Raw genomic sequence first — 57,671 nt, forward strand, 5'->3', positions numbered from 1 at the left:
GCGCGATCAGCGAAGCCGTCAGCAACGAACGCATGCCGGCGGTGGCTTCCGCTTTATCCAGCGCGACGACCGCATACCAGTCGGTGCCGGGAATCGCTTCGGCGCGCAGCAGTTTGGCGCTGCCGTTCACGTCGACTTCGAGCGGATGTTCGGCGGTGAAGAGGGCAGAGAGTTTTTCGCCGGTGAGTGCGGGGACAAGATCCGACACCGGCCTCAACGTCAGCTTCGAATCCGGATGCGCAACGATATGGCCGCTCGCGTCGATCAACATGCCGAAGCTCGCGGGCGTCGGATGAATCGCCTTGACGTTGGCGATCACGCTGTCCATCGCGACGTCACCGGAGACCACTGCTTTCACCACGCCGTCGCGCACCACCGGCGCGGCGAACGAGACCACCAGTTTGCCGGTGCCCATATCCACGTACGGCGGCGTCACCACCGGCTTGCCGGCCGTGGCGGCCTGCTTGTACCAGGGGCGGCCGGTCGGATTGTAGTCGGGTGGGATGCCGGTCGGGTCGGTGAACTTCCAGGTCTTGTCCGCGTACCCGACGTACACGTTGGTGAACTTGCCGGCAGCGGCGACCTGCTTCAACGCGGTGAGCGGATCGGGCTGCAGCACGGCGTCCTGCAGCGAGTCGATCATCTGGCCATGGGTGGCGATCCAGTCGCCGATCCCGTCCGTGTGACCGCTTTCGACGGCGCTCAGACTGCTTTCGATCGCGTCGGCGTTATACGAACTGGCGACGAGATAGTTGAGGCCCGCGTTGGTGGCGAGCGCAACCACAACGATAGCGACGCACAGGGCGACGATGCGCGCGCGAATGGAAGAGAACATGTCGGGAGTTTTTCGGAGTAGGGGTGAGTCGTGGCTGGTGAGGCAGGCGCCTCACCAAAGATAAACCTTCCCGGCGCCGTTCCAGCGCACCGGGAAGGATCGATACTCAAGCCCAGGGCAACGAGTACGTCTTCACATGCGTGAAACTCTTCATCGCTTCCTGCACGCCTTCCTTGTAGCCCAGACCGGAGTCCTTGATGCCGCCGAACGGCGTGAGTTCCAGCCGATACCCCGGCACTTCGCGCACATTGACACTGCCGACTTCCAGCTCGGCGATGAAACGCGCGATGTAGTCCATGCGATTCGTGCACACCGAAGACGACAGGCCATAGTCGGTCGAATTCGAAATGCGGATCGCGTCGTCGATATCGCGGAAACGGATCACCGGCGACACCGGTCCGAAGGTTTCGTATTTGACGAGCGGCATGTCGGGCGTCACGCGATCCACCACGGTCGGCGAATAAAGCGCGCCGTCGCGGATGTTGCCGTACAGCAGTTTTGCACCACGGCTCACCGCGTCGTTGACCTGTGCTTCGAAGAACTTCGCGGCCGCTTCGTCGATCACGGTGCCCATATCGGTGTCCGGGTCCGCCGGATCGCCATACCGCAACGCGCGGGTCTTTTCCACCAGCAACTCGACGAAGCGATCCGCCACCGCTTCATGCACGAGCATCCGTTTGATCGCCGTGCAGCGTTGGCCGGAGTTCTTGTACGAACCCGACACGGCGAGCGTGCTGGCCTCGTCGAGGTCGGCGTCTTCCATCACGATGATGGGATCGTTGCCGCCGAGTTCGAGCACCGCGCGCCGGTAGCCCATTTTTCCGGCGATGTATTTGCCGATCGGCACGCCGCCGGTGAAGGTGATCAGATCGACGTGCTCATTGGTGATCAGTTCGTCTGCGATTTCCTTCGGGTCGCCGGTAATGACCTGCAGCATTTCCTGCGGCAAGCCGGCGCTATACAGAATGTCCGCCAGCAGGTACGTGGACAGCGGCACTTTCTCCGACGGCTTCACGACGATCCGATTGTTCGTTGCAATGGACGGCACGATCTTGTGCGCGACCTGGTTCATCGGATGATTGAACGGCGTGATCGCGGAAATGACCCCCAGCAGCGGGTCCCGCAGCGTGTAGACGCGCCGCTTCTTGCCATGAGGCGTCAGGTCGCAGGAGAACACCTGGCCGTCGTCCTTGAGCGCTTCGTTGGCGCCGAAGATCAGCACGTCGCTGACGCGGCCCGCTTCGTAGAGGGAGTCTTTCCTGCACAGACCGGCTTCGGCGGTAATCAGCGCGGAGATTTCCTCGGTACGCTCGCGCACGATTTCCGCCGCGCGCCGCAGGATCTGCGAGCGCTCGTAGCGGCTGAGCCGCGCCCGGTACGCGTGGGCGTAAGCGAACGCGTGCCGGACGTCGGCGAGCGTCGCCTTCGGCACGGTGCCGACCAGCTCGCCGTTATACGGATTGCGCACTTCGATGACCTGCTCGCGTCGAATCAGTTCGCCGCCGATTCGAAGGGCTTCATGACGGACCGCCAAAGACGGTCGTGGTTCCACGATGGCATTCATGCTGTCTCCTGATAGGGCAGAAGGTGACGGACGGTTACTGGAGATGGTTGAGCGCGAGGTCGAGAATGTCGAAGTTGCGCAGACGTGCCCGCTGCGAAGCGGCCCGCTCGACCGGGCGGCTGAAAAGCAGCGGCACGGTCTGTTCGGACAGGCCACCGTGCGAGCGCAGCGGCGCGTCGAGACCGGACAGGTCATGGCGCGATTCGCTCGTCCCCAGCACCACATGGCGGCCCGACACGACGATGATGTCGCCGAGGCGGTCGCGCGGCAGCTCGAAGCGCTCGCAGCCCTCGGCACCGCTGACGGCCAGCTCGATCCCGGCGCGCTCGCGAAGTCTGGCGATGACCTGCTCCTGATCGACGGAAGGCGGCAGATAGATCGTGGCGAACGAACCCAGTGCGCCGTGGTGCACGACATACGGATCGGTAATCGGCAGGATCACGCGCGCCACCGCGAAGCCGAGCCATGCGTCCAGTTCGTCCTGCAGGTAGATCACATTCGGCTTGCCGGCTTCGTCGTGCTTGTCGTTCATGCCGTGGTCCGCGGTGATCGCGATGGTGGCGCCCAGCTCGGCCATACGTTGCAGATACGGGTCCATCATTTCGTAGAACGCGTTGGCCCCGACGCTGCCCGGCGCGCATTTGTGCTGCACGTAGTCCGTGGTCGACAGATACATCAGGTCGATGGGCCGCGTTTCCAGAAGACGCACGCCGGCCGCGAACACGAACTCGGACAGCTCCGAGCTGTACACCTCCGGCACCGGCTTGCCCACCAGTTCCAGCACACCCGTAATGCCGTTTTCTGCTTCAGTCACCTGATCGGCCTTCTCGGACGAGAAGCAGATGCCGGTCAACTGGTCGCCGAGCAGGCGGCGCAGTTTGTCTTTCGCGGTCACCACCGCCACCTTCGCGCCGGCATCGGCGAACGCCGCCAGCACCGTCGGCGCGCGCAGGTACTTGGGGTCGTTCATCAGGACTTCGGCGCCGCTCTCGCGGTCGTAGAAGTAGTTGCCGCTAATGCCGTGCACGGCGGGCGGCACGCCCGTCACGATCGACAGATTGTTCGGGTTGGTGAAGCTCGGCACGACGCATTCGCCCTTGAGCGCCGCGCCGTCTTTGAGGATCTGGGCCAGAAACGGCGCGACGCCAGCCTCGGCGGCTTGCGTCAGATAGTCGTATTCGCAACCGTCGACACAGACGACGACGAGAGGCCGGTCCATCCAGCGGTAACTACGTCCATTGACGTTGACAGTCGGAGTGTTCGCGTTCATGAGGATTCCCTTTGAGTGGTCAGGTGAGGGTTGAGACTGGCGTTGCGTTGGGTCTCGGGATGAGTGGTGTGCATGCGTTCGCAACTGGCGGCGACGTGAGCGCGCAGCGCGTGTCCGGCGGCATCGCCGTTACCGAGGGCAATCCGGTCGACGATCGCCCGATGCTCGGCCAGCGACACGGCAAGCGTTTGCGGATGCGCGAGCGTTTGATGCCGGAACAGCGTGAGTTCCTTGACCAGGCACCGGTACATATCGACCAGCTTGCGGTTGCCGGTAAACACGGCGAGCTGGTCGTGGAATTCGAAATTAAGCGCGGCGTAGTCGGCCATCTGCCCGAGCGCTGCCGCTTCATCCATGCGGTCCAGCAGGTCGTGCAGGCTTTTTAGCTGGGGCAGTGTGATGCAGCGGGCGAGGGTGCGCCCGATCAGCTCCTCCAGCGACGCCCGCACGGCAAAGATGTCGTCGGCCTCGGCGACTGAAATCTCCCGCACGAACACGCCGCGATTGCGGGTCAGCCGCACCAGACCGGCTTCTTCCAGCGTGCGAAATGCCTCCCGCACCGGGCCGCGGCTCACGCCCAGATGCTCGGCGACCGCCAGTTCGCTCAGCTTGGCGCCGGCCTCCAGCTTGCCGCTCAGGATCATCCGCTCGATCTCGCTCCTCACCAGCCGCGTCAGTGAATGGCTTTGCAACATTCCGATAGTCGGGGGGCGAGTCAGGGTTTCCACGGCAGTCGTCGAATAGTTTTTTGCATGCTTGACATTAGACTTTGTGAATCGTAGATTGTCAACAACATGCAATAGACAAAAAGCACTCTACAAATAAAGGCGTCTCCACAACGTCCTTTGCCCGAAATACCAGGCGCGCTGCGGCGGCGCTGCGGGTCGGCTGTGATCCGCAACGCCGGAGCACGGCAGCGGAACAGAAATTTCCAGGAGGATGACGATGACGGAATACCTGCGCATTGACGCGATACACAAGCAGTTCGGCGCGACCCCGGTTCTGAAGGACGTCAATCTGACGATCTTCAAAGGTGAAATGGTCTGCTTTCTGGGCCCGTCGGGTTGTGGCAAGACCACGCTGTTGCGGATCATCGCGGGGCTGGAGACGCAAAGCGCCGGCACGATCGCGCAGGCCGGCAAGGACATTTCCAATTTGCCGCCGATGCTGCGCGACTACGGCATCGTGTTCCAGTCGTACGCGTTGTTCCCGAACCTCACCGTGGCCGACAACGTCGCGTATGGACTCACGAACCGGAAGGCCGGCCGCGCCGTGATTCGTCAGCGCGTGGCCGAATTGCTGACGCTCGTCGGACTGCCGGATAGCGGCGCGAAACATCCTGGGCAACTGTCCGGCGGTCAACAGCAGCGGATCGCGTTGGCGCGAGCGTTGGCGACGTCGCCCGGTCTGCTGTTGCTCGACGAGCCTTTGTCGGCGCTCGACGCGCGCGTGCGGGTTCGCCTGCGCCAGGAAATCCGGCAATTGCAGCAGCGGCTGGGCGTGACGACGATCATGGTCACGCACGATCAGGAAGAAGCGCTCTCCATGGCGGACCGGATCGTGGTGATGAACCACGGCGTGATCGAGCAGATCGGCACGCCGAGCGAGATTTACCGCGAACCGGCCACACCGTTCGTGGCCGATTTCGTCGGCAAGGCCAATATGTTGCCCGCCACCGTGCGCGACGACGGGGCGATCCAGGTCGGTGACATCGGCTTGCAATGCGTGCGCGGGCGTAACGCGCTGAAGAGTGGGGCGCGCGTGTCGCTGTTTCTGCGGCCCGAGGATTTCGTGGTGCGCGGTGTCGACGCGCAAGCCGGCAACACGTTGCGCGGGCGGATCGAGAAGATGGAATTTCTCGGTGCGTTCTGTCGCGTCAGCGTTCAGGTGGACGGTCTCGCCGGGACTGAACTGCTTGCCGATCTGTCGTATCACGATATGACAGAGTTCGGCCTGCAGCAGGGCTCGCCGCTGAACCTCGCCGTGCTCGGCGACCGCGTGCGGATCTTCGGCGAAGACCAGCGGAGGGTTCAATGAGCGCGACGCTTACCGAACCGAAAAAGACCGTCGTGCTCCCCGACGTGCGCCAGCGTACTCACTGGCAGGACCGCATCGGCCACGCGGGCATGCTGCTGATGACCGCGTTTCTGTTGCTCGCGCTGCTCGCGCCGCTCACGATGGTCGTCATGAAATGCGTGGTGGACCGCGAAGGGCGCTTTGTCGGCCTCGCCAATTTCACCTCGTATTTTCAGACGCCGGCGCTGTGGAATTCGGTCGCGCATTCGCTGATCGTCGCCGTGTCGGTCACGGCCATTGCGATTCCGCTGGCCTTTACGTTCGCCTACGCCTTGACCCGCAGTTGCATGCCGTTCAAGGGACTGGTGCGCAACATCGCGTTGATCCCGCTGCTTGCGCCGACGCTGCTCTCCGCGGTGTCGTTCATCTACTGGTTCGGCAATGCGGGGTTGTTGCGGCGCTGGATGGTGGGTCACAGCATCTACGGCGCGCCGGGCATCATTGCAAGCCTGGTGTACGCGTCGATGCCGCACGTGCTGATGATTCTGATCACCGCGCTGTCGCTGACCGATGCGCGTCTGTACGAAGCCGCGGACGCCATGGGCACGAGCCGTCTGCGCAAGTTCTTCACGATCACGCTGCCCGGCGCGAAGTATGGGCTGATCAGCGCGACGATGGTGGTGTTCACCATCTGCGTGAACGACTTCGGCGTGCCGATCGTGATCGGCGGCTCGTATAACGTCCTCTCCACCGATGTGTACAAGCTGATCGTCGGTCTGCAGGATTTCAACACCAGCGCGGTGGTGAGCATCCTGTTGCTGGTGCCGGCGCTGCTCAGTTTCGCGACCGATTTCTTCGTGCGCCGCAAGCAGCGTTCGCTGCTTGGCGCTCGCTCGGTGCCGTATGAGCCCAAGCCCTCGCGCGGTTTCGACATGGCGATGCTGACTTACTGCGGCGTTGTGTGTCTGCTGATGATGGCGATCGTCGGCATCTCGATCTACGGCTCATTCGTGCGCTTCTGGCCGTACAACCTGTCGCTCGGACTCGGTCATTACCGGATGGGACTCGTTGGCGCGGGCATCATCGGCGCCTATAAGAACAGCCTGGAAATGGCGACGCTGGTTGCCGTAGCCGGAACCGCGCTGGTTTTTTGCGGCGCCTACCTGGTCGAGAAGACGCGTGGCATGGACTGGCTGCGTCCGGTCATCAACCTGTGCGCGGTATTGCCGATGGGTGTGCCGGGTCTCGTGCTGGGTATCGGCTATATCTTCTTCTTCAATCATCCCGCCAATCCGCTGAATGTGCTTTACGGGTCGTTGCCGCTGCTCGCCATCGTCACGATCATTCACTATTACTCGTCCAGCCATCTGACCGCGATCACCGCGCTCAAGCAGATCGACAACGAATTCGAAGCCGTGTCCGCGTCGTTGAAAGTGCCTTTCTACGTGACGTTTTTTCGCGTGACGGTGCCGGTGTGTCTGCCCTCGATTCTCGAGATCAGCCGCTACTTCTTTATCAACGGTATGACGACGATTTCGGCGGTGGCATTTCTCTATTCGCCGGGGACGCAACCCGCTTCCGTGGCCATTCTCAATCTCGACGAGGCGGGGCAGATCGGACCGGCTGCGGCCATGGCCACCTTGATCGTGATCACCTCGACGCTCGTGTGCGTGCTGTATGCGGTGGTGAACCGCTTGCTGTTGGCGCATACGCAGCGCTGGCGCCAACCCTCGCGTTGCCGCTAACGCGTACGAAACAACAGGACACGACAGGAAATAGCAATGAGACCTTTCTGGCTCGAGCAGGCATTGCGCGGCGAAGCCGCGGACGCGCCCGCGTTGCAAGGTACGGTGAACGCGGATGTTTGCATCGTCGGTGGCGGTTTTACCGGCCTCTGGACCGCGTTGCAACTCAAGCGCGCCAATCCGCATCTGGACGTCGTGCTGATCGAGGCGGATATCTGCGGAGCGGGCGCGAGCGGACGTAACGGCGGTTGCATGCTGACGTGGGAAACCCGCTTTCTGACGCTGCTCCGGCTGTTCGGCGAGAGCGAGGCGCGGCGGCTCGTGGAGGCGTCGCGGCAAGCGGTCGGCAAGATCGCCGATTTTTGCCGCGAGCATCGGATCGATGCACAGATGCGGGTGGACGGCACCTTATATACCGCGACGAGCGCGGCGCAGATGGGAAGCCTGGAGGCCGTCGTGGCGGCGCTTGAAGAACGTGGCATGAGCTCGTTTTCGGGCCTCGACGTCGACGAGGTTCATCGGCGCGCGGGTTCGAAGCGACACCTTGCCGGTGATTTCTCGCCCGCAGCGGCGACGGTGCAGCCCGCGTTGCTCGTGCGTGGATTGCGGCGCGTCGCCTTGGAAATGGGCGTGCGCCTGTATGAGAAGACGCCATTCGAAGCCCTGTCTTATGAACCCGGGCCGCTGGTCCGCACCACCTGCGGCGCGATTCGCGCAAAGCGCGTCGTACTGGCGATCAACGCCTGGATGGCGCAAACCTTCAAACAGTTCGAGCGCAGCATCGCGCTGGTGTCGAGCGACATGATCATCACCGAACGCGCGCCCGACCTTCTGGAACGCGTCGGTTTGACGGACGGTCTGTCGGTGCTCGATTCGAGAACCGTCGTCTATTACTACCGCACCACGCCGGACGGCCGGCTGATGCTCGGCAAGGGCGGCAATACCTTCGCGTACGGCGGACGCGTTCTGCCCGTGTTCGACCAACCGTCGCCGTATCGCGCGGCGCTCACCGACGATCTGGGTCGCTTCCTTCCGGCGCTCGCCGCAGTGCCGATCACGGCGAGCTGGAACGGACCGTCGGATCGTTCGGCGACCGGCCTGCCATTCTTCGGCCGCCTCGACGGCCGGCATGACGTGTTCTATGGCTTCGGTTACTCGGGCAACGGCGTTGGACCCAGCTACCTGGGCGGCGAGATTCTTTCGTCGCTCGTACTCGGTCTCGACAACGCATGGACGCGCTCGCCGATCGTGCGCGGACCGCGCGGCGTATTTCCGCCGGAGCCGATTCGCTACCTCGGTTCGCTCGTCGTGCGCGACGCCATTCGCCGCAAGGAGCGGGCGGAAGACGCCGGCGCAACACCGTGGTTTTTCGACCGTGCGCTGAGCCGACTTGCTCAGGCGGCCGGCAAGGCCGACAAGGCTTAACTTCGATCAGATTGACCCATTATCAGGAGACAACCGTGAATACTGAAAAGGATCCCGTTCTTCTTACGCCGGGCCCATTGACCACCTCGTTGATCACCCGAAGCGCGATGTTGCGCGACTGGGGATCGTGGGACACCGCGTTCAACTCGATCACGGCCAGCCTGCGTGCGGATCTGGTGGACATTGTGAATGGGCGCGACACACACGTTTGCGTGCCGTTGCAGGGAAGCGGCACGTTCTCCGTGGAAGCCGCGCTCGGCACGCTGGTGCCGCGCGACGGCAAAGTACTCGTGCCGCAGAACGGCGCGTATTGCAAGCGCGTGGTGCGAATCTGCGAATACATGGGCCGCGCTGTCGTCGAGTTGCCGATCGCCGAAGGCACGTTGCCGACCGGCGCCATGATCGAAGACGCGCTGCTGCGCGATCCGGCGATTACTCACGTCGCCCAGGTGCATTGCGAAACGGGGACCGGCACGCTCAATCCGCTGCAGGAGATCGCGCAAATCTGCGCGAGACTGGGCAAGGGACTCATTATCGATGCGATGAGTTCGTTCGGCGCCATCGAAATCGATGTCCGCACGACGCCGTTCGATGCACTCGTGGCAGCGTCGGGCAAGTGTCTCGAAGGTTTACCGGGCATGGGCTTCGTGATCGCACGGCGCGCCGTGCTGGAAAAGTGCCAGGGTCATTCGGCCTCGCTGTCCATGGATCTTTACGATCAGTGGGTCTATATGGAGAAGACGTCGCAATGGCGTTTTACTCCGCCGACGTCGATCGTCGCCGCATTGCGCACGGCGGTCGATCTGTTCAAAGCCGAAGGCGGGCAGGCCGCCCGCGGCAAACGCTACCAGGCCAATTGCGACGCGTTGATCAACGGCATGGAGGAACTCGGCTTTCGCACGTTCCTGCCGCGCCACGTCCAGGCGCCGATCATCGTGACGTTTCATGCGCCGGAAGATCCGGCCTACGAATTCCGCGCGTTCTACGAGAAGGTCAAATCCAAAGGCTTCATTCTTTATCCCGGGAAGCTGACCGAAGTGGACACGTTCCGCGTCGGCTGTATCGGCGATATCGATCGCGATGTGATGCAGCGCGCGGTCCGAGCGATCGAGGAGACGCTCGCCGAAATGGGCGTCAAGCAGATCTCGTCGCGCGAGATGACCGCGTAGGCGCACGAAGATGGTTTTCCGCTAGCGCGGCTCATGTGAAAGACCCTCATACCGGGAGAAAGAGATGTTCAGGCTCAACAGCACCACGCTGCACAGTGTTCCCGCTTTACACGGCGTCCGTACGATTGCGCTGCTGACGACTGTGGCCGTCGCGCTGCTGGCTGGCAGTACGGCGACGGCAGTCGCCAAGACGACGCTGCTCGTCTATACGGCGCTTGAAGATGAACAGCTCAAGCCATACCAGGATGCGTTCGAGCAGGCCAATCCGGACATCGAAATCAAATGGGTGCGCGACTCGACCGGTGTGATCACCGCCAAGATTCTCGCGGAGAAGAACAACCCGCAGGCGGATGTGATCTGGGGTCTCGCGGCGACCAGCATCGCAAAGTTCGAGAGCGACAACATGCTGCTGCCGTATGCGCCGAAAAACCTGTCCGCCGTCAGCGCGACCTATCGCGATCCGAAGTCGCCGCCGAACTGGTTCGGCATGGACGTGTGGGGCGCGACGATCTGCTTCAATACTGTGGCGGCCGCCGAGCAGCATCTGCCGAAACCGCAGAGCTGGCAGGATCTGACCAAGCCGGTCTACAAGGGCAAAATCGTAATGGCGGACCCGGCTTCATCGGGAACCGGCTATTTCGACGTGACCGCATGGCTGCAACTATTCGGCGAGCAGGGCGGATGGCAGTACATGGATGCGCTCGACAAGAACATCGCGCAATACAACCATTCGGGTTCCGCGCCGTGCACGATGGCGGCTTCCGGCGAATATCCGATCGGTATCTCGTTCGAATACCGCGCGGCAACGCTGAAAGCGCAGGGCGCACCGATCGATCTGGTGTTCCCGGCTGAAGGATTGGGTTGGGATCTGGAGGCGTTCGCGATCATGAAGAACACCACCAAGCTGGACGCGGCGAAAAAGCTCGCCGACTTTGCCGCGAGCCGCGACGCCAACCTGCTTTACGCAAAAAGCTACGCGATCACGGCGGTGTCGGGAACGGCCAAACCGCTGCCCAATATCCCCGCCAATTATGCCGGCTTGCTGGTCAAGAACGACTTCACCTGGGCGGCGAATAATCACGCAAAGATTCTCGCTCAATGGAGTCAGCGTTATTCGGCGAAAAGCGAGAAGAAGCAATAGTCGACGGGGCGGGCGGTCAATGCGCTTCAGTTTCGCGCTTTGGCCGCTTGGGTCGCTTTAGTCGCTTCGGCAGTTTTGGCAGTTTTGGCAGCTTTGCAGCGCATACTGGCCTGCTCATGTCGCGCTTTAGAAGCGCGGCGAACCTATCCAGATCGAGGTGAGAGATGTTGATCGGCGTACCGAAGGAAATCAAGAATCACGAGTACCGTGTGGGCCTGACACCGGCCAGCGTACGTGAACTAACCACACGGGGTCATCAGGTACTGGTCCAGACCGGCGCGGGCGCAGCAATTGCACTTGCTGACGACGCTTATACCGCTGCCGGCGCAACACTGTGCGACAGCGCGGCGGAGATCTTTTCGCGGGCGGACATGATCGTCAAGGTCAAAGAACCGCAACCCGCCGAATGCGCGATGCTGCGCGCGGGGCAGATCCTGTACACGTATCTGCATCTGGCGCCCGATCCTGAACAGGCCGCGGCGCTGGTGAAGTCCGGCGCGGTCTGCATTGCCTACGAGACCATCACCGGGCCGGGCGGCGGCCTGCCGCTACTCGCGCCGATGAGCGAGGTGGCTGGTCGCATGTCGATCCAGGCGGGCGCGGCTCACCTGGAGAAATCGAAGGGCGGTCTTGGCGTGCTACTCGGCGGTGTGCCGGGCGTGGCCGCGGCGCACGTCGTCATTATCGGCGCGGGTGTGGTCGGCACGAACGCACTGCAGGTGGCGGTCGGGATGGGCGCCAAGGTGACGATTCTCGATACGAATGTCGATCGCTTGCGGCAACTCGACCTGGTGTTCGGCAATCGTATTGCCACACTCTATTCGAACGGACAGAGCATTGAAGAGTCGGTTCTGGATGCCGACCTGGTGATCGGCGGTGTGTTGATACCGGGCGCCGCGGCCCCGAAGCTGGTCACGGCGAGCATGATCTCGCGAATGAAGTCCGGGGCGGTGGTCGTGGACGTGGCGATCGATCAGGGCGGCTGTTTCGAGACCTCGCATGCAACGACTCACGCCGAGCCGACCTATGTCGTCGACGATGTCGTTCACTACTGCGTGGCGAACATGCCCGGCGCGGTGGCGCGGACCTCAGCTTTCGCACTCAACAACGCGACGATCGGTCATGCTGTCGCGCTAGCAGGCAAGGGCTGGAAACAGGCGCTAAAAGATAATCCGCATCTGAAAGCCGGCCTGAACGTTTGCGAAGGTCATGTCACGTACGAAGCCGTAGCCAGGGATCTTGGCTATCGCTACGTTTCAGCGGATCAATTGGTGGGCTGATGCGCTTGCCGCATGCGTTCGCGCCCATGTGCAAGGTGGTTGCGGATCAACCTCTCGGTTAGATCCGCGTCACCGGCGGCAATGGCCTCGACGATGTCTTCGTGTTCCTGCGCGGACTGGTCGATCGCGTCGACGTTACGTGTCAGCACCGCTTGCCGGAACAGGCTTAGTTCGCCGACAAGGCGGCGATACGTGTCGAGCAGTTTCCGGTTACCCACCGCGGCTGCCATCGTGTCATGAAACTGCAGGTTCAGATGACCGTAAGTCTGTCCGTCGTGACTGCTCTGCGCGAGCTTCATTGACTCGACGATGCCGCGCAACGCGCCTAAATGCTCAGCCGATATGTCGCCGGCCAGTAGCCGGCCAATATGCTCGTCGAGCATGGCGCGGACTTGATAGATTTCTTCGGCTTCCTTGAGCGACAGGCTTCGCACCGACACACCGTGATTCTTCTCGGTGCGCAGCAGACCCGCCTGTTCAAGCGCGCGAAATGCTTCGCGCACGGGTCCGCGAGAGACACCCAGGCGCGTGGCCAATTGCGCTTCGTTCAATTTGTCGCCAGGAGCGAATTCGCCACTGAGAATCAGACGCTCAAGTTCATCCTGCACCAACGTTGTCAGTGAGTGTTTTTTGAGTAGTTGAATTGCACCGACGGAGGGCTCGTCAATCATGGCGGACCGGACTCAGAATAATTGGCGACGGTAGCATGAGGATCGTCAACTGTCAACAAAGTGTCTTTTTGCCTGTACTTGTTGGTTGTTGACAATAAACACACGATGCCTTTTAATGCAACATGCCGCCGCATCGCGACATCAAGATGTCCACCGAGGGGCTTCGGTCAACGGCGTGTGGATCGCGTACCGACAGAGTCCCTACAACCCCGAACATTTCCCCGCCTCGACGCGCATCGGCAGAAGCTTTTTTGCAAAATATTCGACGTGAAAATCAGCTCTTACATAAATAGGAATCCAGATTTATTCATTATTTGGGTATTGCTTCAAACTGACAAATTCCGCTAATCGAGAAGCTCCCAAATCCTGGATTCGATTCACCGTTATTGCTTGTTTGTTTTCTTTGCTCATAGAATCCGCCTCATCTCGCGTCGTGGCCAGAAGGGATTTTTTATAACAGCAGTAGCGTCGCGAATGATCTGGAAGAGTCATCTGGTTTACGCGAATTGATTCGGCATGCGAATTTGTTGGTCATTGATCTTGCTGGACCACTATAAGTGGAGAGGCACCGAAATCTGTCGGTGCAATCTCACACACAGACAACGGATGGAGACAGTTATGAATCGCAGAACATGGGCACATCCTCTTGGTTATGCGCTGATTTCGGCGCTTGTCCTGACGGGATGCGGCGGTGGAGTCAATGACCCCTCGAGCAGCGGAGCGGGCTCGGGGCAGAGCGCAGTGTCATCGACAGGAGCGAGTTCGGTCACTGCGGGTGGCGCTCCCACCGGCTCGACGAATGGCTCGCCCACCGGGAGCAGTACAGGATCCACTTCGGGATCGACCACGGGCAACAGCACGGGCACCGGCGGCTCCACCACGGGATCGTCAGGCGGTACGACGACACCCGTTGCCGATGTCCAGTCCGTCATTCACCCCGCCGCGCTGTGGCTCGACGATGCGGGAAACCCGATTCAGGCCCACGGCGGCGGCATGTTTCAGGTCAACAACACCTACTATTGGGTCGGCGAGGACAAGACAGGGGAGACGTCTTCCGGAACGTTCCAGAATGTCAAATGCTATTCCTCCACCAATCTGCAGAGCTGGCACTTCGAAGGCAATGCCCTCTCGCCGCAACCCACCGGCGATATTGCCGCCAGTCAGGTTGTCGAGCGACCGAAGGTGGTCTACAACAGCACGTCGAAACAGTACGTCATGTATATGCACGTTGACAATACATCGTACTCCTTCGCACGAGTCGGCGTTGCGACCAGCAGCACACCCTGCGGACCGTACACCTATCAAGGCAGCTTCATGCCGCCGAACAGCAGTTCAAGTCGCGACATGGGTCTCTTCAAAGACGATGACGGCACGGTGTATTTGCTGAGCGAAGATCGCGACGTTGGAACCCATATCTACAAGCTGACTAGCGACTACCTGAGCGTCGACAGTCTTGTTTATACGATCGGCGGACCGAATCAGTCCATCGCGCTGGAAGCACCGACGATGTTCAAGGCCAATGGCTATTACTTCGTGATCGGCTCCGGTCTGACGGGCTGGAATCTGAACGACAACTTTTTCATGGCGGCCAGTACGCCGGCAGGTCCGTGGACAGGACCCACTACGCTTGCACCGTCGGGCACGAATACGTTCTCTTCTCAGGCGACCTACGTGGTCCCAATTGCCGGAAGCAGTGGAACCACTTACCTGTACATGGGCGATCGCTGGAATGGCAACTATCTGCAGAATTCGTCCTATGTCTGGCTTCCTCTCGATGCCAACGGTGGGACGATCAGGCTGGCGCAATGGGACAACACATTCGGTATCGACCTGACAACCGGAGCACTTCAATCCAGCACGTCTTCTCTGGACTACGACATGGCGTCGCCGGGTACGAGTCTTTCCGGCGGGGCGGGATCTTACAGTTGCTCGCAATGCTTCCTCTCCGCAAGCGCCATTAATTATCTTGGTGGTCCGGGAAATGGAACGGTGACGTTTAGTGGCATCAATTCCCAAGGCCCCACGACTCAAACGCTGTACATCAGCTACATCAACAACGATGTCGCGCCGCGATACGCCACGGTAACGACAAACGGAAACGCAGGGGTTGTCGTTACATTCCCGCCGGTCGGCAACTACGGTGGCGTTGTGAGCGTCCCGGTGAATCTGATGGCCGGCGCGAACAGTATTGCGATCTCCGGCGCAACGGTCTCCGGTCAGAACACGACCTATGCCCCGGACGTCGAAGAAATATTCTTCGACAACTAATCCCCGCAGCTCGCCAGGCTCGAAGTAACGGATACGACCATGCAGACCTGGATGCTGCCGATCTCGGGCTGCCCGGGACCACGCTATCTGGCAGTGGCAAGCGCTATAGAAGATGCAATAGCGACAGGGCTTTTGCAACCGGGAGAAAAGTTGCCGCCGCAACGGTTGATCGCCGATGTGCTGGGATTGCACGTCAACACAGTCAATCGCGCACTACGTGAGCTGGCTCGACGCGGCAGGACAAGCGGTAGAAGACGTTTGGGTACGGTCGTGCTGGCGTATTCGGCATGAGGTGCTTCATCTCGTAGAACGAGTTCAGTTTTCTCAAGGCCGTGTAGAAGAAATCGGCCCATGGAATCAGGAGACTTAAGTGAAAGATAGATGCCTGTTTTGTCTGGCGGCATGCGGAGCTATTCTACTTAGCGCATGCGGAGGAAGCGACAACCCCGATTCAGGCACCACGTCGGGCAATGGAGTAAATGCCGGCAATTCCGTCACCACGCCACCCGCCGGAGGCGGCACAACCTTGCCGGCATTGCCACCCGGAGTGACACCGCAACTCGTCACTCACAAAATCGGCTGGGATCATTACACCCTCAAGATCGACGGAAAATCGACGCCGATCTGGTCCGGAGAATTTCATCCGTTTCGCCTGCCGAGTCCGAGTTTGTGGCTGGATGTCCTGCAGAAACTGAAAGCGAACGGTTTCAACGCCGTCTCCATCTACTTTGACTGGGGCTACAGTTCCGCGAAATCCGGCACGTACGATTTCACCGGGATTCGCGACATGGACATGCTGCTCGATATGGCCGCGCAGGCCGGTCTCTATGTGATCGCTCGTCCGGGGCCTTATATCAACGCGGAGACGGATGCAGGCGGCTTGCCGGGATGGCTGCTCACGCAAAGCGGAAAAGCGCGCAGCAGTGCCCCCGACTACATCGCCGCCGCGAGAGACTGGATGGGCAGGATCAACCAGATCATCGCGCGGCACCAGCTGACCAACGGAGGCGGGACGGTCATTCTCTATCAGGTCGAGAATGAAATGCAGGACACCAGCCAGATGGACTACATGAACGATCTGTCCAGTTGGGCGCGTTCTGACGGGATCACGGTCCCGATGTTCCATAACAACCCGTCGCCCAATGGAAACTTCGTTCCCGCGAATTCATCGGTGGCCGGAACGGTGGCAGGCCCCGTGCAGTTATATGCATTCGACGACTATCCGCAGACCACGTGCTCCGGCAATCCGGGCGCCGCGTGGTACGGCATGTTCAGCGCGAGCGGTGGAGCGACGGGCGGCACTTCGGCCTCGCCGTACACACCGGGTTTCATAGCCGAAATGGAAGGGGGATGGTTCGATAGTTGGGGTTCGTCCGGTATCTACCCGTGCATGGCGCAAACCGGCGCGGGTTCGAACTTCGAGCGGCTGTTCTACGGCTCGAACATTGCAAACCGGATCGCGATACAGAATATCTACATGGCGTTCGGCGGAACATCGTGGGGATGGTTGCCATCGACCGGACTTTATACGTCGTATGACTATGGCGCGGCCATCGACGAAGGACGCCAGTTGCGTCCCAAAGCAGCAACGGTGAAGGCACTCGGCTATTTCGTGCAGAGCGTGCCTGCTGTGATGCATATGGACGTTGGTGGCGCCGTCACGTCCTCAGCGCAATCGATCCAGATTTTGCACGGTGTCGATAACACGTCCGGCGCGAACCTTTACACGGTTCTTCATTCTCCGTCGAACGCAACCTCGAATGATACGTTCACCTTTCCCGTGAATACGCCGGACGGGAGTTTTATCGTGCCGCAGCAAGGCACGCTGAGACTGAATGGCGCCGACTCGAAGATGCTGCTCGCGAATTATTCTTTTGGTCAGCATCATCTGGTCTATTCAACGTCGGATTTCGACACACAACTTTCTACCCCGACCGGTGACGTTGCGTTGCTGTACGGCCGCCAGGCGGAAGAGGGCGAAACGGTACTCCGCTTTTCGTCCGCGCCGACGGTGCAGGTACTCGGCAATCCGGCGAGTAGGGTCTCTCAAACGTGGGACCCGGCAACCGGACTGCTGCGCCTGAACTATCAACACAATGGCCTTATCAGAATCTCCATTGCAGGCGGCGGTAGCGCAACCCCGCTTATGCTTCTCGTCGCCGACGACAACACCGCGGCCACGTTCTGGCGCCAGGAGACGGCGGCGGGCCCGGTTCTCGCACAAGGTCCCGCACTGCTTCGAACCGCCGTTTTGAATGGCACGACACTCGCCATGACCGGCGATACGCAAGCGAGTAGTTTGCTGGAAGTGTGGAGCTCGCCCGCCATCCGGCAACTCACGTGGAACGGTGCGGCAATAGCGAGCCAGGCGACGTCCTCCGGAAGTCTCCTCGCGGGCAATGCGTTAGCCGGACCCGACCCGGTTTCGTTCCCCGCATTGAGTAGTCAGTCGTGGCGGTACGCGCAGGAATCGCCCGAAGCGCTCGCCACGTTCGACGACTCGACATGGACAAACGCGACGCTGACCACGACGAACAGCACGACGCCGCCTCCCTCGGGGCAGCCGGTACTGACCGCGGACGATTACGGTTTCCATCACGGCGACGTCTGGTATCGAGGGCGATTGAATTCGTCTTTGGCCGTGTCGGCGATTGCATTGAATTTCTGCGGCGGACAGGCGGGCCTTGCGCAAGTCTGGATCGATGGAAACTATCTAGGGCAAAGTGTTCTCGGTAGCGCCAGTTGCGGCACGTTGACGATGCCGGTGAGTTTGCAACCGGGCACGCATGTCATTTCGGCCATGGTCCGCAATAACGCGCACAACGAAGACTGGTACGAGAACGATGCGCAGAAAGAGGGGAGAGGACTCATTTCGGTTTCCCTTCTCGATGCCAGCTCAAACGCCGTGGCGACGAGTATTGCCTGGAAAATACAGGGCAATCGCGGTGGAGAGAACCTGTGGGATGTCGCGCGCGGTCCAATGAATAATGGCGGCCTATGGGGCGAACGTAACGGCTGGTACTTGCCGGGATTCCCCGACAGCAGTTGGCCTACCGTCAACTTGCCGGCGACCGGCGCTTATGCGGGCACGTCCTGGTTCAGAACGACATTCCCGTTGTCACTCCCCGCTGCGGATGACGTTTCGGTCGGCATTCAGATAGGCGGTGTGGATGGCACCATCAGCGGTGGAAATTATCGCGCGCTGATCTTTGTGAATGGCTGGAACATGGGGCAGTACATTGCCAACGTCGGCCCTCAACATACTTTCGTCGTGCCGAATGGCGTCCTGAATCCGAGCGGCCAGAATACGATTGCCATTGCCGTGACGAGCAATGGCAATCCGGGCGATGTACTGGAAAGTGTGCGACTCGTGAACCTTGGGACCGTGCGTGGTGGTGTGCCGGTTCAACTCAACGTTTCGCCGGACTATTCGGCGTGGGTGGCGGGTAATCCGTAGTGGGAGTCTGGCGACAGGCATTGTGGGCGCCTGTCGCCAGAATCGGCCGGAGTTTCGTGGACACGCGCTGGTCGGACTGAATGCACGCAGGTCTTTCTCCACGGATAGGTGCGGTCCGTGGCACGCGAGAGGCGGCGCAGCCAACAACCGCCCGTCGCCACACAGCCTCTTAATTTGACATAAGATAAATTATCAACAATCCGTCTGTAGCAGCAATATGAGAATGTCGTGTTTCAGCAAGATACAGATGTCGTGTTTTGCGGCTGGTGCCATGCTCGGCGTTTCCGCTCTGATTGCGGCAGGCTCGCATGACCACATCCGGGACGATCACCATAACGACACTCCAACGCCCCCATCTACTCGCTGAAGATATCCGTAAACTTCGTGAGCATCCTCGTACTTACATTCGACGCCCCAGGACTGGCGAGCGTCATCCGATTACTACCCATGTCATGCGCGAGGAAACTGCCCGCCACATATTCGTTCTCCAGCATGTCCGCCGGATCCTTCCATTCCCAACGTTGAGTCAAACTTGCATCACATGGTTTAAATGAGGTCAAGTCGTTGCCGTCGAGGCATTGCCCGGCGTTTGCAGCGCTGACATACCGGCCGTACTGATCGTAAATAAACGACTGCGCGTTACTTTTGAGGTCGCAAGCTTCAATGATCACCTTACCCTGCGGACCATTCGCGATGCAGGAATTGTTCTGGTCACCCAGTTGAATGTTGACGGGACGACCTCCGGTAAAAACCGGATGATCCCAGTCGACGTCGAAATGTACGATTTCCGACACTCGTCGGTACTTCTGCCATTGCTCCTTGGCCTGATACGACTTGTGCGTGCCGACTACGTAAAAATGCTGATAAATTGCGTCATAGATTGCCCATATATTGACGGACGAGTCTATGTAAAACCGTGTGACGCCTTTCGCGGCAGGCGCGGCCCTGTAGATGACGTCAAAATTCGGCGTAATTCCCCGGTAACTCAGTGCGCTAATTTTTTCAGAGTCAATCGGGTACAGATTATCCCAGGCCGGACTGGTCGAGACGTTAAGAAGCGATTCAGCCGTGGGATATTGCTGCCGCTCCCATATAAATGAAATTTTGCTTGAGTCCGGCGACGACCTCACGACGCGATAGTCCTCTGTTTTATAACTCAACGTCAGATCCTGACGATAAGAAAACTGAGGTTCCAGCTTTAGCTTCGGCGCGCTTCTGGTCGATTTTATCCCTCTGCCAACTCCAATTTCAAAACCAGAAACTTCGGTATGTTCAAAGTTGGCATTGAAGTTCGAGGCGGGATAGGTTTTGAGAATCGATGCGGTTTTTTGATCATTTCCGGAAACATCAACAGCATCGATCGTGAACCTGTAATCTTTTGCGATTGCATCCGTTGAGTGGCTGGCAGTCCATCCATCCACCACGGTACGATCCGTGTAGGCTTCCCTCCAGCTCAGTTTTCTATCGTTGAGTTGAATGCCTGCCCCGCCAGACTGCTCGTCGAGCGAGATTCTGACCAGTTTCGCGTCCGGCGTTGCCGACCCTCCCAGGCCAAATGCCAGCGAGCGCATCAAATTGACGCGATAAACCAGCGAGATGTTGCCGTTATTACAAAATGTACGACTGCCTTTCTCCCAGAAATGCGAGTTCGGAAAGGTACATTCCCAGTCATGAATCGGGCGGTTGACATCAACATAAAATGCCACATGAGGTAGCGTCGCCTGATCCTCAGACTTTGGGTTCCGTCCATACGCAGTTGACGCTGCTGGTTCGTCTGCACGATTCACCGCGACCCTTAGCGCGGCATCATCCAGACTACGCAGTGGAGTGAAAATCAGATTATTTTTATGCCGTCCAATGAACAGCCAATCCGACTCAAAACTTACCCCAAGATTAGTCTGAATGCCCTGCTTTATATTTTTCTTTTGAGATTCGCTCAGGCCGCCCAGGTCAACGAAATACCGTCGCCCTTCTTCCAGAACCATTTTTCTGATGCGCGACAAATTTCTGATATCGCCTGAATTTGCTCCGCCGATATAGCTTATGCCATCCAAGTTCTGCGAGTCGAATTGCTCAAACACCGCAGCGACTGGCGAGCGGGCGATATCCATGCCATTTGCACCGGTCATGGGAGCAATGAGTCCGCTGATCAATAACGGAACCGCGAATAGATGGGGTGTCCCGATTCCTTTCATCTCGCCTCCTGGCGCGCAAAGTCAGGAAGGATAGTTAGCCAAAGTAGCGCTTCTGAGAAGCGCTAAACTGCCGCGGCGCGGGATTGCGCTTACGCGGCCAACGAACGTTTTTGTGGACGGCCTACCGCGCAAATTCGTCCTTAAGCGCCGCGTAAATCCGCCGATACCGCGCAAGCCGATCCTCGGCCAAAGTCCGCTTTGCGGCGTCCGGCTCACAAATCTCAACCGTCTCCGGCGCCGTACAAACCAGCCCCACGCTCTCCTTCGTCACCGCCAGCCGCGCCAACCTCGCAGCCCCCAACGCCGCGCCAACATCGCCACCCTGATGCCGCCGCATCGCCACCCCCGTCGCGGTCGCGCACAACGTCGCCCAAAACCGGCTACGCGAACCGCCGCCAATAAACGACGCCGTCTCCAGCGAAGTCCCCGCGCCCTGCAGAGCCGCATACCCGTCGGCCATCGCGAAAGCCACGCCTTCCATCACGCTATACGCGAGGTCGGCGTCACCATGGGCGCCCGTCAAGCCCCAGAACACGCCCTTGGCATTCGCATCGTTGTGCGGCGTCCGTTCACCGCTCAGATACGGCAAGAACAACGGCGCGTTCTGCGCATCCGCCCTCTCCGCGCAACTGACCAGTTCGGCGACATCCTTCCCCAGCAACTCGGACAACCACGCCAGACTCGACGCCGCCGACAGAATCACACTCATCTGATGCCACCGCGCCGGCAAGCAATGACAGAACGCATGCACCGCCTGCGCGGGATTCGGTGCAAACCGATCGGTGCCGGCGAACAATACGCCCGACGTCCCCAACGACAGAAACGCGCTGCCCGCCTCGGCGACGCCCATGCCGATCGCGCTCGCCGCGTTATCGCCCGCCCCGCCGCACAGCGTCACCGAACCCGCAATGCCCCATTCGCGCCGCAAGCCGTCGTGCAACTGCGCGGCCGAGTCGCTGCCTTCCACCAGCCTCGGCATATGCTCGCGCGACAAGCCGGTCGCCGCGAGCATCCGGTCCGACCAGTCGCGTTTCGCAACATCGAGCCACAGCGTGCCCGACGCATCGGACATGTCGGAGACGAATTCGCCGCTGAGCCGCCACGCCACGTAATCCTTCGGCAGCAGCACCTTGTGCGCGGCGCGAAACACGGCCGGTTCGTACTTCGACAGCCACAGCAATTTCGGCGCGGTGAAACCCGGCATCGCCAGATTGCCGGTGATCGAACGCGATTCGGGCACCAGCGCTTCGAGTTCCACACACTCGGCAAACGCACGGGTGTCGTTCCACAGAATCGCCGGACGCAACACCTGTCCCGCGCGATCGAGCAAGGTCGCGCCATGCATCTGCCCGGACAAACCGATCCCGCGCAGCGCGGCAAAGGCGCCAGGATCGGCGGCCCGCACCTGTGCGATCGCATCGAGCGTGGCATGCCACCACGCCTGCGGACTCTGCTCGGACCAATGCGGATGAATATGCTCGACCTCGAGTCGCGCGCTACCGGTGGCGATCGTCGTCGACGCGTCGTCGGTGAGGAGTGTTTTTACCTCGGAGGTGCCGAGGTCGATGCCAAGGAAGGTCAAGAGTGTCGTCCTCGTTTGGGCAGCCTAACCGTCATGTCATGCAGACAGGAGCAAGGTCAAGCCGCGATCATGTGTTCGTTGAGCTGATGCAGCGTGCGAAATTTCGACGGCGGCATCGCCTTCGTTGCCAGGAATTGACGATTGAAATTCGACAGGTTATTGAAGCCGACGCGATAGCAGATCTCCGTCACGCTCAGCGTGGAGCACATCAGCAATTCACACGCCTCGTTGATACGCAACCGGTTCTGGTACTGCACGAACGTGCAGCCGGTGTGCCGCCGGAAAAAGCGCGTGAACGTGCTGACGCTCATGCCGGCGAGTTCGGCGACATCCGCTTCGCGCAACGTGCCTGGGAGGTTCTGCTGAATGTACGAGAGCACCTGGTTGATCGTGGACTGCATGTAGCGATGCGCGTTGACATCGTACGAAGGCCCCGCGAGCAACCTGCGCTCGCTGCACGACGACAGGCGGTCGAAGATCCACATCAACAGTTCGACGCGACGGCAGCCGTGCGACACGGCCAGTTCCAGCATCTTCGGCGCAATCGCCAGACCCACGGCATCCGGAAACTGAATGCCGCGCGCGGCGTCGTCGATCAGGCCGACGATCGCATGCAGTTCGGTGAACGCCGCCGCCATCCGCTCGACCGCGTCACGCGAAAACTGCAGCACCACGTCGCGCCACGGCACGGCGTCGCCCTCGCCCACTTCGCTGATCCAGTTATGCGGCAGATTCGGTCCGGTGAGCACCAGGTTGCCCGGCGCGAAATCGCCGATGAAATCGCCGACAAAAAACTTGCCGGTCGACGCCCGGATCACATGAATCTCATACTCCGGATGAAAGTGCCATTTGGCCACCGTATGCGGGTAATCGTGCGCCCACGCGCGAAACGATTCGTCGCGCCGCGTGTGCACCAACTCCAGGTCTGGATTCATACCGTGTCTCCTTCTCGGCCGTCTCGACGCCGCGCTTTTTTGTCAGTGCAAAGCCGCGCCCTGCACGCCCGCATCCTGACGCGGCGCACCGCCGAACTTTTGCGCGCTGCGCTGCGCAACGGGCAAGGAAACGTTCTGCTCCGTGCCGGCGTCGAAAACGTGCAGGTCGGCGACTTTGAACTCGAACGTTACCACGCTATCGCGTTGCGGCAAGTCGCTCGCCGGTATCAGCGCGGCCATCCGCTCGCCGGCAAAATTGAACGTGACGAGTGCTTCCGCGCCCAGCAGTTCGATCAATTCGACGTTTCCGCTCAGCCTGAGCATGCCGGCCTCTTCTTCGGCGGACGCCAGCTTCAGATAGTTCGGCCGGATCCCCAGCTTCACCGCCTGGCCGCGCTGCAATCCGGCGAAACGAGCACCGGCAAGCGGCCAACGCTCGCCCTGCACATCGACGAAACAGGTGTCGCCGAGTCGTTCGACCACACCAGCGACGAGATTCATCGCCGGTGTGCCGATGAAGCCTGCGGCAAACAATGTCTGCGGAAAATGGTAGAGATCGGACGGCGTACCGGCCTGCTCGATCCGTCCGCCGCGCATCAGGATCACGCGGTCGGCGAGCGTCATGGCCTCGAGTTGATCGTGCGTCACGTACACCGTGGTGGTTTTCAGGCGCTGATGCAAACGCTTGATATCGCCGCGTAGTTGCGCCCGCAACTTTGCGTCGAGATTGGACAACGGCTCGTCGAACAGAAACACCTCGGGCGTTTTGATCATCGCGCGAGCGATCGCCGCGCGCTGCTGCTGGCCGCCCGACATGGCGCGCGGTTTGCGGTCGAGCAACGCGTCGAGGTTCAGCATCGCGGCCACTTCACGCACGCGACGATCGATCTCCGCGGCCGGCACCTTGAGACGGCGCAGACCGAACGCGACGTTGTCGTACACCGTCATGTGCGGATACAGCGCGTAGTTCTGGAACACCATCGCGACGTTGCGCTCGCGCGCCGGCAAGTCGTTCACGACCGTCTCGCCGATCGCCAGATCGCCGCCGCTGATGCCTTCGAGACCCGCGATCATGCGCAGCATCGTGGACTTGCCGCAACCGGACGGCCCGAGCAGGACGACGAACTCGCCGTCGTCGATTTCCATATCGAGCGGATGCAGCACCGGCGGGCCGCCGTCGTACTGTTTCGTCAGACCTTTGCAAACGATTTTAGCCATGGCTCAATCCATTTCGATCTGAATCTTGACGTCGTTCGGGTGCCCCGCCGCCGCCTCTTCGAACGCCTTGAGACCGTCGGCGAACGCGAACTTGCGCGAGATGAACGGCTTCACGTCGATCATGCCTGAGCTGATCAGCGCCAGCGCGCGCGGAAACACATTCGCGTAACGAAACACCGATTCGAGGCGCGCCTCTTTCGCCTGCATCGCAACGACGTCGAGCGGCACACGATCCACCGGCATGCCGACCAGCACCGCGCAGCCACCCGGGCAAAGCAGATCGAACAGGTCGTCGTAGACCTTCGCGTTGCCGCTCGCTTCGAACACGACGTCGGCGCCCCACCCTGTGGTGACGTCCTGAACGACGTCGGTCAGCTTCTGCTCGCGTACGTTCACGGTGGTCACGGCCGGATTGCCGGCGAACAGCGCGAGCTTTTCCTTGATCACGTCCGCGAGAATGACGCGCGATGCGCCGCCCGCCAACGCGGCCAGTGCGGTCATCGCGCCGATCGTTCCAGCGCCGATCACGACGGCGACGTCGCCGGGTTTCATGGCCGCCTTCTTCGCCGCCTGCAAGCCGATCGACAACGGTTCGACAATCGCGCCCTCCGCGAACGACACATTGTCCGGCAGCCGGAACGTGAAGGCCGCAGGATGCACGACATAAGGCGTCAGGCAACCGTGAATCGGCGGTGTCGCCCAGAAGCGCACGGCGGGGTCCAGGTTGTAGAGACCGCGCATCGTCGCGGGCGAATCGAATTGCGGCACGCCCGGCTCCATGCAGACGCGGTCGCCCACCCGCAGATGCGTGACCTCGCTGCCGGTTTCCACCACCGTGCCGGACGCTTCATGGCCGAGCACCATCGGCGCTTCGACCTTGAATGGACCGATGCACCCATGCGTGTAGTAATGCACGTCGCTGCCGCACACGCCGACCGTATGAATCTTGATCCTGACGTCGCGAGGCCCGACGTCGAGCGGCAGATCGATATCGCGCAGCGCGAGCCGGCGCGCTTCTTCGAGTACGAGGGCTTTCAAAACATTCTCCTTACTTGCCTTTGAGCATTGAGTTCAACAGCCGGCTCAGCACGCCGACGAAAATAATCGGAGGTAACGCGCGCAGCACCGTGGACGCGTTGATCACGCCCCACGGCACTTCCTGCCCGAGCGACGTGAACGCGGACGCCACTACCGGCAGCGTCGCGCTTCTCGATGAGGTCAGCGCGAGCGCGATCATCAGTTCGTTCCAGACCAGCACGAAGCTGAACACGATGCCGCCCATCAGCGTGGTCGCGCTGATCGGCAACGCGATCCGCCAGAACACACCGTACGGGCCGTAGCCGTCCAGCGTGGCCGCCTCTTCGACTTCACGCGGCAGACGCTGAAACACCGGGATCGACAACCAGGTGATAGTGGACAGCGTGACCAGCAGATACGTCACCACCATCGAAAGTTTGGTGTCGTACAAGCCCAGATCGACCCAGATCGCAATCAACGGAATCGCGACCGCCACCGGCGGCAAAAACCGCAGCGACAGCAGAAAGAACTGAATGTCGCGCTTGCCCGGCACGTGATACCGCGCAATCACATAAGCAGCAGGCACACCGAGCAACGCTCCCAGCAGCACCGCAAAGCCCACGATCGACAAACTATTGCCCAGGCCGATCAGCACCTCGGGGCTCGACACGACCTGGCGGTAGTTGTCGAGCGTCGGCGTAAAGATGAAACGCGGCGTCGGCGTGACGATGTCGAGCAGGTTCTTCAGCGAATTGAGGAACGCCCAGAAGATCGGAAACACGGCCACCAGCGCAAGCGCGAGGCCGAACGACCATGCAGCGCCGCGCGAAATCAGTCTTCCCATTTGTTCACCCGCTTCCAGATGAAAGTGAAAATCAGCGTGGTCGCCACCATCATCAGCACGGCCATACTCGACGCATACGACACTTTCCCGGACAAGCCGATTCCTTGCGAATACGCGTACATGTCGAGGGTTTCCGTGGTGATGCCCGGTCCGCCTTTGGTCATCACATAGACCAGATCGAACGAGCGCAGCGATTCGACCATCTTGATGAACACCAGACTCATGATCGGCACCTTCAGCATGGGCAACGCGATATACGCGTAGACCTGCCAGGTGCGTGCGTAATCGAGCCGCGCGGCTTCGAGCGGTTCGGGCGGCAGCGTCTCCAGCAGCTTCAGCACGACCACCGCGAAAAACAGTCCCCATTGCCAGATGTCGACGAGCGCCACCGCATACAACGCGAGGTGCGGGTCGGACAGGAAGGCCGTGTTGTCGATGCCGAGCAGCCCGAGCAACCAGCTCAGAATGCCGGTGAGCGGCGAATACATGAATTTCCAGATAAACGCCGCCGACACGCGCGGCAACAGCACCGGCACGATCAGCAGCAGCGAAATGACGCCGCGCAGCCGGCCGTGAATCTGTTCGAACAGGTAGATCGCAATCAGTACACCGACGGCGACGGCGCCCACCACGGTGACGATTTCCCAGATCGCCGAGACCTCGATCGAATTGAGGAAGCGCCGGTCCGAAAACAGTCGCGCGAAATTGCGGAACCACACGTACTCGCTGTCCGGATAGCGCAGCACGCGGTTCCGCAGCGCGAGATTGATGGCGGCGATGGTGGGCACGAGACCCAGGACCGCCATCACGGCAAGCGGCGGTCCAAGAAATACGAACGGCAGGCTGGTTTTGCCCCGATTGAACATTGATGTCTCCGACAGCGAGGTCACGCACGAAGCCCTGTTCGCGCGACCCCGATCCGATCTGCAGTGCCCCAGCGGCGCGCGGCATGCAAGCCACGGCCAGGGGCGGCCACGTTACTTCTTCGCGCCGTGCTCCATCGCGTCCTGCGCGTACTGCACGGCGTCGTTCAGGGTGGCCTGAACATCGGGCTGCGTGCCGGTGAAGATCTCCTCGAGCGCAATGCCGAGGTTGTCGCCGATATCGGGCCACTGCGGGCTCGACCAGATCGTGACCTTGGTCACCGGATTGGTATCGTTCAGGCCGGCGAGAATCTGCGGCTTGACGTGCTTCTGGAAGTAATCGCTTTTGATCGTGCTGGTGCGGTTGTAGTCGCTAAAGACGTTGTCGCGCAGGCGGGCCTGCTCCTGGTCCTTGCCGGTCGCCCAGGCAATGAATTTGCCGGCGGCCTGGCGGGTGCATTCGTCCTTGGCGCCCACCGACGAAATCGCCAGGCCGTGTCCATACGCGGCGGACGGCAACGGCGCGGGCGGCCTGACGTAGCCCACCTTGTCCGCCACGCTCGATTTGGTCGGGTCTTCCATCCAGTCGGCGAACGGCGTCGATTCGATCATGAACGCGACCTTGCCGGAGCGGAATGCTTCCAGCGCGTTGCTCCAGTCGTAGGTGGCCGCGCCAGGAGGCGCGTATTTGAAGAGATCGCGATACAGCAGCGTGGCCTTCACCGCGGCCGGCGAATTGAAGGCCGCCGCCTGGTTCCTGTCAGTCCACGTGCCGCCCTCGGCGAGCATGAACGGTGCCCAGCGCCATACGTTCATGCCCGAGCCGCGTTGCCCGCGCGCCACCCAGCCATACATGTTCGGCGGCGCATTGAGCTTCTTGATGTCGGCGACGAGTTCGTCGAGTGTCTTCGGCACCGGCAGATGCGCTTTCTCCAGCAGGTCGCGACGATAGAACAGGAAGTCGCCGCCGCCGATCAGCGGCGCAAAATACGCGACGCCCTGATAGCTCGCCACCGCGCGCCGGCCCGGCAGGAAGTCGTCGTAGTCGGCGTCTTTCGGGTAGTACTTCAGGAGCGGGACAACCCAGCCGGCCGACGCGAACTCGGCGATGTTCGCTTCGTCGACGTAGTAGATCTGGTAGGAACCCGCACCGGTCGACGCATCCAGCCGCGACTTGGAGCGCCGGTCGTTTTCGCCGAAGTAATTGATTTCAACCTTGGTGCCGCTGCGCTTTTCATAATCGGGCAGCGACTTCTCCATGACCGTCAGGCCGAGGCTCTTTTGCGCCAGCACCTTGAGCACTGGAACGTTGCAGGTCTGCGCCGTCGCCAGCACGGGAAGGCTCGCGCCCACCACCGCGCACGCTGTCAACCAATGAATGGATTTCACTCTTGTCTCCGCTTTTTGGAATGTTCTTTGGTATCGCCATACGGGCGCTGCATTGGGCGGCAGAGCATGCGTACGGTGATGAGAACTGTAGTGGCCGGGGCCAGGGGCCAGCCACTGCAAAAGGCGGAAAGCGCTGATACTTTTTGCGCGCGCATTGGGTGCGCTGCACAAAATGTGTCAGTGAGGGGAATGACGCCGATGAGTGAGCGACGCGCGGGGTTGTCGAACTACAAGCAGCACAAGGACAACTACAGCAGACCCGCGTAATGCACCGCGACGAACAACGCGGCGCCGCCCGCGATCAACACGATCGCGTTGATCCGCGTCTTCATCACGAGGACGGTGGCGCCCGCGGCGGTGAGCCAGGCGATCCAGCCGCCGTCGAGTTCCTTCATCAGCACGTAGACCGCCGCGAGTATCAGACCCGCGGCGACCGGCCGCAAACCGGCCTGCAATGCGTTCAGCCAGCGCGCGCCTTCGTGCCGGTTCCACACATGCACGACGCCGTACATCAGGAACGCCGTCGGCCCGAACAGGGCCAGCGTCGCGACGAGTGCGCCGCCCAGACCGCCCACCTGCCAGCCGATCAAGGTTGCCAGCAACGACGCCGGCCCCGGCGCGAGTCGCGCGATCGCGAAGTCGCTGAGGAACTGCGCGTGCGTCATCCAGTGATGCACGTCGACGACTTGCCGCTGAACCTCGGCGATGATGCCCTGCCCGCCGCCGACCGTGACGATCGAAAGCGGAGCGAATACGGCGAACAGTGCGACTAGATTTCTGGACACGGAATAGCGCGGGATAAAGTTGGCGGACGCTCGTTACTGCTGCTGCGGAGACGAACGGAGATATTCGTAGCCGACGCTCAGCGCACCGGCGATCAGCACGGTCCACACGAGCGACACGCGGAACAACGCGGCCGCCGCAAAGGTGGCGATCAGCACGAGGTACGGAAACAGCCGGCGCGGCAGTCGGCGGGCCGCCGTGATCGCCATGCTCAAGGACAACCCGATGGCCGCGGCCGCCGCGCCGGCCAGCGCGATATGCGTGAGCGGCAGATAAGCGATCGCGGAGAAGAACACGCCGAGCAGCACGATCGTCACCGCCGGCGGAAACACGATGCCGCAAAATCCGGCCACCGCGCCGCGCCAGCCCAGCAGGCGATAGCCGATCCAGATGGCCAGATTCTTGACGTTGACGCCCGGCAGCGCCTGCGACAACGCAAGGCCGTCGAGAAATTCCTCTTCGGTCAGCCACTGCCGGTCCTGCACGAACTCACGCAGGAACCAGCCGCTCAGGCCGCCGCCGAAACTCGTCAGTCCGATGCGGGTAAAAATCAGGAAGAGCCCGAGCGCGCTCACGTCGCCGGACGATGGACCCTTGCGTGACGCGAGGGTTTCGCGCTTCACGGCCGGGCCGTGTGCTTCATACCCGTCAGTTCCGTCTGTATCTTCTGTACCTTTGACCAAGGTCTTCTCCCTACGCGCTTTGCAAGGCGGGTGAAAGTTTGAGACGTCGTTGCCTCCCAACGACGCGGATTGATTGAATCATATCCGCACACGCTCACACGCAGGGCTGCCGGCCGCAGATTGGATTCTGGGCATGGGCGGCGCCAAGCCCGTTAAAATCGCGGGAATGCAGGTCTAAACTCGCAGGTCTAAACCCACGGGCCTAAACCCGCGAACTCCCACCCGTCAACTCAACCGGAGAACCAAGTCTTGCGTGTAGGCCGCCCCGTCAAAGCCCTTCCCCAACCCGATTGCGATTACTGCGGCACGCGTGCCGTGCTCGCGCGCAGCGGGGACGAGAGCTATCCGTATCGTGACGATCACGGCCCGGTGTGGATCTGCGCCGCGTGTCAGGCGTGGATCGGCATTCACGCGCGCAGCACGCGCAACGTGCCGCTCGGGCGGCTCGCCGACACCGCGTTGCGCGACGCCAAAAGCCGCCTGCACGATGTGCTCGAACCGTTGGTCGCGGGCAAGATCCGGCGTGACCGGGTGAATCCGTTCGAAGCGCGCGCGAAGGCGATCCGCTGGGTGGCAGAACAACTCGCGTTCGATCCGCTGCCGGCGTCGATCCATAATCTGTCGCTGGAACAATGCGAGCAGGCGATCGCCCACGTCGAGGCTTTCATCGCGCAGCGCCGCGCCGCGGCGCCGGACGATCGCGCTTGAGCGGGTTCAAGCAGCGGGTTCAAGCACAGGCCCAAACGGCGACCCCAGGCACCGGGTTCAAGCAGGCTTAAACAGCGTCGCCCGTTGAATTTTCGCGCTGCATGCCCGCCTCGTGTGCCGTGCCGTGCCCACGTTCCTCCCGGTCCGCCTGCAACACCCGCCGCCCGGTACGCGTACCGAGCACCAGCAGGATCGCCAGCACGCCGGTGCCGAACAGGTAGCTCGGCGGAATGAAGCGCGCGTCCGTGAAGTGCGCCACCAGCGAGATATAAAACGGCGCCAGCCCACCGAACAGCATGACCGACGTGTTGTACGAAATGGCCACGCCGGTGGAGCGCCCCTGCACGGTGAAAATCTTCACCAGCATCCCCGGATGCGCGGCGCCCTGCAGCGTCAGGAACAGAATGCCGATCAGTCGCACGACCATCAGACTGCTCTCGGTGGGCTCGGCCAGCAGGTACGCAAACAGCGGAAACACGCAGATCAGCCAGCCCGCGATAAAGAAGAAAAACAGCCGGTACGCGCCGACACGATCCGCCAGCAAGCCGAACACCGGCGACAGCACGCACATCACGATGCTCGTGACGAACACCCCTTGCAGCGAGGAACTCAGCGACAGATGCAACTGCATCTGCGCATAGGTCGGCAGATACGCATTCCACACGTAGTTCAGCGAGGTGCCGGCGATCATCACGCCCATCGCGCACACCACGGCGTCGCCGTTATCGCGCACAAAGTCGCGCATCCGTTCTCTCACCGGCGCGCGTGCCGCGGGCCGCGCCTGCATGCGGTGAAATTCGTCCGACTCGTCGACATGGTGGCGAATATAGAAGCCGATCGGCCCAACTAGCGCGCCGATCAGGAACGGCACACGCCAGCCCCACGCCGTCAGATCCGCATGCGACAAATGTTTCGACAGCAGGTAGCTGCAGCCCGACGACAACATCGCCGCGACGCCGATCGACAACATATTGAAGCTGCCGTAAAACATCTTGCGTCCGGGCGGCGCGACCTCGTAAATCGTCACCGACGACAGCGCGAACTGCGCGCCCACCGCGAAACCCTGCACCAGACGGCCGATCACCACCAGCAGCGGCGCGAGCAGCCCCAGCGTCGCGTACCCCGGCGTCAGCCCCAGTATCAGCGATCCCACCGACATCAGGACCATGATCCACGACAGCACCTTGACCCGTCCGACGCGGTCCGCGGCCATGCCCATCAGCACACCGCCGAGCGGACGCACCAGGAAGCCGACCGCGAACGTCGCGAAGGTCAGCAGCAAGGCGCCGCTACGATCGACGGTGGGAAAAAACACCCGCGCGATCATGCTCGAAAAATACGAGTACACCATGAAGTCGAACCACTCGAACGTGCCGCCGATTACGGTCGACACGATGGTTTTCCAGAGCCTGGCCGGATCGCTTGGGGTGTGCATGGGTTTAATCTCCGGCTCGCAGCGTGCGCAACGTCTGTGCGAAGAAATCCTGAACCACGTCGACGACCTGCATGCCGTTGTGGGCGATATTGGCCAGCTCATCGAAACGCACGCGGACACCGGCGGCTTCGAACGACGCCTGCAGCGTGCGCAACCGTTCCGGACGCGTGGCGCCGGCGTCGTTGATACCCGGCAGGTACATCGCGCTGTCTTCGGGCACGGTGATTTCCCAGGTCTCCAGATCCGCGCGGCCGACGATCATTTGCACCGGCACACGCTGCAACGCGGCCAGATCGAACGGCTTGCCGAAGTGGCGTTCGAAACCGCCCAGGCCTAACCACCAGTCTTTCGTGTGATCGAGCACGGTGACGTTGCCCGGCGCACCGATCGACGCGGCCCACAGCCGCTCCGGGTGCGCGTACGCAAAGCGGTTCACGTACTGCCCGCCGCCCGAATAGCCGAACAGCGCGAACTGCTCGAAGCGTTTGCCATAACGTTCGCCCACTTCGCCGACCATGTCGAGCAGCACCTGGTCGTAACGGATATCGCCGTCGATCAAACGCTTGAAGCCATTGCGATCGCCGTCACCACGCACGCCCACCGGAAACAGCGGACACAGCACGATGCAACGGTTCCAGCGGCCGAACGGCGCGAACGCGTCGCGGTATTGCGTGAACTGGCGGCCGGTGCCGTGCATCGCGACCACGAGTTGCACGTCGTTGCCGGGCGTCAGGACTTCGGGCGGCACGTACAGCACGTAAGGAAAGCGCGCGTCGTGGCGGCTGGCGTACACGGTGGTCGAACCCAGGTCGTATAGCGCCTGCGCTTTTTCATGACCGGGTGCGGAGCGCTTCTCTGCATCGAACATCTGTCATTCCTCTCTGACGTTTTCAAATGTGGTTTTCAAATATGGCTTTCAAGCCGTGCCACGCCCACAGCCACCGCTCAAGCCACCTCGGCGAGCGGCTCGTGATGCAGGCTGTAGCGCGTGAAAACGCGATTGAGCGCGGGCATCGGCGCGACATCCATTTCGCCCGCGGCCGGCTGCATGACGATCATCGCGACGGTCGCGGTCATCGTGTGGCGCGTGCCGGGACGCGGCGGACGACACACCGAATACGGCGTGCCGAACGCGTCGAACAGCGCGGCCTTGACGGCGTCGCGGTCCACCATCGGCGTGGCGTTCAGCAACTGACGCACGCGCCAGTCGCGGTAATAGCTGTCCGGCGAGCTCTCGCAACCGGTGTCCAGCAATTTGGTGCGCGCCACCGGGCTGACCCAGTGGTTCGCGTGCACGATCAACTGATCGTCGCCGGGATAGATCGGAAACGCCTCGTTCGGCGCGCATTCGAAATCGATGCCGAAGCCCTCGGCCATGCCGAGCATGATGTTGTTGGAACAGGATTTCGGCGTGGTGGCGATCACCCGCAACGCGTTCGAAAACACCGGTTCTTCCAGCACGCGGCGACGCAGCAGCGACAGCGGCACGCCCATCTGCATGAAATCGCGCTCGGACTCCAGATAGTTCGCGGTGATCGACACGCCCGCCGCGTTGAGCCCGCTGCGCGCGAGGCCACCGGCTTCGACGAAGGTCAGGAAGTCGGGGCCGTCGTCGTTGCGCACGCGCAAGACGATGCCGGTATCGACGCAGTCGGCCTTCCAGTCCCAGTTTTGCGCATGGATCAATTGCCCGTTCGACGACCGCGACGGCAGCACCAGCACGCCCGTGCAACCGTCTTCGTCGTCGGCTTGCAGCGCCATTTCGGCGCGCGCTTTGGCCAGCACCTCGGTGCGGGCGTTGATCATCACGATGTCTTCGAACGGCACGTCCGCGCCTTCGGCGATGCCGCGCATCTCGTCCAGATAGGCCGGCTGGAAGTCGCCGATCACCTGTTCGAGCGAGCGGATCAGCGCCGTCTGCGACGCCTCGCTATAGCCGAGATTGCGCAACGTCTGACCGTAACGGGACGCGCTCAGGCGCACCCGCACCGCGGCCGCGCGGCCGTATTGCACCCCGCGCTCGTGCGGCTTGCCGGACACGCTGATAAAAGGAAATTGCGAAAACGCTTGGGTTTGCGACATGTTGGGACTCCTCGCCCTGGCTGCGAGCGACGCCGCCACGCGGCCTGCGGCCTTGCGCTGACGACATCGACTGGATGGCTGACCCAACGATTTTCACGAGCCGTAAATAAAATAAAAAGCGTTATTTTCTTTACCGAAAGGAAAGAATTTTTTTCGTTTCGTGCGATCATGCAGCGTAGGCCGATGAGGGAAATTCGTGCGCCGAACGCACGTCCAGAAGGCTGTTGAGGAGAATTCGGCATGAGTGAAATTCGAATGCTGCGCACGTTTCTCGCCATCGAGAAGCACGGCACGATGGCGGCCGCCGCCGACCGCATCGCGCTCACGCACGCGGCGGTGGGTGCGCAGATGCGCACGCTGGAGCGCGTGTGCGAACGTCAACTGTTCGACCGCAGCGGGCGCAGCATCCAGTTGAACGACGCCGGCCGTTCGATCATCGAGCAGGCACGCGCGGTCGTGGCCGCGTACGACTCGCTATTGCGCGGCGTCGCGGACGAGCTCAGCGTGGAAGGCTCGATCACGATCGGCTCGACGGTGTCGTCAATGGGCTTTCTGGCGGCCAACGTGATCCGCCTGAAGGTCTCGTATCCGCGTTTGAACGTGCGCCTCGCGCACGGCGACAGCGCCCAACTCGGGCGCCAGGTGCGGGCGGGGGAAATCGATGCGGCGGTGATCGTCAGCGAACCGCGCGTGACCACCTTGCCCGAGTTATGGGAGCGTCTTTACGATGAGCCGCTGGTGTTGCTGGTCAATCCGGCGAGCGCGCCGGCCGACGCGACTGTGAGCGCGCTGCTCAAGCGTTTGCCGTTTATCGGCTTCGAGACGTCGTCGCTGACCGGCTCGCATGTCACGAGTCTGCTTCGGCGCTTGCGCGCCGACGTCAAGCCGATTCTGGAAATGAATTCGATCGCCGCGATTGCCGACCTGGTGCGGCAGAACGTGGGCGTGTCGATCGTGCCGCGTCTGCGGCATGCCGCGTGGGACGACGATCCGTTGTTGTCGGTCAGGCCGATTCCCGGCACGGCGTGGCGCCGGCACATCGGCTGGTATGAGTTTGGGCGGCAGCCGCTGGCCACCGCGATCGTCAAGAACCAGTTGCTCGCGGCGCTGGCGGAGTGAGGGTGCGTCGTTATCCGTGCGCCGTAACGCGCTCCGCCTCCCGCTCAACAGCCCATCAACTCAGAACGATTCGTTGAACGGCCGCAGATCGATTTCCTGCGACCACGCCGTGCGCCCCTGCTGATGCAGATGCCAATAAGCGTCGGCGATCTCGTCGGGGTTCAGCAGGCCGTCTGCGCCGCGCTCGGCCACCCGCTGCGGCGCGGACGTACGCAGACGTTCGCCGTCGATCCCGCCGTCCACCACCACATGCGCCACGTGAATATTGCGTGGACCGAACTCGCGCGCGAGACTTTGCGTGAGCGAACGCAGACCGGCTTTCGCGGACGCGAATGCGGCAAACGGCGGCCGACCGCGCAGCGCCGCCGTCGCGCCGGTGAACAGCAACGAACCGTGACCGGCCGCGAGCAAAGGCTCCAGGGCCGCGCGGGCAAACAGAAAGCCGCCTAACGTCGTGACGCGCCAGGCCGCCTCGAACTGCTCCGCGCTGAGTTCGAGCGTCGGCGCACGAGTCGCGCCGGCCGCGTTGAAAATCGCGACTTCGAGCGTGCCTTGTGCCGCGAGTTGCTGTGCGATCGCATTCAGATCACGCTCGCTGGTGACGTCGCCGGGAAACGCCTGCGCTTGACCGCCAGCCGCACGAATCTCGTCGACGACGATCGCCAGACGCTCATGCGAGCGGCCCGTTATCGCCACACTGAAACCTTCGCGCGCAAATCGACGGGCCAAAGCAGCGCCGAGTCCGGCGCTCGCCCCCACGCCAGCGATCCACGCAAGACGCGCAGGCGCCGGGTTCGATACGACCGTTTCACTCATGGTGTTCTCCATTGAGGCGCTTTGACAGAGGGACGCATGAATGCGCAGAGGCGAAGCTGACGCGACATCTGCACACGCCACCGACCCGAGGAAGATCGCGCCAGTGTAATCGCGCTGCGCCGAGCTTGCTGGCGCGCTAACGGCGCGGTGCTCGCGTGACGTTAGCGGCGCGCCGTGTCGACGCGCGTTGTCGGGCAAGACTGCTGTTTCACGCAAGACCACGCGCCGTTTGTCGCGTCAGCGTCAGGCTGTCAGGTCACGCAGCACGCCATTTCGCATCCGACACGATCAGCTTCTTCGGAATCAGCTTCAGCTCGCTAAACGTATCGGCAATCTGCTGCTGATAATCGAGCGTCGCGGCATCGATAGGTTGCACGCCAAAACTGCTGCGATTCAAGGCCAGTTCGAGCGTCGGCGCGTCGAGTCCGACGAGCGGCGACAACTGGCTCGCCACCGCCGGAATATGATCGCGGCTCCACTTGTCGACCTGATCGAGTTCGGCCAGCAATTCGCGTAGCAACTGCGGCTGCGTATCGGCGAATTTGCGCGCGGCGACGTAGTACTGCGTGTTGCGCACCAGACCTTCGCCATTGACGATCACGCGCGCGTTGGCCTGCTTTTCCACTGCGGCGAGATACGGGTCCCAGATCACCCAGGCGTCGATACTGTTCTGCACGAAGGCGGCGCGCGCGTCGGCCGGCGTCAGATAGACCGGCTGAATGTCGGTGTACGACAAGCCGGCTTGCTGCAGGGCCTTGACCAGCAAAAAGTGTACGTTCGAGCCGCGGTTCAGCGCGACCTTCTTGCCGCGCAATGCCGCGACCGAGCGAATCGGCGAGTCGTGCGGCACGACGATCGCCTCGGCCTTCGGCGCGGGCGGCTCATTGCCGAGGTAGACGAAGTCGACGCCGGCGGCCTGCGCGAAGATCGGTGGCGTTTCGCCCACCGTGCCCACATCCACGGCGCCCGCGTTCAAGCCTTCGAGAAGCTGCGGACCCGCGGGGAATTCGAGCCACTGCACCGACACGCCCTGCGCGGCGAGGCGTTTTTCCAGCGTGCCGCGCGCTTTGAGCACCACGAAGTTGCCGTATTTCTGAAAGCCGATGCGCAAGGTTTTGCCATTGGACGGCGCTTGCGCCCGCGCCTGCTGCGAGGGCAACAGCGTGCCCGCGGCGAAACTCGCCACGCCGGCCGCGGCGGCCTTCAGCAGCGTGCGCCGACGCGGGTCGCTCAGCTCGTTCAGATCGGTGAGGGCCAGGGTATCAGGGTGGAACGGGTCGCGGGATGTCATACGTTTGCCAGGTAGAGAGGTGGACGCTAAATCGTTGAAGTTAGCGGCTCGCACCGTGCCGGGCAACCAAGCAAAGTTCATAAGGTTATGAACGGTTGCCGCCCTGCCCGGTTGAGCCCGGCGTACCCGGGCAGTTACGTCTGCGACCAGCCGGACAGTACGCGCATGCGTCTCACGAGCGGTCCGTTCATCGTGGCGCGCCGGCCGCCACCGCTTGCACGACGCTACGTGCAAAGGAAGGCGTGAGTTCATGCACCACCGCTGGACTCGTGCCTTCGTTGCGCGACACGGCCTGCGTGACATGCGAACCCGGCGCGACGTCCTGTGTGAGCCACACATTGCCGCCGATCACCGAGCCGCGGCCGAGCGTGACGCGGCCGAGAATGGTGGCGCCCGCATAGATCACGACATCGTCCTCGACGATCGGATGACGCGCGTGGCCTTTCGTCAGATGCCCTTGCCCGTCGCGTGGAAAACGCTTCGCGCCCAGCGTAACCGCCTGATACAAGCGCACCCGCTCGCCGATGATGGCCGTCTCGCCGATCACCACACCCGTTCCATGATCGATGAAGAAGCCCGCGCCGATCCGCGCGCCTGGATGAATGTCGATACCGGTCTGCGCATGCGCATGTTCGGCGACGATACGCGCCAGCAGCGGCAAGCCCAGGCCATACAGTTCATGCGCGAGCCGATGGTGGATCATCGCCAGCACGCCGGGATAGCACAGCAGGACTTCGTCGACGCTGCCCGCGGCGGGATCGCCGTGATAGGCCGCCAGCACGTCGCTGTCGAGCAGACTACGGATCGCCGGCAGACGCGCCGCGAACGCGCGCACGGCGACGCCGGCCTGCGCCTCGATCACCGCTGCGGGCGGCGGGTCGTGACGGCTGCGGTAGTGCAGTTCCAGCCTTGCCTGACTCAACAGCCCATGCAGCGCGGCGTCGAGCGCGTGACCGACATAGAAATTCTCGCTTTCCTGGCGCAGATCGGGCGGCCCGAGCCGCATTGGAAACAGCACGCCCTTGAGCGTATCGATGATTTGCGCGAGCGCTTCACGCCCCGGCAATTCGCGCCCGCCGGGTTCGAGCGAGCGCTTCTGCACTTCACGCCATTGCTGGCGGACCGTCTGCAACGCGAGGACGATCTCGTCGACATCAAACACAGCCACAGCGATTACTCCCCGTAAAGTGCGACGTGGACCTTAAGGACGCTTCAGTCCTGAACCCACGGCAGCCTGTGGACGCGCCGTTCGTTCCCGGCGCCGCGGCGAAAGCAACCGCCTATCGCCATCAGGAGACACTATGCGAGAGACCCCGCCGCAGCCGAACCAATTTATTGTGATTTCTAAAGAAGCATCGGTTTGGTCGCTGCGGCCTAATTGGTCGACGCCGTTGTCGCCGTCGTCGATGCCGAAGCGGCTTCGGCCCGCTTCGTGCTGAAATTCCAGCGCAACGCCGTCGCCGTGTCGACCGGTGCGGGCAGCAAACCCGCGCGATAGAACGTGTCGGCGATCTTCTGCTGCTCGCCGAAATTTTTTGTATCCACAGCGCGTACCGCATAGCTGCGGCGACCGTTGGCGCGCTCGATCGTCGCCGCATCGAGTCCCCAGATCGGCGCAAGCAGTTTCGCCGCGTCGTCCGGATGCGCGCGCACCCAGTCGCCCGCCGCCGTCAGTTGCGCGAACACCGTGGCGACAACGTCCGGATGCGCCGCAGCGAAACTGCTCGACGCCAGGTAGTAGCGTTGATACGAAGCGAGCCCTTCGCCGTTGGCGAGAATGCGGACGTCCGGCGCTTTATCGACCGACGCGACATACGGGTCCCAGGTGATCCAGGCGTCCACGCTGCCGCGCTCGAACGCGGCGCGTCCATCGGCCGGCGTCAGATAGCTGATGCGCACGTCCGCCGGTGCGAGGCCGGCTTTGGCGAGCGCGGCGAGTAGCAGATAGTGGCTGCCTGCGGCCTTGGTCACCGCGATACGCTGGCCCTTCAGATCCGCCAGCGTATGCAGCGGCCCGTCGCGTTTCACGATGATGGCCTGCGCGCCGGGCGACGGCGCTTCCTGCGCGACATACACGAACCGGGCATGCGCGGCCTGCGCGAACACCGGCACCGTATCGGCCACGTCGGCGCTGAAGTCGACCGCGTCGGCGTTGAGCGCTTCGGTCAACGGCAAGCCGCTGGCGAACTCGTTCCACGTAATGGTCACGCCTAGCGGCGCCAATGCCTGTTCGAGCGAGCCGCGCGCTTTGAGGATGGTGATGAGCGTCGAGGACTTCTGATAGCCGATGCGCAGTTTCACCGGCGCGGCAATGGGTTTAACGGTCTGCGCGTGGGCGGCGCTCATGGTCATGCTCATGCTCATGCTCACGCTCACGGCGAACAGCGAGGCCAAGGCCGCGCGGGCAAGCGAACGAAAAATGGAGAGGGTCACGGCGCGAATATCCAGTCAGTGTCTACGACGAAACTCCGATCCTAACAACGCCGGATCGCCCGGATAAACGAGCGTTTTAACTATGCTTAGCAGGTACGCGGATAACGGCGAGGATCAACGTCGCGTATCGGATCGAGATATTCATATGGCGTTTCGTTGTTTGTTCATTCCGCTCGCCATGCTTATGTTTACGCGTTGCCACGACCCTCCTTCGCTCAGCATGACGACCCTCCCGCAGCAGCATCTCGACGCGCTTATCCCCGCATCGCACGCCGACGGCGACCGCGACGCCGCCTTGCAGGCCCGTTTCGCCGACGTCTTCGAACGCATCGCCGCAGGCGCCGTGGCACGCGAGCAGCATCGCGAACTCGCTTATGAAGCCGTGCAGTGGTTGCGCGAAGCCGGCTTCCCCGCGCTGCGCGTGCCGCAACGTTATGGCGGTGGCGGCGTCACGCTGCCGCAATTCTTCCGTCTGCTGATCAGTCTCGGTGCAGCCGACTCGAATCTGCCGCAAATTCTGCGGCTCAATTTCGGCTTCATCGAAAACCGTCTCGAAGATAGCGACGAGGCGATCCGCGCGCGTTGGCTCACCCGCGTGGCGAACGGCGAACTGGTCGGCGCCGCGTTGTCGGAGCGCACGGCGTCGACACACAACTCCGTCACTCTCACCCGCGATCCGCACGACAGCCAACGCTGGCGCCTGAACGGCGAGAAGTACTACAGCACCGGTTCGCTGTACGCCGACTGGATCAACGTCAACGCGCACGACGGCGAATACGACGTCAATCTGATGGTGCGCGGCGACGCGCCAGGGGTGAACCGTATCGACGACTGGGACGGCTTCGGCCAGCGCCTCACCGCGAGTGGCACAACGCGTTTCGATAACGTCGAAGTCCCGGAAGAACAGATCCTGCTGCGGCATCGTTTATCGGAACCGCAGCACGATACTTTCCAGATCGCGTTCTATCAGAACGTGCACCTCGCGACGCTGGCCGGCATTGCCCGTGCCGCGCTGCGCGATGCGATCGCCTTCGCGCGTGCGCATACCCGCACATTCGGCGTGCCCGGCAAATCGAGTCCGCGCGACAACCCGCTCGTGCAGCGCGTGATCGGCCGGCTGGCGAGCTTGAGCTATTCGGCGGCAAGCCTGGTGAATGCACTTGCGGAAAGTCTGGAACGTGCCTCGCAGGCACGCGCGGCCGGCCTCGCGACTGAAGCGACCTACATCGCGCTCGACATCGAAGCCTACCAGGCGCAACAGATCGTGATCGCGCAAGTGCTCGAAGCGACCACGCTGCTGTTCGAAGTAGGCGGCGCGTCGGCGACGAGTGAGCGGCTGCGGCTCGATCGCCATTGGCGCAATGCACGCGTGATCTCGTCGCATAACCCGGCGATCCAGCGCGAGCAGGCCATCGGCGCGTTTCATCTGAACGGCACGCCGCCGAGCGAACGCTTCAGCCTGGCGCACAAGAAAGACGCGAACCAGTCTGAAGCGTAAGCCGCCGTCGTTGACGCTTACTCCGCCGTCGGAATCCACCCTGCCGTAGCCGCATCGCTCGAACGGAACGCCGGGAATTTCTCACCCAGTTCGGCAATCGTTCGGATGTTGTTCTTCACCAGGTCGTCGCGCGTGATTAGCGTCGGCTTGACGACGATCCGATGCGCGGGCTCCTGCCCCGCCAGCAACAACGCAGCGGCACGCACCGACACCGCGCCGACCACCGCCGGATTGGTCGCCGCCGTCGCGACCCAGGCGCTGTTCGGCGCGCGGATCGCTTCGATGTCGGAGGTCGAGATGTCGGCGCTGTAAATGCGCAATTTCGACGACAGGTTCGCTTCGTCCGCGGCAAGCTTCGCGCCGCGCGCGAACTCGTCATAAGGCGCGAACACCACGCGAATGTCAGGATGCGCGCGATACGCAGCGGCCGCCTGATTCGCCACCGATTGCGCGATCGGATTGTCAACCGTGCCCCAGCGCGCTTTTTCCTGCACCTTCGGATGCGCGGCCTTGAAGTCGCGCCACACCGCGTCGCGCCGGTCGAGCGGCGCGAAGCCGGCCACGTAGACATAGCCGGCGGCGAAGCCGTCGCCATTGTCCTTGACGGCCTGATCGAGCAGCAGCGACGCCAGATCGCGATCGCTCTGTTCGATCTGCGGCACTTTCGGATTGCCGAGATCGACGTCGAACGCGACGACCTTGATGCCCTTGTCCAATGCGCGCTGCACGACGTCCTTCAGCGACTCGGGCAAGCCGTGATTCACGATGATCGCCGACACGCCCAGGCTGATCGCCTGCTGGATCTGTTCGCGCTGTTCGGCGGCATCCTGCCGGCCTTCGTAAATGCGCAGATCGATGCCGAGCGCTTTCGCCTGCTTCTGCGCGCCGGCTTCATAGGCCTGGAAGAAATCGCCCGTGGACAGATAGTTGACGAGCGCAACCTTCACGCCGCCTTTGTCGAACGGCGCGGGCGCGCCCTTGAGCGGCGCGGCCTGCGCGGTGGTGGTAACGGCAACGGCGGCACTCGCCGCGACCGTAGCCGCCAGAACAGCGAGCGTAGCCAACTTGAGTTTCACATTCAGCCTGCGACGAAGCAACGATCTCATCAATGATCTCCAACCGGTTAAGCGACGTTTTATTTGTGAACGAGCCGATGCTAGCCGGCATGCGCAGGCGTTCGCACGCGATAGGCCGCGCCCGGATGCGGTTCGGCGAGCCGTGGCCCCTTGCCATGCAGTTTTTCGCGCAGCGAGCCGCTGGCGTAATCCGTCTTGTAGACACCGCGCCGCTGCAATTCCGGCACGACCAGATCGACGAAGTCCGTAAAGCTCTCGTGCGTCAACGCATAGGCGAGATTGAAACCATCCACGTCGGTCTCCTCGACCCACGACTGCAATTCGTCGGCGATCTCCTGCGGGCTGCCCACCGAGAGCGGCCCGAGTCCGCCAATGCCGCCCCACCTGGCGATCTCGCGCACGGTCCAAACCCGCGTGGGGTCCGCGCTGGAGAGCGCCTCCACCGCCGACTGCACCGCATTGCTCTCGACATAGCGCAACGGCTCGTCGAGGTCGTACTTCGACAGATCGATGCCGGTCCAGCCGGACATCAGCGCGAGCGCGCCTTCGTCGCTGGTATAGCGGCGATAGTCGGCGTGTTTCGCGTGCGCTTCCGCCGAAGTCTTGCCGGTGATCACGGTGTGCAGGTTAAAAATCAGCACGTCGTGCGGATCGCGGCCGAACGACTTCACACGGGCGCGGATATCGGCGACGAAGCTTTTCAGAATCGTGCGCGACGGCGCGGCGATAAAGATGCACTCGGCGTGCTGCGCGGCGAAATCCTTGCCGCGTTTGGACGCGCCGGCCTGATAAAGCACCGGCGTGCGCTGCGGCGACGGCTCGCAGAGATGAATGCCGGGTACGTCGAAAAACGGCCCGCGATGATTGATCGGATGCACCTTCGACGGCTCGGTGAACACGTGCCGCGCGGTATCGCGCACGACCGCATCGTCTTCCCACGAGGCTTCCCACAGCTTGTAGCAGACTTCCAGGTAATCTTCGGCAAGCGCATAGCGATCGTCGTGACTGGCTTGCGCCGGCAGACCGATATTGCGCGCGGCGCTATCCAGGTACGACGTGACGATATTCCAGCCGACCCGGCCGTTGGTCAGATGATCGAGCGTCGACATGCGTCGCGCGAACGGATACGGATGCTCATACGACAGCGAACAGGTCACGCCGAAGCCGAGATGCTCGGTCACGTTCGCCATCGCCGAGACCAGCAGGATCGGATCGTTGACCGGCACTTGCGCGGCCTGGCGGATCGCGGCGTCGCCATTGCCGTTGAAGACGTCGTAAATGCCCAGCACGTCGGCGATAAACAGGCCGTCGAACTTGCCGCGTTCAAGCAGCTTCGCGAGGTCGGTCCAATAGTCGAGTTGCCGGTAACGCCACGACATGTCGCGTGGATGCGCCCATAAGCCCGGCGACTGATGGCCCACGCAGTTCATGTCGAACGCGTTGAGGCGGATTTCTCTGGCCATGATGGTGTGTGTTTGAAGGTGTGACGTGGGAACCGCGTCAATTCCACGGATGGCGCGCCGGCTTGACGCCGTTCAGGTAGTAGTTGCCGACGAGGTGGTACTTCCACCGCACGGGGTCGTGCAACGTGTGGACGCGGGCGTTACGCCAATGGCGGTCGAGATTGTGTTCGGCGAGCGTCGATTGGGTGCCGGCCAGTTCGAACAGTTTTTCACCGGCGAGCAGCGCGACTTCCGTGGTCAATACTTTGGCTTCGCCGACCGCGACCGAAGCGCGCGCCACGTCGTCCTCGCTCGTTTCAGCTTGCGCGGCGATTACGTCGATCACGCGCGCGGCCCGTTCGAGCAAGGCCTCGGCGGCGTGCAGTTGAATATGCAGATGGCCGATCTCGCGCACGGTCAGCGGATCGTCGCTGGCGCGCTCGACGCCGCTGTCGATCCATGGCCGCGAGCGCGAACGCACGAACGTGAGCGTATCGTCGAGCGCGGCTTTTGCGATGCCGGCGTCGATAGCGGCCTGGATGATCTGCGAGACCGGCCCGTTGAGCGTCGGGAAATCGGACACGCGGTGCGCCGGCAACACATGCGAAGCCGGCACGCGCACGTGGTCCAGCACCACCGTGCCGCTGGCCGTGGTGCGTTGACCGAAACCCGACCAGTCGTCGATCACGGTCAGTCCCGGCGTGCCCTTCGGAATGTAGGCGAGCCAGCCTTTGCGTTCGGCGTCGAGCCCCAGCACCGGGACGAAATCGGCGAATAACGCACCGGTCGAATAAAACTTGGTGCCCTGCACGACGTAATCGTCGCCGTCGCGCGTTACGCTGGTTTTCAGGTCGAGTACGTTCTTCGTGCCCTTCTCCGAAAAGCCGTTGCCGAAGCGCTTGCCGTTCAACACCTGCGCGAAAAAGTACTGCTTCTGCGCTTCCGATCCGGTCAGCGCGATCACATCGACCAGACCGAAATGATTCTGCGGTAGCTGTCCGAGCGACGGATCCGCTGCCGCAACGATCTTCACGACCTCGGTCAGCGTGACGAACGACACGCCCGCTCCGCCATAGGCTTTCGGCACCGTGATTGCCCATAACCCCGATTGCGAGAACCAGTCGATCTCTTCGTGCGGCAAGCGGCGTTCGCTATCGCGTGTGGCCGCGCCTTGCGCGAGCCGAACGGCGAGTTCATGCGCGACCGCGATCGCCTGCGCGTCGTCGGCGATGATACGCACCGCCTGCCGGTTCACGTCGAGCGTGTTCGATGATGCCGCTTCGTCAACCTCTGCCATGGGAGTCTCCGTTTGAATGACCGTTCGCTCAATCTATCAGCGGGCGTCGCGGGCGCAAACTGAACGATTCGGCAATCGATATTCCTTCGGATGGCAAACGGTTCGCGCAGCGCGCCGCGCTACTCACACACGCGAGTCGCTGCGCCGCCCGACGCTGAAGGTGAACGCCAGCGCGAGCACCAGCAGCACGCCCTTGATGAAATCCTGCATGTAATACGGCGCGTTCAGCATGGTCAACCCATTGAGCAACACGCCGACGAACACCGCGCCGACCACGGTGCCGAACACGTTGGGCCGTTTTGCGCCCCACACCGCGTAGCCCATCAACGCGGCGGCGACCGCATCGAGCAGCAGCGAGTGACCCGCGCTCACGTCGCCTCGTCCCACGCGCGCGGCGATCAGCACGCCGCCCAACGACGCAATCGCACCTGACGCGACATAGGCCGCGATCCGGTAGCGCGCGGTCGGTGCGCCCGCCAGCCGTGCCGCCGTTTCATTGCCGCCGATCGCATAGATCACGCGGCCCCAACGCGTCGTTTCCATTGCGATGCAGGCCAGCACCGTGACGGCGACGAGAATCAGCACCGGCAGCGGCACCACGTCGAAAACACGTAGACGGCCGAGCGCCAGAAACGCATCGGAGAACACCCCGCTCGCCTCCGTGCCGTCGGGCAGCACGGTGCCGGTGGCGAGCGAGCGGCCGCCGGTCGGAATCAGTTGCAGACCGGCTAACAGAAAGAGCGTGCCGAGCGTCGCCAGTTGATCCGGCACGCGCAGCCGCGTGATCAGCAGGCCGTTGAACAGCCCGGCCGCGACGCCGAGCGCCACGCAGGCGGCAACCGCACCGAGCGCGCTGCCGTGCCAGACGATCAGCACGTAGCTGGCCGCCATCTGTGCGGACGCGGCCACGCTGCCCACCGACAGATCGAAGCCGCCCGCCGCCAGCGTGATCGTCACGCCAATCCCGAGCAACGCGACGATCGATACCGCTTGCAGAATACTGAACAGGTTATCGAGGTTCAGAAACGCGGGTTCCTTGATGGCAAACACGGCGATCAGCAAAGCGAGCACGAGCAGAATGCCGGTGCGCTCCAACTGATCGCGCAAACCACGTAAGCCGCGCAACGTGGGACGTGCGTGTCGGCCGGCCGACGTATCGCCGGCAAGAGAAGGAGTGGCGGGTTTCATGACTGAACCTGGGGGCTGAGTTCGTGAGTGGGTGAGCGTTGGAGCGTCGCGCGATCGAACCAGACGACGCGATCGGCAATCTCCAGCGCTTCTTCAAGATCGCTGACGAAAACGAGGGTCGCGCGTTCGGGCGCGTGCCGCCGCAAGGTATCGACGATATCGGCGCGTGCGCCGGCGTCGACGCCTTGAAACGGTTCGTCGAGCAGTAAGAGCCGCGCGGGTTCGACATGCCAGCGCGCGAGCACGACTTTCTGCTGATTGCCGCCGGAGAGCCGCGTCAAACGATCGTCGGGACCGGTGCAGCGAATGCCGAAGGTCTTGATTGCTTCGCTCGCAGCAGCGCGCTCGGCCGCTTCGTGCACCACGCCGCGCCGGAACCAGCGCGACAGGAACGGAAAACTGAGCGTGCCCGCAATCGATGCGAACGGCACGCTGTCGGGAAACAGCGAACTGCGCCAGCGATCCTCGCCTGCGAGAAAGACTCCGGCGCGAATTGCGTCGGCCGGAGAGCGCGGACGCCAGGGTTTGCCGTCGAACGTCATCCGACCGCCGCTGGCATGTGCCGCGCCAAAGATCGTCCGCGCAAGCCGCGATTTTCCGCCGCCGACTGGACCCGCAATCGCCAAGATCTCGCCGCGCTGAACGTCGAGGTCGAAGGGCAGACTGGTCGGCGTCAACTGAAGATCGCGCGCGCTAAAGCACGCTTCGAGCGACGCCGCGTGGTGTGCCGTTTGGGTTCGCGCGGGCGGCAGCGGCCGCCCGATCATCGTCTCCACGGCGGCATCGAAATCGATCGGCGCTTGCAGGTCGGCGACGAGACGTCCGTCGCGCACAATCGCCACGCGGTCCGCCACGCGCCGCAAGTCGCCGAGCCGATGCGACACCAGCAGGATCGCGACGCCTTCGTCGCGCAACGGCGCGAGCCGTGCGAAGAGACGGTCGGCTTCGGCGGCGGACAGGCTGGCGGTGGGTTCGTCGAGTATCAGCAGTTTGGGACGCGACGCCAACGCGCGCGCCAGCGTCACGAGTTGCTGACTCGCGAGCGACAGCGAGTCGAGCGGCGCGGCCAGATCGACGTCCAGTCCGACCCGTTCGGCCAGCGGTCGCGCCGCCTCACGACGTGCCGCCGGCGGCACGCGCCAGGGCGAGCCCGGATCGCACAAACGGTCGAGCAACAGGTTGTCCGCGATCGACAGCGACGGCACGACCGCATCCGCAATCGACTGATGCACGGTGGCAATGCCGAGTTGCTTCGCCGCCTGGGGCGAAGCCGGTCGATAAGCTTGCCCGGCCAGCGTCAACGTGCCGGCATCCGGCGCGTAAACGCCGCTCAGAATCTTGACGAGCGTCGACTTGCCCGCACCGTTGGCGCCCATCAACGCGACGACTTCGCCGGCGTGAATCGACAGATCGAGGTTCGATAACGCGAGCGTCGCGCCGAACTGTTTCGTGAGTCCCGAGGCCGTCAACACCGGCTCACCCGCGCCTTCGTGCCGCGCTCGCGACCCGTTCTGCCCGTTCATACGTATCCTGATTGTGATAGGCATGACGGATACTAAAGCGCTTCAAAAGGAAGGGAAAACAAGCAAAAGTGATTAGCTTTGCAGCGATCGGACGCACGCCATAGCGCGCTCGCGTCACGCCCTCGCATCATTGAGCCGCCGCCGGTTCTTCCGCTTTAGTCCGCGATTGATCCACATCAACGGCGCATTTCGAATCCTCTCTACTCTTGGCGACGCATGACTCGCACTGCCGCCCGGCTCGCACGCCCATGAGCCCGATCCCCGCGGCAGGCCATTCCACGGAAAGGGAGAGCTGTATGGCATTGCATCAAACGGTTGAAACGCACGACGAAGCGATCGAAGACGTCTACTCGGCCAGTTCCTCGCAGCGGCGTTTGCCGAAATTCCGGCTTCCCGAGCATTCGACGGCGCCCTCCGCCGCCTACAACCTGGTCCGCGACGAGTTGCTGCTGGACGGCAATTCGCGGCAGAACCTCGCGACCTTCTGCACGACATGGGTCGAGCCCGAAGTCCAGAAGCTGATGGCGGACGCGGTCGACAAGAACATGATCGACAAGGACGAGTATCCGCAAACCGCCGAGATCGAAAACCGCTGCGTACACATGATCGCCGACCTCTGGCACGCGCCGAAGTCGTGGGACACCATCGGCTGCTCGACCACCGGTTCGAGCGAAGCGTCGATGCTCGGCGGCCTCGCGCTGAAATGGCGCTGGAAGAAAAAGCGCGAAGCGGCGGGCCTGTCGACCGACAAACCGAACTTCGTCTGCGGCCCGGTGCAGATCTGCTGGAAGAAATTCGCCCGCTACTTCGACGTGGAGATTCGCGAAGTGCCGCTGCGCGACGGCGCGCTCGGTCTGCAGCCGCACGACCTGCGCGAGTTCTGCGATGAAAACACCATCGGCGTGGTCGCCACGCTGGGCGTCACGTTTACCGGCATCTACGAACCGGTCGCGGCGCTGGCGCGCGAACTGGACGCCATGCAGCGCGATATCGGCCTCGATATTCCGATTCACGTCGACGCGGCGAGCGGCGGCTTCGTCGCGCCGTTCATTCAGCGCGAGCTCGATTGGGACTTCACGATCGACCGCGTCAAGTCGATCAACGCATCCGGCCACAAATACGGCCTCGCGCCGCTCGGCGTGGGTTGGGTGGTCTGGCGTTCGAAAGCCGATCTGCCGGAAGACCTGATCTTCTACGTCGACTATCTCGGCGGCAACATGGCGACCTTCGCGCTGAATTTCAGCCGGCCGGGCGGTGAGATCATCGCGCAGTACTACAACTTCCTGCGGCTGGGCCGCGAAGGCTATACGCGTATCCAGCAGGCCTGCTCGGACACCGCGCAATGGCTCGCCGCGGAGATCGCGAAGATCGGCCCGCTGGAACTCGTCTACGACGGCAAGGACGGACTCCCCGCCGTCTGCTACAAGCTCAAGGACGGCGAAACGCACGGCTTCACGCTGTACGACCTGTCCGAACGGGTGCGGATGCGCGGCTGGCAGATCGCCTCCTATCCGCTGCCCGCCGATCGTCAGCAGGTGGTCGTGCAACGCGTGCTGATCCGCCACGGCGTGAGCCGCGATCTGATCGGTCTGCTGCTCGACGACCTGCGGCGCGGCATCGACTACTTGCGGCAGAACCCCGTGCCGAATTCCGACGCCGGGCCGACCTTCAGTCACGGCGCGCACGTCGTCCCGCTGAAGGTGCCGCTGAACGTGCCGCTGAAAAACGCCTGAACAAGGGCCTAACGACGGCCGGGCGTCACCGCCCACGCCCGCACCCTTACCTTGCGCCGCGACGCCCGCCCTGGGCGCACCGCGGCGTTTTTCCCTGTGCACGGATCGCGAGGCAAGATGATTGCATTCCTGAAGTTTCTGCAAACCAACCCGTACGTGCTGCTGTTTCTCGTCGTCGGCCTGGCCATCTGGATGGGACGCTGGACCGTAAAAGGCTATGGCCTGGGCGCGGTCGCGTCGGCGATCGTGGTCGGCTGCGGCGTGGCGACCTGGGGCGCCGCCTACGGCGTGCACTTCCAGCTCGACAACTTCACGAAGAGCCTGTTCTATTACCTGTTCATGTATGGCGTCGGGCTGCGCGTCGGGCCATCGTTCATCAACAGTCTGAAAGGCGACGGACTGAAGTTCACGTTTCTCGCTATCGTGTCGTCGTTCCTCGGACTCGGCATCGTGGTGATCGGCACGAAATGGCTGCAATTGCCGCTCGGCTCCGCGGGCGGCATTCTCGCGGGCTCGCAAACCATGTCGGCGGCGATCGGTTCGGCCGAACAGGCCATCACCTCCGGCGCGGTGCCGCTGCCGCCCGGCACGACCCAGGGCGACGCGACCGCGATGATCGCGCTGTCGTACGGCATCACGTATATCTGGGGCACCGTCGGCATCATCCTGATCTGCAAGTATTTGCCGCGCTGGTGGCGGGTCGACGCGCGCAAGGCGGCCAAAGAATACGAAAAGGAGCACGGCGTGCCGAACGTCGACGACGCCGGTTTGAGCGGCTACCGTCCGTTCGATCTGCGCGCCTACCGGCTGGCTAACAGCGAACTCGACGGCATCACGATTACGCAGTTCCGCGCGCGTTTCGCCGAGTATCAGATCGAGAACGTGGAGCGTGGCCCGGATCTGCTCGGCGCCGATCCCGAACTGGCGCTGCGCGTGGGCGACGTGATCGCGCTGGGCGGCAGTCTCGACGCGCTGACCGATCATATGGGGCTGATCGGCCCGGAAGTGCCCGATGCGCGCGTGCTCAATATTCCGCTGGATCAGGCCGAAATCGTGGTGACGCACCGCAAGGTCATCGGCCGCGCATTGAAGGAATTCGCGTCCTCGCCGATCGCGGGCCAGGTGCAGTTGATCGGCATCCAGCGTGGTGGCGCGCCGTTGCCGGTGGGGCTGGAAACGCAATTGCAGCGGCTCGATGTGCTGCAACTGGTCGGCTTGCGCAGCGCCGTCGCCAAGGCCGGCGAGATGCTCGGCATCATCGCGCGACCCAGCACCGCGACCGATCTGTTGACGCTCTCGCTCGGCATGATCCTCGGCTTTCTGATCGGCCTGATCCAGGTGCCGGCCTTCGGTTCGTCGGTCGGATTGGGCAATGCCGGCGGCTTGCTGGTGTCGGGCATCATCGTGTCGTCGCTGGTGTCGCGCGTGCGGTTCTTCGGCAATACGCCTAACGCGGCGCGCAACATTCTCGAAGACATGGGGCTGATCTTCTTTGTCGCGATTGTCGGCGTCAATGCCGGCGCGAATCTGCTGTCGCAACTCGACGGCGCCATCGCGCTGAAAATTTTCCTGCTGGGTTTCGTGGCTTGCACGATTCCGCCGTTCATCGTCTGGGCGATCGGCTTTCATCTGTTCAAGATCAATCCGGCGATCCTGATGGGCGGCGTGGCGGGTGCGCGCAGTCACTCGGGACCGGCGCGGGAAGCCGCCAAGGAAATCGACAGCACGGTGCCGTGGATCGGCTTTCCGGTCGGCTACGCGGTGTCCGGCATTCTGCTGACGGTGTTCGGTTACTTCGCGATGATCCTCGCGCGTTGAGCCGTTGATCGGGTTTTATCGAGCCTTGCCGAGTTTTACCCGCCTGCGCGGCGCGTTCTGCGCCGCTTCGAAATTGGCCCTTGCTAACGCAGGGCCAATTTTGATTCGAATCAATGTTGCTTCCACCTCCCCCCATCGACAATAGCGCCGATGCCGGCCCCTTTCGGGCGTTCAGTTCGGGTCGGTTCGCTGGTCCACGCGCGCCCCCGCTGCTTATCTACCGTCCCAATCGGCTGTCTATCTGGAGAAGATGATGAACGACACGACCGCCGCCGGTCCGTGGCTATGAACCTGTTGCGCCGTCGTTTCCAGACCAATGAGAGCTTTCGTCTGCTCGTCGACGCCGTCAACGATTACGCGATCTTCATGCTGAACCCGTCGGGCCATGTCGTCACCTGGAATGCGGGCGCGCAGAAAATGAAAGGCTACGGCGCGGACGAGGTGCTCGGCCGTCATGTCTCGATCTTTCATGCACGCGAGGACATCGCGGCCGGCGAGCCCGGCGCGCTGCTGGCACGCGCCGCAGCCTACGGGCGCGCGGAAAACGAAGGCATCCGGATTCGCCGCGACGGCTCGCAATTCTGGGCCAACGTGGTGATCACCGCGATCCGCGACAAGTCCGGCGCGTTGCGCGGCTTTGCCAAAGTGACCCAGGATCTGACCGAGCGCCGCAGAGTGGCGGAACTGGAAGCGGTCAGCCGTCTCGCGGCCCGAATCCAGGCCGCGCGCGAAGAGGAACAGATCCGCATCGCGCACGAGCTTCACGACGATCTCGGCCAGCAGTTGACCGCGCTCAAGATGTCGCTGGCCGAACTGGAACACGGCCTGCGCGATCGAGGCTCACTCGATGCCGGCATTCAGTCCGGTGTCACCGACATGGCCCGGGTGATCGACGACACCGTCGCCTCGTTGCGCCGGATCGCGACGGGTTTGCGGCCAATCGCGCTCGAAACGCTCGGACTCGCGTCCGCACTCGAATGGCTGATCGACGATTTCACGCAACGCTATGGCATCGCGGTCGCTACGTCGCTGCCCAACCCGCCGCTGAACCTGCACGAAGCGGCGGAATCCGCGCTGTTTCATATGGTCCAGGAAGCGCTGACCAATGTCGCGCGGCACGCGCAAGCGGACCGGGTCAGCGTGGAACTGAGCCGGCAATCCGGTCAGGGAAAAGGCCGCTGTGTGCTGCGTATCGTCGACAACGGTCGAGGCGCGGCGCCGGTCGAACTGGCGGGCGAAACGTCGTTCGGCCTGGTGGGCATGCGCGAGCGCGCTCGCGGGCTGAACGGCACGGTGCAGATCGACACCGCGCCGGGCGGCGGCTTCAGCGTCATGGTCAGCCTGCCGCTGGCGGCGATCGAGCCGAGCGACACGAGCGGGGACTGACGGCTGCAACGTCCGCTACTGGGGGGGGCGTGGCGACACGTCCGCCACGCCGCCTTCATCTTGCAACGCGACCGGGCCGCGGGCCGCTCACTGCGTCCCCGCCAACGCCCGCAACGCGGCCATGTCGAGCAGCGTAATCAAACGCGGCCCCTTGCGGCGAATCACGCCCTGCGTTTCGAGCGCATGCAAGGCGCGACTCACCGATTCCACCGACAACCCGACATAGTCGGCCACGTCATGCCGCGCCATCGGCAACGCGAGTTCGCCGGCCGCTCGCTCCGGCATCGCATACGCATGCTCGATCCACAGCAGAAAACTGGCGATGCGCGCCACCGCGTCGTTTTTCCCGACGGTGAGCGCATGATGCTGCGAGCGCCGCAGCTCGTGGCACAGCTTGCAAAGCAGGCTCAAGTCCAGACGCGGATCGTGTTCGAGAATCGCCTCGAGCGCGTCGAGCGGAATCCGGTAGGCGGTCAACGCGGTCAGCGATTGGCCGGTCGCCACATAGGTCCCGTTGAGGCTGAGCCCCATCAGGTCGCGTGGAAACAGAAACGCGGTAATGCGCTTCTGACCGTTGGCCAGCAGTTGATACGTCTCCGCCACGCCGCTGACGATGTTGTAGACGAACTCCGCCGTCCCGCCTTCGGGATACAGCACCGTATTACGCCTGACGCTGACCAGCCGCGAGGCGTCGATCAGCGCGTCCTGTTCGGCGACGGACAGCAGTTCCACCGCGCTGCCGTCGCCGGTCTTCCTGAACGGCGCGGCGAAGATCGACGGTCGATAGCGCGACGCCGGGGAAACATCGTCTTTCATATCATGCCGCCGCGCGAATCCACGCCGCGATCTCCGGCCACGCGTCCTTCAACGTGCGCGAGCCCATGAACAGGCCGATATGGCCGCCCGGCACGAGCTTCCTGACAATCTTGCCGGGCGCGGTGCCGAGATACTTCACCGCGTCGAACACCTGCTCTTTCGTCGTGATGTCGTCCGATTCGCCAGCCAGCAGATAGACCGGGCACGTGACGGCCTGCAGATTGAGCGTCTGGCCGAGCGCGACGAATGTGCCTTTGGCGAAGCGGTTTTCCTTGAAGAGCTGAACGATGGCCTGCAGATACCAGCGGCCCGGCAGATCGATCGGGTTCTCGTACCAGCTCTCGAAAATTTCTTCCTTGCGCAGATACTCAGGGTCGTCCATATGCTCGTAGAGGTCGATATGGTCGGTCATGTAATGCTGTTCCGGATGCATGTTCTTCCAGCCGCGCAACATCAGCTTGCCGCGCATCACGCCGCGTCCCATGTCGACCAGTTCCTGATAGAACGACGTGGGGTACGTATGCGCCATCTTTCTGACCGGACCGTCGCCCGCGTCGGTGTCGATCGGCGAGCCCGCCAGCACCAGGCTCGCCACCTTGTGCGGAAAACGCGCCGCATACATGGCCGCCATCCAGCCGCCCTGGCACAACCCGACCAGATTCACGCGGCCGCCTACTTCGTCGACGCAGACATTCAGCTCGGCCAGATACTGATCGATCTCCAGATCTTTCATGTCGTCGGTGGCCGACTTCCAGTCGGTCAGATAAAGCCGTGAGAGCCCGTTGTCGCGCAGCGTCTCCATCAGGCTTTGTCCTGGCTGATAGTCGGCGATCATCGCGCTGTGCCCGGCATAAGGCGCGTCGACGATCGTGGGCACGCCACTCGCGTTTGGCGTCGAATAATCGCGGAACACCATGGTGCGCAGATCGAGCAAGGGCCGGTTTTCGGAAGCCAGCGCGGGACGCAGTTCGAAGTGAATCTTCTCTTCTTCGGCGAGAAACGCGAGGTTCTTCGCCGACAGATCCGCGCTGGTCTTCAGCATCGCGGCGGCGGCGGCCATCGGCCAGAAAAACGGCAGAGCAAACGCAAAAGCCGGGTTCGGCGTGGTGGAGGAATCGTTCATCATGTCCTTCGAAAGGAAAGAATCGGGGTGGCCGGCAAGCAACGCGTGAACAGGTTCAGCGGTCCAGCAGCCGGCGCGTGTGCCGGGCGATCATCAGGTTTTCATCGGTCGGCAAGACCCAGACGGCGACCGGCGACGCGGCGGTCGAAATCAACGGACCATGCCGCTGGTTGGCTAACGGATCCACTTCCACGCCCAGCCAGGCTGCGCTTTCGCCGATGCGCTCGCGAATCTGCGTCGCGTGTTCGCCAATGCCGGCCGTGAACACCAGCGTGTCGAGTCCACCGAGTGCCGCGGCGAGCGAGCCGAGTTCGCGGGCGGCGCGATAGACGAACAGGTCGACCGCCTCGCGCGCCGCCGGCGCCTCGCTCGCGAGCAGCACGCGCATGTCGCTCGACAGGCCTGAAACTCCCAGCAAACCCGAGCGCTCGTAGATCAGATGCTCGACCTCGTCGGGGCTCATCCCCTCGTGCTGGATCAGGTACAGCACCACGCCCGGATCGAGCGCGCCGGTGCGCGTGCCCATCGGCAGACCGTCGACGGCGGTGAACCCCATCGTGCTCGCGACACTCCGGCCGTCGCGCAGCGCACACATGCTGGCGCCGTTGCCCAGGTGCGCGACCACGACCCGACCGCGGGGCTGGTGCGGCGCGATGTTGGCCAACGCGCCGCTGATGTATTCGTACGACAGCCCATGAAACCCGTAGCGCCGGATACCCTTGTCCGTCAGTTCGCGCGGCAACGCGAACGCCTGCGCAAGCGGTGGCTGACTGTGATGAAACGCGGTGTCGAAGCACGCGACTTGCGGCACGGCGGGCGCAAACGCGGCCACCGCACGAATCGCCGCGACGTGATGCGGCTGATGCAACGGCGCGAGCGGCGTCAGCGCTTCGATGGCGCGCAACACCGTCGCGTCGATCCTGACCGGTTCGGCGTAGTCGGGCCCGCCATGCACCACGCGATGGCCGATGCCGTCGAAGCCCGACTCGCCGCCCACGTGCGACGCGAACCAGTCGTGAATCGCCGCGATGGCGCCACGATGCCCCTGCCCGGACACCGGCGCATCGGCCAGTTCGCGGCCGTCCGCATCGCTGACGCGCAGGCGCGGCGCCGTCTCGATCTCTTCGACCGCGCCATGCGCGCCGGCCACGAGCGAGCGATCCGCGCGCGTTTCATAGACGGAAAACTTGAGGCTCGACGATCCCGCATTGAGAATCAGCAGAGGCTCACGCATGCTGGATGTCCCAGATCGCGTCCAGCGCCTGCGTGACCACGCGATTGCGATGCGCATACAGCGCCGCGACCGCGCAACTCGCCATGCGGGCGCGCTCGTTGTCGGCGCGGCTCGTCAGGATGATCGGCACGCGCGCGCCGAGCACGATGCCGGCCGCGTCCGCCTTCGCCAGATAGGTCAGTTCCTTGGCCAGCATGTTGCCGGCTTCGAGGTCCGGCACCAGCAGAATGTCCGCGTCGCCGGCCACGGGCGAATTCAGATGTTTGATCGCCGCCGCTTGCGCGCTGATCGCGTTGTCGAACGCGAGCGGACCGTCGATGATCGCGCCGCCGATCTGCCCGCGATCGGCCATTTTGCAGAGCGCGGCGGCGTCGAGCGTCGATGGGATTTTCGACGTGACGGTTTCCAGCGCGGACAGCACCGCCACTTTCGGCAACGCGATCCCCAGCGCGTGCGCGAGTTCGATCGCGTTGCGCACGATGTCGGCTTTCTGTTCCAGCGTCGGGAAGATGTTGACGGCGGCGTCCGTGATGAAAAGCGGCTTCGGATAGGTCGGCACGTCCATGATGAAAACGTGACTCAAACGCCGCTCAGTGCGAATGCCGGTGTCCTTGCGGACCACTTCCTCCAGCAGCTCATCCGTATGCAGGCTGCCTTTCATCAGCGCGTCCGCTTCGCCGGCGCGCACCAGCTCGACCGCCTTCGCGGCGGCCGCGTGACTATGCGGCGCATCGACGACGCGGCAGCCGGCCAGATCGAGTTCGAGCGACGCCGCCAGACGACGGATGCGGCCTTCCGGACCGATCAGCGTCGGCACGATCAAGCCGGCCTCAGAAGCTTCCACTGCGCCGCGCAACGAGACCTCGTCGCACGGGTGAGCCACGGCGGTTCGCACGGGCGTGAGCGCATGGCAACTGGCAATCAGTGCATCGTAGTGCCGATGCGGACGGGGCTCGGACATGAGCAGCACACTCCTGAAAAACAGCGTGTTGAAGGGTGGATTCCTGCAGGGCATCGGGTGGGTCGTTGCGCGAGGCGCGAGGCGCGACGTCGCCGTGCCGCGACGAATCCATAGTATTAGGGTGAATCCCTAGGCCATTGATCTAACTCAAGCCGCACCCGGTATGGAACGCCGTACTCTGTGATGAACCGCGCGACGAAGGGATTCGATTGGGATGCCTTGCTCGTGACGGCCCTCTCCCACATGAAGAAGGAATGGGCGCATGCACATCCGCGAAATCCGCTCGAAGATCCGCAGCGTGTCGGCGACCCGCAAGATCACCCGCGCGATGGAAATGATGGC

At 62.6% G+C, this 57,671-nt stretch carries 47 protein-coding genes (2 of these 47 cut by a window edge); 16 read left to right on the forward strand and 31 right to left on the reverse strand.

Features of this window, described 5'->3' with window-relative positions:
- From FA94_RS09150 to FA94_RS09165, 4 genes are all read right to left on the reverse strand, one after another.
- Positions 1 to 835, reverse strand: the 5' portion of a protein-coding gene (locus tag FA94_RS09150) for a methyl-accepting chemotaxis protein (RefSeq protein WP_035549920.1). Its footprint begins 965 nt before the window's first position; 835 of the gene's 1,800 nt are visible here — the first part of the coding sequence; the start codon lies at positions 833 to 835; its stop codon lies beyond the left edge, outside the window.
- Positions 836 to 941: 106 nt separating this feature from the next.
- Positions 942 to 2,399, reverse strand: a complete 1,458-nt coding sequence (phnY, locus tag FA94_RS09155) for a phosphonoacetaldehyde dehydrogenase (protein WP_035549923.1) — start codon at positions 2,397 to 2,399, stop codon at positions 942 to 944.
- A 34-nt stretch (positions 2,400 to 2,433) separates the two neighbouring features.
- Positions 2,434 to 3,669, reverse strand: a complete 1,236-nt coding sequence (gene phnA, locus FA94_RS09160; protein WP_035549926.1) for a phosphonoacetate hydrolase — start codon at positions 3,667 to 3,669, stop codon at positions 2,434 to 2,436.
- The gene (locus FA94_RS09165; RefSeq protein WP_063771777.1) at positions 3,666 to 4,364 is read right to left on the reverse strand and encodes a phosphonate utilization associated transcriptional regulator; all 699 of its coding nucleotides are present in this window, start codon (positions 4,362 to 4,364) and stop codon (positions 3,666 to 3,668) included. Before FA94_RS09165 ends, phnA begins: the two co-directional genes overlap by 4 nt.
- Positions 4,365 to 4,614: 250 nt before the next feature.
- Here FA94_RS09165 and FA94_RS09170 point away from each other — a divergent pair, with 250 nt between their 5' ends.
- The 6 genes from FA94_RS09170 (at position 4,615) to ald (ending at position 12,445) form a co-directional block, all read left to right on the forward strand.
- Positions 4,615 to 5,706 (forward strand): putative 2-aminoethylphosphonate ABC transporter ATP-binding protein, encoded by a 1,092-nt coding sequence (locus FA94_RS09170; RefSeq protein ID WP_035549928.1) that lies wholly within the window; start codon positions 4,615 to 4,617, stop codon positions 5,704 to 5,706.
- Positions 5,703 to 7,430 carry a putative 2-aminoethylphosphonate ABC transporter permease subunit gene (locus FA94_RS09175; RefSeq protein ID WP_035549930.1) on the forward strand — a complete coding sequence of 576 codons (1,728 nt, stop codon included), beginning with the start codon at positions 5,703 to 5,705 and terminating at the stop codon, positions 7,428 to 7,430. The genes FA94_RS09170 and FA94_RS09175 overlap by 4 nt, the downstream gene beginning before the upstream one ends.
- Before the next feature lie 36 nt (positions 7,431 to 7,466).
- Positions 7,467 to 8,855: an FAD-dependent oxidoreductase gene (locus tag FA94_RS09180; RefSeq protein WP_035549931.1), complete on the forward strand. Its 1,389-nt coding sequence runs from the start codon at positions 7,467 to 7,469 to the stop codon at positions 8,853 to 8,855.
- Between the two features lie 35 nt (positions 8,856 to 8,890).
- Positions 8,891 to 10,024, forward strand: coding sequence for a 2-aminoethylphosphonate--pyruvate transaminase (locus FA94_RS09185; RefSeq protein ID WP_035549934.1), 1,134 nt, complete (start codon positions 8,891 to 8,893; stop codon positions 10,022 to 10,024).
- A gap of 64 nt (positions 10,025 to 10,088) precedes the next feature.
- Positions 10,089 to 11,165 (forward strand): putative 2-aminoethylphosphonate ABC transporter substrate-binding protein, encoded by a 1,077-nt coding sequence (locus tag FA94_RS09190; RefSeq protein ID WP_081935851.1) that lies wholly within the window; start codon positions 10,089 to 10,091, stop codon positions 11,163 to 11,165.
- A 164-nt stretch (positions 11,166 to 11,329) separates the two neighbouring features.
- Positions 11,330 to 12,445 (forward strand): alanine dehydrogenase, encoded by a 1,116-nt coding sequence (gene ald / locus FA94_RS09195; RefSeq protein WP_035549936.1) that lies wholly within the window; start codon positions 11,330 to 11,332, stop codon positions 12,443 to 12,445.
- Here ald and FA94_RS09200 read toward each other — a convergent pair.
- Positions 12,430 to 13,116 (reverse strand): phosphonate utilization associated transcriptional regulator, encoded by a 687-nt coding sequence (locus tag FA94_RS09200; RefSeq protein WP_035549939.1) that lies wholly within the window; start codon positions 13,114 to 13,116, stop codon positions 12,430 to 12,432. The genes ald and FA94_RS09200 overlap by 16 nt on opposite strands.
- A gap of 618 nt (positions 13,117 to 13,734) precedes the next feature.
- Between FA94_RS09200 and FA94_RS09205 the strand changes: the two genes are divergently transcribed.
- The 3 genes from FA94_RS09205 to FA94_RS09210 all read left to right on the forward strand — a co-directional run bounded on the left by FA94_RS09205 (position 13,735) and on the right by FA94_RS09210 (position 18,841).
- A complete protein-coding gene (locus tag FA94_RS09205) occupies positions 13,735 to 15,384 on the forward strand; it encodes a glycoside hydrolase family 43 protein (protein ID WP_156126604.1) in 1,650 nt (549 codons plus the stop codon).
- 39 nt (positions 15,385 to 15,423) lie between these two features.
- Positions 15,424 to 15,675 (forward strand): GntR family transcriptional regulator, encoded by a 252-nt coding sequence (locus tag FA94_RS37895; RefSeq protein WP_081935852.1) that lies wholly within the window; start codon positions 15,424 to 15,426, stop codon positions 15,673 to 15,675.
- Between the two features lie 79 nt (positions 15,676 to 15,754).
- On the forward strand, positions 15,755 to 18,841 hold the full coding sequence (locus tag FA94_RS09210) for a beta-galactosidase (protein WP_197070194.1): 3,087 nt from the start codon (positions 15,755 to 15,757) through the stop codon (positions 18,839 to 18,841).
- A 356-nt stretch (positions 18,842 to 19,197) separates the two neighbouring features.
- Here FA94_RS09210 and FA94_RS09215 read toward each other — a convergent pair whose 3' ends face one another.
- From FA94_RS09215 to FA94_RS09260, 10 genes are all read right to left on the reverse strand, one after another.
- A complete protein-coding gene (locus FA94_RS09215) occupies positions 19,198 to 21,036 on the reverse strand; it encodes a leukocidin family pore-forming toxin (RefSeq protein WP_051980502.1) in 1,839 nt (612 codons plus the stop codon).
- 121 nt (positions 21,037 to 21,157) lie between these two features.
- A complete protein-coding gene (gene xylB / locus FA94_RS09220) occupies positions 21,158 to 22,618 on the reverse strand; it encodes a xylulokinase (protein ID WP_035549941.1) in 1,461 nt (486 codons plus the stop codon).
- A gap of 56 nt (positions 22,619 to 22,674) precedes the next feature.
- On the reverse strand, positions 22,675 to 23,553 hold the full coding sequence (locus FA94_RS09225) for an AraC family transcriptional regulator (protein ID WP_035549943.1): 879 nt from the start codon (positions 23,551 to 23,553) through the stop codon (positions 22,675 to 22,677).
- Positions 23,554 to 23,595: 42 nt separating this feature from the next.
- On the reverse strand, positions 23,596 to 24,771 hold the full coding sequence (locus FA94_RS09230; protein ID WP_035549946.1) for an ABC transporter ATP-binding protein: 1,176 nt from the start codon (positions 24,769 to 24,771) through the stop codon (positions 23,596 to 23,598).
- A 3-nt stretch (positions 24,772 to 24,774) separates the two neighbouring features.
- Positions 24,775 to 25,809, reverse strand: coding sequence for an NAD(P)-dependent alcohol dehydrogenase (locus tag FA94_RS09235; protein WP_035549949.1), 1,035 nt, complete (start codon positions 25,807 to 25,809; stop codon positions 24,775 to 24,777).
- A gap of 10 nt (positions 25,810 to 25,819) precedes the next feature.
- Positions 25,820 to 26,632, reverse strand: coding sequence for a carbohydrate ABC transporter permease (locus FA94_RS09240; RefSeq protein WP_035549951.1), 813 nt, complete (start codon positions 26,630 to 26,632; stop codon positions 25,820 to 25,822).
- A complete protein-coding gene (locus tag FA94_RS09245) occupies positions 26,620 to 27,498 on the reverse strand; it encodes a carbohydrate ABC transporter permease (protein WP_035549953.1) in 879 nt (292 codons plus the stop codon). Before FA94_RS09245 ends, FA94_RS09240 begins: the two co-directional genes overlap by 13 nt.
- Before the next feature lie 111 nt (positions 27,499 to 27,609).
- Positions 27,610 to 28,875, reverse strand: coding sequence for an ABC transporter substrate-binding protein (locus tag FA94_RS09250; protein WP_408304598.1), 1,266 nt, complete (start codon positions 28,873 to 28,875; stop codon positions 27,610 to 27,612).
- A 257-nt stretch (positions 28,876 to 29,132) separates the two neighbouring features.
- A complete protein-coding gene (locus tag FA94_RS09255; RefSeq protein ID WP_035549959.1) occupies positions 29,133 to 29,669 on the reverse strand; it encodes a chromate transporter in 537 nt (178 codons plus the stop codon).
- A gap of 33 nt (positions 29,670 to 29,702) precedes the next feature.
- Positions 29,703 to 30,290 carry a chromate transporter gene (locus FA94_RS09260; protein WP_035549961.1) on the reverse strand — a complete coding sequence of 196 codons (588 nt, stop codon included), beginning with the start codon at positions 30,288 to 30,290 and terminating at the stop codon, positions 29,703 to 29,705.
- Positions 30,291 to 30,599: 309 nt separating this feature from the next.
- Here FA94_RS09260 and FA94_RS09265 point away from each other — a divergent pair, with 309 nt between their 5' ends.
- Positions 30,600 to 31,058 (forward strand): zinc-finger-containing protein, encoded by a 459-nt coding sequence (locus FA94_RS09265; RefSeq protein ID WP_035549964.1) that lies wholly within the window; start codon positions 30,600 to 30,602, stop codon positions 31,056 to 31,058.
- A 67-nt stretch (positions 31,059 to 31,125) separates the two neighbouring features.
- On the opposite strand, the gene FA94_RS09270 is transcribed toward FA94_RS09265, so the two are convergent.
- From FA94_RS09270 to FA94_RS09280, 3 genes are all read right to left on the reverse strand, one after another.
- The gene (locus tag FA94_RS09270; protein WP_051980503.1) at positions 31,126 to 32,493 is read right to left on the reverse strand and encodes an MFS transporter; all 1,368 of its coding nucleotides are present in this window, start codon (positions 32,491 to 32,493) and stop codon (positions 31,126 to 31,128) included.
- 4 nt (positions 32,494 to 32,497) lie between these two features.
- Positions 32,498 to 33,250, reverse strand: a complete 753-nt coding sequence (locus tag FA94_RS09275; RefSeq protein WP_081936331.1) for an alpha/beta hydrolase — start codon at positions 33,248 to 33,250, stop codon at positions 32,498 to 32,500.
- A 188-nt stretch (positions 33,251 to 33,438) separates the two neighbouring features.
- Positions 33,439 to 34,575, reverse strand: a complete 1,137-nt coding sequence (locus FA94_RS09280) for a C45 family autoproteolytic acyltransferase/hydrolase (protein ID WP_035549968.1) — start codon at positions 34,573 to 34,575, stop codon at positions 33,439 to 33,441.
- A 240-nt stretch (positions 34,576 to 34,815) separates the two neighbouring features.
- Here FA94_RS09280 and FA94_RS09285 point away from each other — a divergent pair, with 240 nt between their 5' ends.
- On the forward strand, positions 34,816 to 35,694 hold the full coding sequence (locus FA94_RS09285; RefSeq protein ID WP_231584912.1) for a LysR substrate-binding domain-containing protein: 879 nt from the start codon (positions 34,816 to 34,818) through the stop codon (positions 35,692 to 35,694).
- 60 nt (positions 35,695 to 35,754) lie between these two features.
- On the opposite strand, the gene FA94_RS09290 is transcribed toward FA94_RS09285, so the two are convergent.
- The 4 genes from FA94_RS09290 to FA94_RS09305 form a co-directional block, all read right to left on the reverse strand.
- On the reverse strand, positions 35,755 to 36,510 hold the full coding sequence (locus tag FA94_RS09290; protein WP_035549974.1) for an SDR family NAD(P)-dependent oxidoreductase: 756 nt from the start codon (positions 36,508 to 36,510) through the stop codon (positions 35,755 to 35,757).
- A 256-nt stretch (positions 36,511 to 36,766) separates the two neighbouring features.
- The gene (locus FA94_RS09295) at positions 36,767 to 37,801 is read right to left on the reverse strand and encodes a sulfonate ABC transporter substrate-binding protein (protein ID WP_081935853.1); all 1,035 of its coding nucleotides are present in this window, start codon (positions 37,799 to 37,801) and stop codon (positions 36,767 to 36,769) included.
- 187 nt (positions 37,802 to 37,988) lie between these two features.
- Entirely contained in the window at positions 37,989 to 38,969 is a 981-nt protein-coding gene (gene epsC / locus FA94_RS09300; RefSeq protein WP_035549978.1) for a serine O-acetyltransferase EpsC, read from the reverse strand.
- 206 nt (positions 38,970 to 39,175) lie between these two features.
- Positions 39,176 to 40,159, reverse strand: coding sequence for an aliphatic sulfonate ABC transporter substrate-binding protein (locus FA94_RS09305; protein ID WP_408304600.1), 984 nt, complete (start codon positions 40,157 to 40,159; stop codon positions 39,176 to 39,178).
- 295 nt (positions 40,160 to 40,454) lie between these two features.
- On the opposite strand from FA94_RS09305, the gene FA94_RS09310 reads away from it, so the two are divergent.
- Positions 40,455 to 41,732, forward strand: a complete 1,278-nt coding sequence (locus FA94_RS09310) for an acyl-CoA dehydrogenase family protein (protein ID WP_035561756.1) — start codon at positions 40,455 to 40,457, stop codon at positions 41,730 to 41,732.
- A 17-nt stretch (positions 41,733 to 41,749) separates the two neighbouring features.
- On the opposite strand, the gene FA94_RS09315 is transcribed toward FA94_RS09310, so the two are convergent.
- The 5 genes from FA94_RS09315 to FA94_RS09335 form a co-directional block, all read right to left on the reverse strand.
- Positions 41,750 to 42,838, reverse strand: coding sequence for a substrate-binding domain-containing protein (locus tag FA94_RS09315; RefSeq protein ID WP_035549981.1), 1,089 nt, complete (start codon positions 42,836 to 42,838; stop codon positions 41,750 to 41,752).
- A gap of 50 nt (positions 42,839 to 42,888) precedes the next feature.
- A complete protein-coding gene (locus FA94_RS09320; protein ID WP_035549983.1) occupies positions 42,889 to 44,271 on the reverse strand; it encodes an LLM class flavin-dependent oxidoreductase in 1,383 nt (460 codons plus the stop codon).
- Positions 44,272 to 44,308: 37 nt separating this feature from the next.
- Complete coding sequence (locus FA94_RS09325; protein ID WP_035549984.1) at positions 44,309 to 45,547, reverse strand: SfnB family sulfur acquisition oxidoreductase; 1,239 nt, start codon at positions 45,545 to 45,547, stop codon at positions 44,309 to 44,311.
- 123 nt (positions 45,548 to 45,670) lie between these two features.
- Complete coding sequence (locus tag FA94_RS09330; protein ID WP_035549986.1) at positions 45,671 to 46,735, reverse strand: ABC transporter permease; 1,065 nt, start codon at positions 46,733 to 46,735, stop codon at positions 45,671 to 45,673.
- On the reverse strand, positions 46,732 to 48,258 hold the full coding sequence (locus FA94_RS09335; RefSeq protein WP_051980504.1) for a sugar ABC transporter ATP-binding protein: 1,527 nt from the start codon (positions 48,256 to 48,258) through the stop codon (positions 46,732 to 46,734). The genes FA94_RS09330 and FA94_RS09335 overlap by 4 nt, the downstream gene beginning before the upstream one ends.
- A 296-nt stretch (positions 48,259 to 48,554) precedes the next feature.
- On the opposite strand from FA94_RS09335, the gene gad reads away from it, so the two are divergent.
- The 3 genes from gad (at position 48,555) to FA94_RS09350 (ending at position 53,195) form a co-directional block, all read left to right on the forward strand.
- Positions 48,555 to 49,991: a glutamate decarboxylase gene (gene gad / locus FA94_RS09340; protein ID WP_035549987.1), complete on the forward strand. Its 1,437-nt coding sequence runs from the start codon at positions 48,555 to 48,557 to the stop codon at positions 49,989 to 49,991.
- Between the two features lie 117 nt (positions 49,992 to 50,108).
- Entirely contained in the window at positions 50,109 to 51,809 is a 1,701-nt protein-coding gene (locus tag FA94_RS09345; protein ID WP_035549989.1) for an aspartate:alanine exchanger family transporter, read from the forward strand.
- Positions 51,810 to 52,094: 285 nt separating this feature from the next.
- Complete coding sequence (locus FA94_RS09350) at positions 52,095 to 53,195, forward strand: PAS domain-containing sensor histidine kinase (RefSeq protein ID WP_035549992.1); 1,101 nt, start codon at positions 52,095 to 52,097, stop codon at positions 53,193 to 53,195.
- Positions 53,196 to 53,282: 87 nt separating this feature from the next.
- On the opposite strand, the gene FA94_RS09355 is transcribed toward FA94_RS09350, so the two are convergent.
- The 4 genes from FA94_RS09355 to FA94_RS09370 all read right to left on the reverse strand — a co-directional run bounded on the left by FA94_RS09355 (position 53,283) and on the right by FA94_RS09370 (position 57,329).
- Entirely contained in the window at positions 53,283 to 54,011 is a 729-nt protein-coding gene (locus tag FA94_RS09355; RefSeq protein WP_035549995.1) for a Crp/Fnr family transcriptional regulator, read from the reverse strand.
- Position 54,012: 1 nt separating this feature from the next.
- Positions 54,013 to 55,071 (reverse strand): alpha/beta fold hydrolase, encoded by a 1,059-nt coding sequence (locus tag FA94_RS09360; protein WP_081936332.1) that lies wholly within the window; start codon positions 55,069 to 55,071, stop codon positions 54,013 to 54,015.
- A 118-nt stretch (positions 55,072 to 55,189) separates the two neighbouring features.
- Positions 55,190 to 56,368, reverse strand: a complete 1,179-nt coding sequence (locus tag FA94_RS09365; RefSeq protein WP_035550000.1) for an acetate/propionate family kinase — start codon at positions 56,366 to 56,368, stop codon at positions 55,190 to 55,192.
- Complete coding sequence (locus FA94_RS09370; RefSeq protein WP_051980505.1) at positions 56,361 to 57,329, reverse strand: bifunctional enoyl-CoA hydratase/phosphate acetyltransferase; 969 nt, start codon at positions 57,327 to 57,329, stop codon at positions 56,361 to 56,363. The genes FA94_RS09365 and FA94_RS09370 overlap by 8 nt, the downstream gene beginning before the upstream one ends.
- Positions 57,330 to 57,591: 262 nt before the next feature.
- Here FA94_RS09370 and atpG point away from each other — a divergent pair, with 262 nt between their 5' ends.
- Positions 57,592 to 57,671 carry the 5' end (the start) of an ATP synthase F1 subunit gamma gene (gene atpG / locus FA94_RS09375; protein ID WP_035550001.1) on the forward strand. The gene runs 799 nt beyond the window's last position, so only the first 80 of its 879 coding nucleotides appear in the window; its start codon is at positions 57,592 to 57,594; its stop codon lies off the right edge, out of view.

This window comes from Burkholderia sp. 9120 (genome assembly GCF_000745015.1).
Classification (GTDB): domain Bacteria; phylum Pseudomonadota; class Gammaproteobacteria; order Burkholderiales; family Burkholderiaceae; genus Paraburkholderia.

Coding starts and splice junctions, on each gene's coding strand:
- phnY (WP_035549923.1), bottom strand. CDS start 2,399: ATGAATGCCATCGTGGAACCACGACCGTCTTTGGCGGTCCGTCATGAA.
- phnA (WP_035549926.1), bottom strand. CDS start 3,669: ATGAACGCGAACACTCCGACTGTCAACGTCAATGGACGTAGTTACCGC.
- FA94_RS09165 (WP_063771777.1), bottom strand. CDS start 4,364: ATGTTGCAAAGCCATTCACTGACGCGGCTGGTGAGGAGCGAGATCGAG.
- FA94_RS09170 (WP_035549928.1), top strand. CDS start 4,615: ATGACGGAATACCTGCGCATTGACGCGATACACAAGCAGTTCGGCGCG.
- FA94_RS09175 (WP_035549930.1), top strand. CDS start 5,703: ATGAGCGCGACGCTTACCGAACCGAAAAAGACCGTCGTGCTCCCCGAC.
- FA94_RS09180 (WP_035549931.1), top strand. CDS start 7,467: ATGAGACCTTTCTGGCTCGAGCAGGCATTGCGCGGCGAAGCCGCGGAC.
- FA94_RS09190 (WP_081935851.1), top strand. CDS start 10,089: ATGTTCAGGCTCAACAGCACCACGCTGCACAGTGTTCCCGCTTTACAC.
- ald (WP_035549936.1), top strand. CDS start 11,330: ATGTTGATCGGCGTACCGAAGGAAATCAAGAATCACGAGTACCGTGTG.
- FA94_RS09200 (WP_035549939.1), bottom strand. CDS start 13,116: ATGATTGACGAGCCCTCCGTCGGTGCAATTCAACTACTCAAAAAACAC.
- FA94_RS09205 (WP_156126604.1), top strand. CDS start 13,735: ATGAATCGCAGAACATGGGCACATCCTCTTGGTTATGCGCTGATTTCG.
- FA94_RS37895 (WP_081935852.1), top strand. CDS start 15,424: ATGCAGACCTGGATGCTGCCGATCTCGGGCTGCCCGGGACCACGCTAT.
- FA94_RS09215 (WP_051980502.1), bottom strand. CDS start 21,036: ATGAAAGGAATCGGGACACCCCATCTATTCGCGGTTCCGTTATTGATC.
- FA94_RS09225 (WP_035549943.1), bottom strand. CDS start 23,553: ATGAATCCAGACCTGGAGTTGGTGCACACGCGGCGCGACGAATCGTTT.
- FA94_RS09230 (WP_035549946.1), bottom strand. CDS start 24,771: ATGGCTAAAATCGTTTGCAAAGGTCTGACGAAACAGTACGACGGCGGC.
- FA94_RS09240 (WP_035549951.1), bottom strand. CDS start 26,632: ATGGGAAGACTGATTTCGCGCGGCGCTGCATGGTCGTTCGGCCTCGCG.
- FA94_RS09245 (WP_035549953.1), bottom strand. CDS start 27,498: ATGTTCAATCGGGGCAAAACCAGCCTGCCGTTCGTATTTCTTGGACCG.
- FA94_RS09270 (WP_051980503.1), bottom strand. CDS start 32,493: ATGCACACCCCAAGCGATCCGGCCAGGCTCTGGAAAACCATCGTGTCG.
- FA94_RS09280 (WP_035549968.1), bottom strand. CDS start 34,575: ATGTCGCAAACCCAAGCGTTTTCGCAATTTCCTTTTATCAGCGTGTCC.
- FA94_RS09285 (WP_231584912.1), top strand. CDS start 34,816: ATGAGTGAAATTCGAATGCTGCGCACGTTTCTCGCCATCGAGAAGCAC.
- FA94_RS09290 (WP_035549974.1), bottom strand. CDS start 36,510: ATGAGTGAAACGGTCGTATCGAACCCGGCGCCTGCGCGTCTTGCGTGG.
- FA94_RS09295 (WP_081935853.1), bottom strand. CDS start 37,801: ATGACATCCCGCGACCCGTTCCACCCTGATACCCTGGCCCTCACCGAT.
- FA94_RS09305 (WP_408304600.1), bottom strand. CDS start 40,159: ATGAGCATGACCATGAGCGCCGCCCACGCGCAGACCGTTAAACCCATT.
- FA94_RS09310 (WP_035561756.1), top strand. CDS start 40,455: ATGACGACCCTCCCGCAGCAGCATCTCGACGCGCTTATCCCCGCATCG.
- FA94_RS09315 (WP_035549981.1), bottom strand. CDS start 42,838: ATGAGATCGTTGCTTCGTCGCAGGCTGAATGTGAAACTCAAGTTGGCT.
- FA94_RS09320 (WP_035549983.1), bottom strand. CDS start 44,271: ATGGCCAGAGAAATCCGCCTCAACGCGTTCGACATGAACTGCGTGGGC.
- FA94_RS09325 (WP_035549984.1), bottom strand. CDS start 45,547: ATGGCAGAGGTTGACGAAGCGGCATCATCGAACACGCTCGACGTGAAC.
- FA94_RS09330 (WP_035549986.1), bottom strand. CDS start 46,735: ATGAAACCCGCCACTCCTTCTCTTGCCGGCGATACGTCGGCCGGCCGA.
- FA94_RS09335 (WP_051980504.1), bottom strand. CDS start 48,258: ATGAACGGGCAGAACGGGTCGCGAGCGCGGCACGAAGGCGCGGGTGAG.
- gad (WP_035549987.1), top strand. CDS start 48,555: ATGGCATTGCATCAAACGGTTGAAACGCACGACGAAGCGATCGAAGAC.
- FA94_RS09345 (WP_035549989.1), top strand. CDS start 50,109: ATGATTGCATTCCTGAAGTTTCTGCAAACCAACCCGTACGTGCTGCTG.
- FA94_RS09350 (WP_035549992.1), top strand. CDS start 52,095: ATGAACCTGTTGCGCCGTCGTTTCCAGACCAATGAGAGCTTTCGTCTG.
- FA94_RS09355 (WP_035549995.1), bottom strand. CDS start 54,011: ATGAAAGACGATGTTTCCCCGGCGTCGCGCTATCGACCGTCGATCTTC.
- FA94_RS09360 (WP_081936332.1), bottom strand. CDS start 55,071: ATGGCCGCCGCCGCCGCGATGCTGAAGACCAGCGCGGATCTGTCGGCG.
- FA94_RS09365 (WP_035550000.1), bottom strand. CDS start 56,368: ATGCGTGAGCCTCTGCTGATTCTCAATGCGGGATCGTCGAGCCTCAAG.
- FA94_RS09370 (WP_051980505.1), bottom strand. CDS start 57,329: ATGTCCGAGCCCCGTCCGCATCGGCACTACGATGCACTGATTGCCAGT.